This window comes from Vibrio aestuarianus (genome assembly GCF_012395185.1).
Classification (GTDB): Bacteria; Pseudomonadota; Gammaproteobacteria; order Enterobacterales; family Vibrionaceae; genus Vibrio; species Vibrio aestuarianus.
In genome coordinates this window covers 1-42141 of the sequence record NZ_JAAZTU010000035.1, presented here as the reverse complement: position 1 = coordinate 42141, position 42141 = coordinate 1, and the positions used below count along the sequence as shown (strand labels likewise).

Sequence of the window (42141 nt, the reverse complement as noted above, 5' to 3'; positions counted from 1 at the left end):
ATATATTGTAATCAGTAATAATGGATAGAATATTTAATTTGTAGGGGATTTTTTAATGCATAAACATATCCAACCACCATTGTTAGCGTTAATAATATCAATTCCATTTCATTCCTTCGCAAACGATAGCGAATTAGATTTATCAACAATGTACCAAGATGAATTCACCAAAGAGATATTTACTCAAGATGGCCGAGTTTTTAGGTCTGTCGGTAAATATCAAACCATAGATAAGCATGGCAACTATATCTATAAAGATTGTTCCGAAACGGATTTTTATGGTGACCCAAGTGTCACTCCTCCAGAAGATGCGATTTTACCAGGCCCCGAGTGTGAATTGATAGAAGTCTCTGGTGATGCAATTATCAAAATAGACAAATCTGTACGCGATGATATGGATAATTTGGACGACCGTTCTTGCCAACGTTGGGGAGGGTATGCACCACCACTAACTTGGAGTCCTTGGTCGGTCATTGCAAATCATGTAGGATGGACTGTGTATAACATATCAGTAACGATTCACGGAGATACAAGAGTAGACTCTAAAGTCAGGTATTATAACAATAGGTGGCATGAAAATAACTTCAACGGCGCCATTAATATCCTAACGTCCAATGATGTTGCTGATGTTAGCACCTCTCATTATGGAAGCCCTTTTGGGTCTTCTGTAGTAATCATGATCTGTTAGACAATGCTTATTGTTTCTAGATATTCCTTTACGCATGAGGCATATATAGCAAAAGCTAAGCTTCATTCTTTTGGTATCGATTGTCATTTAACTGATGAACACACCATAAATTCTCAGTGGCTCTACTCTGATGCAATAGGAGGCGTAAAGCTGTGGGTATTTGAACAGGATTTTGATAAAGCAAACACCATACTGGCACATGATTATTCAAATGACGTTGATGCTGTATTTTCAGACAACAGTGGGAATGACAACGCCAGCTGCGACGACTGTAATAGTGATGAAGTAGTAATATTCACAAAGGGTAAGTCTCTTGCTTTTGCTATTTTCATTCTTATTGGTTTTCCGTTATTTCCATTCAAACATGGTTATAAATGTAAAAATTGCAACAAGTTTTTCATCCACAGGTAATTTATTAGTAAATAAAAAGAATGAGTTATACCCAAACTACTTGGAGTTGCAGCTAGGCGGCAAGAATACCTCTCCGAGCATACATCTCACTGAACCACCACCGATATTTTCAATCGTTTTGACGTTAAAAGGCAACAATTTACCATGGCTCGCAAGCTGTGAGCGTTGCGCTGGAGAAAAAGCATCAAAGGCAGATTTCGACATCGCAATCACTTTATCACCATTAACAGTCTCTAATTGCAAAATATTGCCGCAGAAACGGTTCATCTGATCCAATGAAATAGAAATAACCTGCTTGTCTTTCGCCAGTGATTTCACAACAAATCGACGTTCAAATTCTGGAATCACTTCATCACAAATAACGCAGAAGTTTTCACCTACCGCCATCATCACGTTAGTGTGGTAAACCGGTTGCCCTGAAGGCAAAGCCGTTTGGAACGAAACAACCCGCGGATAACCGATTCGATTGGCATAATCTTCTAACACTTCACGGTCACAACGTTGCGACAAAGCAGCATAAATCGTCCTGTTACTATGATCCATCACCATCACACCGGTACTTTCGAGATACGCGTTGCTGTCTTGATAATCAAGTAACGAATCTTGTGCTGACACCACTCTTCCGGCATATTTTAACGCCTCAATAAGCGCTTTAGGCCTCACCTCATGCTGACGATTTTTACACGCCATTGGGAAAGAAAATAACTTGCCATCAGCAGTGGTACTGAACCAGTTATTAGGAAAAACCGCATCTGGAGTCTCCTGCTCGGAAAGTGGATAATCAAACTCGACCACCTGCACACCTTCGCTACGCAATGAATCAACCATCGTTCTAAATTCGGCCATTGCAAGCTCACGAACTTGCGCTGTTGTTAGCGATACTTGATGCTGAAACTCATTATCTTGCGCGGTTTGTGCATTAAACTTGAACTCTTTTGGTGGCACCATCACAACGCAATTAGCGTTTTGTACGTTTTTCAATTCTGGCTGTGAGAGCAATTGTCCTTGTAACATCATAGAACTTATCCTTTCCACTTACTTAACTTGAATTGTAAACATAATGTTAAGTAAAGATTTGCTGATTTTATGATTATTTCATCGGTTTAACTTTACTCTTTTTCTGGAAATTACAAATTTATCAGCAATAATTACTGCCAAAACGGGGCGCCACTCAAAAATATGCATGGAATATGCAAAGAATATTCAGTGCTCGGTGCTCATTAAGTTGTTTGGGTATAAACGAGGGGGGTATCAAAACTAATCCGCCATTTATGTGGTGATTTCGTTATACTTCTGTTCGAATTATCTATCTCTTCCAGTTCACTGGAATTCAACGTCTGATCCTCGCACTTTAGGCTTTTGGTCTCACACATTTTAGCGAGAATTGGCATAAGGATTTTCGATGTATAAGAAATTTGAAAGCTTTACCCAAGCCTTCCCAAAAGAGGAACCACAGCAGCCGCCTAATACTCTGTGGGCATTTTGTCGCTATTACACACGTGGTTTTGAAAAGCCATTGATTGTTATGACACTGCTAAGCACGATTATTGCAGTTGTTGAAGTGTCGCTGTTTGGCTTTATGGGCAAATTGGTTGATTGGCTCTCTACCAGCAACCCTGAAACTTTTTTAGCCGACAACAGCAGTACGCTGATTGGCCTTTCAATATTGTTGTTGGTTATCATGCCGCTCTTGATTGGCCTATATTCGTTGCTTATTCACCAAACTATGTTGGGTAACTACCCAATGTCCATTCGATGGTTGGCGCACCGTTATTTGCTCAAGCAAAGTCTTTCGTTCTATCAAGATGATTTTGCCGGGCGAATCGCAACAAAGGTGATGCAAACGGCGTTATCGATTCGGGAAACGGTGATGAAAACACTTGATGTTTTTGTTTATGTTTCCGTCTATTTCACCGCCATTGTAGTGATACTTGCACAAGCTGATTGGCGCTTAATGATGCCAATGCTGGCTTGGCTCGCCGTTTATATCTGTATTCAGCTCCATTTTGTGCCCAAACTGAAAAAAGTAGCATCTGAGCAAGCCGATGCACGCTCGACCATGACTGGGCGTATCGTCGATAGCTACACCAACATTGCGACCGTTAAACTGTTCTCTCATAGCCGCCGTGAAACTGAGTATGCCGAGCAAGGCATGGAAAGTTTCTTAGATACCGTAAACCGTCAAATGCGCTTAGTGACTGGCTTTAATCTGTGTGTTGAGCTAGCAAACTATATTCTGGTTTTTGTCATTTCTGCGGTATCGATTTACCTATGGATGACCAGTGCAATCAGCATTGGTGCAATCGCTATTGCTATCAGCCTCGCACTGCGTATCAACGGCATGTCGAAATGGATCATGTGGGAAGTCGGTGCTCTGTTTGAAAATATGGGAACGGTTGTTGATGGTATGAAAACCCTGTCGAAACCCATTTCAATCCAAGATAAACCAAACGCCAAACCTTTGGTGGTACAAAATGGTGGGATCGAGTTTGACGATGTTAGTTTTCATTATGGTGAAAACAAAGGAGTGATCAGTAACTTAACGCTCAATATCAAGCCCGGAGAAAAAGTCGGTCTGGTTGGGCGTTCAGGTGCGGGGAAATCCACCTTAGTTAATTTGCTGATGCGTTTTCATGATGTAGAAAGCGGCCAAATTAAGATTGATGGTCAAGCCATTGATCAAGTAACCCAAGATTCACTACGCAGTAAAATTGGCATGGTGACACAAGATACATCTCTGTTACATCGCTCAATTCGCGACAATATTTTGTATGGCAACCCCGAAGCCAGTGAAGAGCAATTGATTCAAGCGACCAAACAAGCACATGCCCATGAGTTCATAGAAACCCTAACCGACCCATTTGGTAACGTGGGTTATGACGCGCAAGTAGGTGAACGTGGTGTAAAACTTTCTGGGGGACAACGCCAGCGTATTGCGATTTCTCGTGTGTTATTGAAAGATGCGCCATTGTTGATTTTGGATGAGGCCACTTCAGCTCTAGATTCAGAAGTAGAAGCCGCCATCCAAGAGAGCTTGAATGAGCTGATGCAAGGCAAAACCGTGATTGCCATCGCTCACCGTCTGTCAACCATTGCCGCGATGGATCGCTTGATCGTTCTCGATAAAGGCAACATTCTCGAACAAGGCACTCACCAAGAGCTGATCGCTCAAAACGGCATTTATGCTCACCTTTGGGCGCATCAAACTGGCGGTTTTATTGGCTGTGACGACGAGAATAACGAAGTAGCATAAACCTTAAGTCAGCGAGGCTTGCTTCGCTGACGCTTCCCCATTGCGCTATTTTTCCTTAGAATTCGCATCAATCAATCTCACTTCATTAGAATCGGATCATGAATAAGAGCTTAGTTACCAATATTATTGCGCTTGTGTTATTGGGCGCAGGTTACCAGTTGGACAACCAAATCGCGTTATACGCCGGCCTTTTTGCTTTCTCTGGAGCCATTACCAACTGGCTGGCCATTCACATGCTGTTTGAAAAAGTACCGGGATTGTATGGCTCTGGGGTCATTCCTGCGCGTTTTGAAGAGTTCAAAGCGGCAATAAAAAACCTGATGATGGAACAGTTTTTCACTGAGTCCAACATTGATCGTTTCCTAAATAAAGAAATGACCGGCAGTAAAACACTCAACCTAGAACCTGTGATCGCCAAAGTTGATTTCAACCCAACCTTTGATTCATTAGTTGAAGTCATTGCACAGTCGTCGTTTGGTGGCATGCTGGCGATGTTTGGCGGTACTGAAGCACTACAGCCATTAAAACAACCTTTTGTAGAAAAAATGCAGCAGTCTGTGGTTGAAATCAGCCAAAGTGAGAGTGTTAAGCAAGCATTAAAAGAACAGTTTGAATCCCCAGCGATGATGGAAGAAATTAAAGCCAACATTGAAAACATCATCGATCAACGATTGAATGAACTTACCCCTAAATTGGTCAAAGAAATGGTGCAAAAAATGATCAAGCAGCACCTTGGTTGGCTCGTAGTGTGGGGCGGCGTCTTCGGCGGTTTAATTGGTGTAATATCTTCATTCTTTGCTTAACTACCTCAATATGTAAAAAGCCAGCATCAAACGTGCTGGCTTCTTTTATCTCGGTTAGTTATTTTTTTAAGCGCAACTTATCACTTTGACTTTGGTCTTTAGCACAAATGAAATCGATTCAATATTGGCTTCAGTTTAGAGTGATCAAGTGGATAGTACTGCGGTACAAGCAGGTAGATGACACTAACAAATAACAAAGAACCATATAAATCGATCGGTCGATGCATCCCTAGCCACAGCCGGCTAAACGCAACACCACACGCCCACAACATTAAACCAGCCGCAAATAGATAACGTTTTTGTTCAACCAACAATCCACCGAAAAAGGCTAAACAAATAGCGGCAAAGATGGTGTGTCCAGATGGAAATGAGTAATCTTTTTCCCCCTGCCAATGACGCAAACGCCACTCACTAACTCGGCTCGAAACGCTTTCAATAACCTGCGCTTTTTGTACCGCATCCAATTTATAAAAATGCTCTGGGTTTGGAATAAGCAGTTGCTGGGTCATTAATTGCGTATAGGGCCGCGGACTTTCCGTTAAGTGTTTTAAGCCAGTTTTCGCACCCATACCAATTACAAGCAGTAAGCCAAGCTGAAGTACTCGATTAAGCATCATTTTCTTGGAACACCTAGTACGTGTGACTACAAAAGCCAGCGTCACTAAAGTCAAACCAAAACCCTGCCAACCTGCTGAATCGGTTAAATAAGTAAAAAACGCACCTAACTGCTCATTAACCGGTGCAGTCAAATCAATCAGCAAACCAGCATATGATATAGGAATTAACAATAAGGCAAACAACGCCAACAAAACCATACTCGTTTTTTTGATATGAATTTGATTCTTTACACCCAACACATCACTCACCACAGCACTATAAAATAGAGAGAGATAATAACGGGGCCGATGTGTAAAATGTATCAAATCGCGGTCAATTCGGTGGCAAAGAAATGCCAAAAAACGACAACTTTATACCCAAACTACTTGGAGTTGCAGGTAGGCGGCAAATGAGTTTATCCCCCTGAGCATAGGCAGGCTATGTGATTGGGGTAAACGAACGCAGACAAACACCGCTGCATCTTCAAGTAGGAAGGGGATATATTTAACGCTTAAAGTCCAAACCAGTACGTAAGTTATAAAAATGATCGACAGGCCCATGCCCATGCCCCACGTGTAACCTATCAGCACAGCTGATCGCTTGTGAAAGATACTGTTTCGCACAACTAACAGCGGCCTGTAACTCATCCCCTTGGGCTAAGCGTGAGGCGATAGCCGAAGAGAGTGTACACCCAGTACCGTGGGTATTCATCGTTGCGATTCGCTGCGCTTGGAATAGGTGAGTCTTATCCGCTGTTATCAATAAGTCGTTGCTATTCACTTCATCTTTTAAATGGCCACCTTTGAGCAATACTGCAAAGCAATCTAAGCCACGAATTTTTTCTACCATTTGGTGCATTTGAGCCTCTGCAGCTGGTATTGCAGTACCAAGTAAAGCAGCAGCTTCCGCTAAATTAGGTGTCACAACAGTGGCAATCGGTAATAGATGGGTTTTGAGAGAATCAATCGCCTCTGGTTGCAATAACAGATCACCACTGGTTGCGACCATCACCGGATCAAGCACGATAAATTGCGGTTGATACTGACGTAATTTCTGCGCAACGATTTGAATGATATTAGCGTCTGCTAACATTCCAACCTTTACCGCAATAATGTTGAGGTCAGTAAATACGGCGTCGAGTTGCTGCTCAATAAAAGTGACAGGAACCGGTAAGACCCCACTGACTCGCTGCGTATTTTGGGCCGTTAATGCCGTAATAACAGAGCATGCATAACCCCCCGTCGCTGAAATGGCTTTGATATCGGCTTGAATACCCGCGCCACCACCAGAATCAGAACCAGCAATGGTAAGTACAATAGGAATATGAGAGTTAGGATTTGCTTGAAACATACACGCTCCGAAAAGTAAGCGCGTAGGAATGATGACTAATATTAGTCCACCACATCCGCAACATGATTGAAAAGGAAACAAGTTTTCATTTTCAATGACAAAGTGGATAGTTCCCTACGCCAGTATTAACTGAATCAGGTTCAACGGGTCTCGCACTGCGATCTCAGCCCAATCAAACTAAAATAAGCTTGATATTTGGCTCCCCGACTATAGAACGGTGATGATATCAATTGTCAGCAAAAATAGAAAAGCAAAAACGAGTGGTAACGCTACGATGTATTACCCTATCGTGTTGTTTTTCAGGTTTAGCTCTTATCCATCGAGATGATTGTATGCAAACGTACGTTTATGATTTAATCTTAAATTAAGAATATTTTGTTATCAGTGTGATTGACGATGCTTAACCCAATCTGGCTCAATACTTTTAAAACTCTGATCGATGTCGGTCATTTTACACGCACGGCAGAAAAGCTACATATGACACAGCCGGGCGTCAGTCAGCACATAAAGAAATTAGAAGAGGCGTGCGGCCACGCTTTGATAAAGCGAGAAAAAAAGAGTTTTGATCTTACCGAGCAAGGTCGATTGATGTATCAGTACACGTTGGAACAAAAGCGCAACGAATTGCAGCTATTGGAACAACTGAGTTTTGATGACCCATACGCTGGCAACTGCTATATTTCCTGTTCTGGTGCAATGGCGATGCGTATTTATCCGACGCTTATTGCGCTACAGACGAAGCATCCACAGCTAGTCATTCATATCGAAGTCGCACCTCACAATAAAATTGTAGAGGCGATAAAAAATGGCACGACTGACATCGGTATTGTTACCCAAAAACCTGCACAAGGTGCCTATCAATGGCAACAAATTGGTCAAGAGGCTCTGTGCTTAGTAATACCAAATTCGACCAAAAATACGCAGGTCACGCCAGAACTGTTACAAAAACTTGGTCTCATTCGTCACCCTGATGCCGAGCATTACCTCTCGATCTATTTTGCACATAGCCGAGATGAAGCGCTGGCAGGCATTGCCATTGACTCATTACCTAGCGTCGGTTATATCAATCAACTTAGTCAAATCTTAGTGCCGATCACACAAGGAATTGGATTTACTGTCTTACCTTTTGGTGCGGTAGAAGCTCACGTTGAGCAGCAGCAGGTCAGACTACACCAGCCTAAAACCAGTATTAATGAGACGGTCTATAGTTTACAAAAATACCATCGACAGTTACCCACTCGCTACAAAACCGTATTACAAAGCATCCGAGTTTTAATGCAAAACTAACAAAGGGAGCCGAAGCTCCCTGAATATTATATAGCCAACTGGTTATTATTTTTTGAACGGTTTAGTGACTTAAACTAGTGGCGCTATGCACCGATAACACCACCATCTTCGCGAGTAATCATCATTATCGTTGAACGAGGCTTAGTACTACCACCGTCTGGAAAATGAGAAGGAGCCCCATCTTCACCGGGGTGCTGCACACCAATAAACATGGTTTTTTGGTCTGGCGAGAAGGTTAAACCGGTAATTTCACACGCAATAGGACCTGTTAGAAAACGCTGCACTTCACCCGTAATCGGGTCACCACACAGCATTTGGTTGTTGCCTTGACCTGCAAAGTCCCCCTTATTGGAGTACTTACCGTCAGTTTGAATCCACAAACGACCGGCTTTATCGAACCCAATACCGTCAGGGCTGTTAAACATGTTGTCAGCATGAATATTGTCACTACCAGCGTACAAATTACCTTTGTGAACCGTTGGGTTACCGGCGATTAAATACAGATCCCATGCAAATTTGTCGCTAGTGTGGTCGCCGTTGACTGGCATCCAACGCAGAATCTGCCCGTAGTTATTTTTCGCACGAGGGTTGGGACCACCGACAGGTTGTCCCTCTTTTACGCCACGGTTTTTGTTATTGGTTAAAGTACAGAAAACGTATTTGTTACTTGGATGCACCGCCACCCATTCTGGACGATCCATAGTGGTTGCCCCAACTTGCGTTGCCGCACGACGAGCAAAAATCATCACCTCTGCGTGATCCTTAAAACCATTTTCAGGTGTTAAACCGTTTTTACCAAAGGTTAATTCAATCCAATGCCCTTGGCCTTTCAGCTCTTTATCATTCATATCAAACTTAGCAACGTACAACGTACCTTCTTCGAGAAGATTGCGGTTTGCCGCATCATTGCCCTCTTGGTAACGATTTTTTGAAACAAATTTGTAAAGATGTTCACCACGTTCGTCATCACCAAGATACACCACCGCATGCCCATCATTGTTGATGGTCAGTGCCGCATTCTCATGCTTAAAACGGCCTAACGCTGTACGTTTTAGTGGCGTGGCAGTTGGATCATTCGGGTCAATTTCAACTACCCAGCCAAAGCGGTTTGGTTCATTCGGGTTCTTCGCCACGTCAAAACGTGCATCATGTTGATGCCATTTATAACTGCTCGGTTTGGCTTCAATACCATAACGTTTTTGATCTGCCGTTAGTGATACTCCCGCTTGATCGGTCCCAAAGAAATCATCAAAGTTCTCTTCACAAGTCAGGTACGTGCCCCATGGGGTTTGGCCATTGGCGCAGTTATTAAAAGTACCGAAAGGTTTCATGCCACTAGGGTCTGCATCAGTTTTCATCAAAGTATGACCGGCCGCTGGCCCCGTCAATTGCATCGGGGTATTGGCTGTAATACGGCGGTTTCTTTGCCCTGAACGATCCACCATCCATTGGCCATTTTTTCGTACTACTTCAACAATGGTCACCCCAACAGCAGCTTGCGCTTTACGAACATCGTCGGCGGTCATGGCTTCGCCTTTGTGAGCAAACAGATATTCGTAATTGGTGTATTCGTTATTGATAGCCAGTACAGCGCGATCATCAGCAATGGGGAAGAAGCTCATACCGTCCGTGTTATCGCCAAACTGACGTTCTTGTGCACTTGAATCTTGTTTGCCACTTTGATCAAATTCGGGCGCATCTGCAAAAATCGGGTCACCCCAAGACATTAACGGTGTTGCCTTGTAGCCTTTCGGCACGATGACGCTATCGGCTGTTGATGTCGGTATTGGTTCGAAGTTAAGCAACGATGAATTAGGCTGCGCAGCAACAGCTTTAGCGACTGGATTCAATGTTAAAAATGCACCAGCACTAACTGCCGCACTGCCCGCCATAAAGCGACGGCGAGAAAGCCTCGCTTCGATCATTTCACTAAATTGAGACTCTTGCTCATCACGCTTCCACATGTTTGCTCCTTGACTTTACTTGCCTTGTTATTAGATATGGAAAGCAGCTTAGCGGTTAAACATGACAAATTAGTTAAATTTATATTGCCTAATCGTGACGATTGTTTAACCAAAATGAGAACTAGATCTAGGGATTCACAGCATGGATTTTTTATACTCAATGCAATAACCACAAGATTGATGCAGACATTAGCACCTTATGACACGCACTTTATTCAGCACCTAATTAGAAAACCCTACTTCAGTGCGTTTTCATAGAGCTCAACATTCATCGTAGCAACCTGCGCGAAGGATGTGAGGTGTAACTCTGAACGTGCGTATCTTTTTAGGGGCGAACTATGAAAGTGGTGATCAATGACGTTCAATATCAAGTTGGTCAAGCATCAACTCTACTGGAAGCCGCCACATCGGTAGGAGTCGCCATTCCAACCCTTTGCGCAGCCAGCCACCAAACCGGAAAAGTCCATTGCGATCTCTGTGTGGTTGAAGTCGAAACTAAAGATGGCAATAGTGTGTTAGTTCGTGCCTGTGAGCACCCGGTTGATAACAATATTCACTTCCGAACACAGTCAAAAGCACTATCAGAAAAACGCAACCTTGCCTTGGCTAAATTACTATCTGACCACAACGCGGACTGCGAAGCGCCTTGTCAAGTAGCTTGTCCTGCCCATGTTGACGTTCAATCTTACCTACATCACATAGCCAAAGGAGAACATCAAAAAGCCGTAGAAATCATCAAGCGTCATCTTCCTCTCCCCGTTTCTATTGGCCGGGTCTGCCCGGCGTTTTGTGAAGCACAATGTCGCCGTTCGCTGATTGATGAACCCCTAGCTATCCGCCAACTGAAACGTCACGCTGCTGATATCGATTTACAACAAAACACGCCTTATCAGGCGAAGCCAGTCTCAAACAATGGTTACAATGTCGCCATTGTAGGCGCGGGGCCTGCTGGGTTAGCGTGTGGTTACTACCTACGCCAACTGGGGTTTAGTGTTACTTTGTTTGAAGCGATGCCCAAACCGGGCGGGTGGCTACAGTACGGCATTCCAGAATACCGCTTACCCAAAAAGCTACTCGATCAAGAAATTGAACTCCTTGCTGCTTCAGGCATGAAAATATTATGTAACCATAAAATTGGAAAAGATTTCACTCTCGATAACCTACAGCGTGACTATCATGCCGTTTGTTTAGCCATTGGCGCAACTAAAGCGGTAAGTGCTCACTATCCTGGAAGTCGATTAAAAGGCTGCTATTTAGGTGTGGATTATTTAAAAGATTCGCTTACCACCAAGCAATGCATCACAGGCAAAAAGGTTGCGGTCATTGGGGGTGGTAATACCGCTATCGATTGTGCACGAACAGCCCAGCGTTTAAGTGCACAAACTACCCTTATCTATCGTCGAACCTTGTCTGAAATGCCAGCTGAAGAATACGAAATAGAAGCGGCGGCACACGAAGGCGTTAAATTCGATTTCCTTACCAACCCGCTAGAAAACCTCAGCGATGAGTATGGACAGGTACGCGCACTACGCCTTGAAAAAATGGAGCTTGGAGAAACTGACGACTCGGGCCGTCGTCAGCCTATAGCCACTGGCGAAATCTATGAAGAAGCGTTTGACACGGTGATCGCTGCGTTATCTCAGACTCCAGATACCGATATTTTTTCAGGGCTAACCACGCCGCCCCCTCTCACCCAGAAAAATACGGCGCAAGTAGATGCCCACACTATGCATCATCAAGGGTCTCTATTTTCAATTGGTGATTTTAGGCGCGGGCCCGCCACAGCGATAGAAGCCATCGCTGATGGGAAGGTGGCTGCACAAGCCATCGCTCAAAAATTATTACTGGGTGAATTCGCCCCTAAACTAAAAACGTTCAATAGCCAAAAAGCCGCACAACTGAGCGAAGTAAAAAGCAGTGAATACCACTTAGAAGCAAGCAAAAGGCGGGTACTCTTCCCTCACTTGCCCAGCTTATATCGCCGTACTAACTTTTCAGAAGTCGAGCTGGATGCTGGCGTAAAAGCGTCAAAAGAAGAAGCAAAGCGCTGCTTAGAGTGTGGATGCCAAGTCAATACCGATTGTAAGTTACGTGATTACGCGAGTGAATATCATGTAATGCCTGAGCAGCTAATCAATCAAGATAAGCAACATTTTCCTGTCGACAAAAGTAGCGAGTTTATTGTATTTGATGCTAACCGCTGTATTAGCTGCGGATTGTGTGTGCAAACCTGTCAAGAACAAACAGTGCATGGTGCATTGCATCTCTCTCACATGCCAAATTCACACACCACAAATCGTCCATGGTTTACTCATGGCGCGTCAATGGGAGATTCCAATTGTGTGCAGTGCGGAGCTTGCGTACAAGTCTGTCCAACGGGCGCTCTGGTAGATAAACGTGATAAATCCCAAGGACGGATAGAAGTACTTAAACCGATAAAAACCATTTGCACTTATTGCGGAGTCGGCTGCCGAGTAGTGATGTACGTTGATGAAAAACAGAACAAAATTCGCTATGTCGAAGGAGATAAAAAGTCTCCCGTTAATCAAGGGATGTTATGCGTCAAAGGTCGGTTTGGTTTCGACTTCATTCATAGCCCCGAAAGGCTAACAACCCCACTAATTCGTAAAAATGGACAACTGCAGCCAGCTACATGGGATGAAGCCATTGCATTGGTGGGTAGCACATTCTCTCAACTAAAACTTAAACACGGTGGTAACGCATTAGCGGGCTTTTCCTCAGCAAAAACCACCAATGAAGACAACTATCTGTTTCAGAAATTAATCCGTTGTGAGTTTGGCACAAATAATGTCGACCACTGCGCTCGGCTATGTCATGCATCAACCGTCACTGGCCTAGAGGCATCACTCGGAAGCGGTGCCATGACCAATGATATCCCAAGCATTAAGCATTCTGATGTTATCTTTATCATTGGTTCGGACACCACCTCAGCTCACCCGATCATTGCTTCGCACATCAAACAAGCAGTAAAACAAGGGGCTCGCTTAATTGTTGCCGATCCTAAACGCATCACAATGGCTGATCACGCTGATGTCTACGTCGCCCACCGTCCGGGCACTGATGTAATGCTGCTCAATGGCATCATGCAACTGATCATCCAAAATGCTTGGTATGATCAAGATTACATTCAAAAACGAGTTGATGGGTTTGACGAATTATTAATGGAAGTCATGTCAGACGCTTATTTACCCGCAAAAGTAGAACTGATTACGGGTGTAAAAGTGGATGACTTAAAACGCATCGCAGAAATGATAGGCACCGCGCAAGTCACTGCGGTTTATTACTCTATGGGAATAACCCAACACACCACAGGGCATGACAATGTCCGTTCAATCGCCAACTTGCAGATGTTATGCGGCAATATTGGTGTTGAAGGCGGTGGCATCAACCCATTGCGAGGACAATCAAACGTGCAAGGAGCCTGTGATATGGGGGCATTACCAGGCGATTATCCCGGTTATCAAAAAGTGACCAACCCGTTGGTACAGACCAAGTTTGCAAAAGCGTGGCAATGTGATCATCTCTCTCAAGAAAAGGGCTTAACGCTGACTGAGATTATTGATGCGGCGCAACAAAAACAGGTGCGGGGATTATACGTGATGGGCGAAAACCCCGTTTTGAGTGACCCTGACCAAGCCCATGTGTTAGCAGCACTTAATCAACTTGATTTCTTGGTAGTGCAGGATATTTTTCTTTCTGAAACGGCGCAACTGGCCGATGTAGTGTTGCCTTCTTATTCATTTGCTGAAAAATCAGGTCATTTCACCAATACCGAACGACGCGTTCAACGCATAACACCTGTCGTTAAAGCCCCCGGTGAAGCGAAAGAAGATTGGTGGATAGTACAACGCATAGCTCAAGCAATGGGCGGGCAATGGCGCTATCAAAACGTTAGGCAAGTTACTCAAGAGATCAGCCAAGTCACCCCACAATACGCTGGTATTCATTGGCACAACATTGGTGAAACAGGTCGACAATGGCCATGTGATGAACATGCCCCTGACGGCACACGAATTTTACATCAAACCACGTTTAAACGTGGCAAAGGCGAGATGGTAGCCGTTCCGTTTAGATACGCAGCGGAGTTACCTGATAGTGAATACCCACTTATCTTAACCACTGGACGCTTATTGGAACAATTCCACACCGGCACCATGACCAGAAAAACACGAGGTTTAGATAACCTAGCAGGCCCAAGAGTAATGATCAGCGTGCAAGATGCCCAGCAATTAGGTATCAATAATAGTCAAATGGTTCGTTTAAGTTCACGACGTGGCATGATCGAAGCCCCTGCCTTTGTCACCAAAAGAATGCAGCAAGGAGTAGTATTTGTACCGTTTCATTTCGCGGAATCTCCCGCAAATAAACTGACTTCAAGTGCCACCGACCCTCACGCGAAAATACCAGAATTCAAAGTCTCAGCGGTCAAATTAGAAATCGTGCTGACAAATGCATCCGGCATCGCTGTCGATCATTTACTAACTTATCAACATAATATTGATGGTTAAGGAAAGTGTCCTCCTAAGCCACATGCGTAATTTCGGGCGACAAGGCGAAAAGTTCATCGAAAATCTCTTTCGTCTGTCTAGAATAAATGAGCTTATCCTTTGCTCCCACTAACTGAATCAGCTTTACTTTTCCTGATAAAACACATTGTCTTAACGTTCTTAGCACCATTTGATTATCAAGCGCATGATTCTCATCAACGCCCATCGTCGAAACAAGCGACGCAAGATCAATACTAATGATCAATTGATCACAATGTTCAATGTAACTCGCTAGCTGTGCTTTTAAGTTATTACGGAAACGAAAACTGCATTCACTTAGAGTTAACCAATTGACGCCAAGATCTTCGGCATACTCCACTACTTGATTTGCCTGCAAAGTTTCATCAATTCCTAAACAAAAAAGACGAGTATTGCTATAGCGAGTCAAGGCAAAATGAAAAACCGAACCGAGCTGTAAATCCAGCGTCTGTTTGAGATCAAATCGATGTCCAATGTTAATCAGACCAACTTCTTGATCGTCTAACGCCATTACCGGTAAGGCATTGAGTAAGGTTTCATGACAATTAGAGAGAACAACCGGCAATGAACGAGCGGCCAAATGCTGATATAGACTGTCTTGAAAACCGGCTGCATTTTTATTTTGCACCACCATATGACCTGCATCAGAGTAACAGCCGTTTGCTTGATGCTGATAAAGCCAATCGGAAGAAAATTCTAAGCTCTGCTGCGCAAATTCAAACTCTACTTGAGACATCGGCTTAACACGCTCACACAAGGTCATGAATGTGAATGGGTGTACGTGTTGATTTGGCGTTCTAGCCATACGATAGCGTTTGAATAAACTTAGCATTGTGAATTACCTTTCTGGTGGCAACGCTCTTGCTGCCTGTAATACATGTAAGATGATCCGTTGCTTATTGGCTTCAACTCGATGGGCTGGAGCCATTACCGAAATTGCGCCGATCAACTTACTCCCTTTCATTACCGGGGCACTAATACCTGACACGCCAGGGTCAATTTCCGACGTACTGACGGCGTACCCATTACGACGTATTTTCTCCAGCTCAGCCTGCCATTTCTCCATACGATGTTCTTCACCGAAATAACGAAGAATTTTCTCGCAGCGTTGAGCCGGTAAATACGCCAACATAACTTTAGATGAGGCACCTCGAAGCAGGGGTTGACTTTGACCCTGGACGAAGCTGCATCGAAGCGCCTGCATACTTTCTTTCTGGCTCACACACAAGGCTCGGTAACCAACCGGAACCATGTAGGCCGCCATTTCACTGGTTTGCTTTTGCAGCCGACTTAACACCGCATCAACGGCATCAAGATTATGTTGGCTCGTTTCATAACTACGCATCAGCAGCAGTGCAGCAGAACCTATGATTAACGTCTTGTCATGAGGACTTTCTTCAATCAGGTTCCACTCTTTTAAAATTTTAAGGTGGCGATACAAGCTACTTAGCGGCACTTGTAACTGCTCGCTCAATACTTTTGCCGACACAGGTTCTTCATTAACTGCCACTTGCATTAACAATTGCAGTGACTTTTCATTAACTTGGTTGGCTGAGAGTTTTGTTTCATTCATGTTTTCTTTTTAGCTCCATTCATCACACACCTCAACTATGATTCTTATATAGCGAGAATTTGTGATGAATAACAGAGTTGCTTTCTCACTAGGTGAGAAAACAAGAAAAACGAAGTGAAAAGAGCTCACATCACCCGATTTAAAAGAGTTCCATCGCCGGAAACAAAGGTTTTACATATTCAACTGGTTACATTCTATACTTGTTGATTGGGATAGGTTTGTAGGGTAAATCTGATCTTTAGCTCAATTTTCAATCGAAAAAAAACGATGCCGAAGCATCGTTTTGGTTTGTCATCAACATGACTAAGAAAGTTTAAAGGTCGCCACCTTGGCACTGAGCTCTTCAGCTTGCTGCTTGAGTTCATTGGATTGACTCAAGCTATCTTCAGCGCCGACGACTAGCTGCTCAGTCACGTCTTTTATCGAAGTCACATTTTGTGTGATTTCACTGGTTACGTGAGTTTGCTCTTCAGCTGCGGTTGCAATTTGAGTTGCCATATCGCTGATCAACGCAACAGCGGTATTAATTTCCTCTAATGCATGAGATGCCTTGTCTGCATCATCAACTGAATTCGATGCTAATGTCGAACTACTTTGCATCAACGCCACTGCGCGCTTGGTAGTTTCTTGTAGCGTATCGATGGTTGACTTAATTTCTTCGGTAGAAGTATGGGTACGCTGTGAAAGTACGCGGACTTCATCCGCAACCACAGCAAAACCACGCCCTTGCTCTCCTGCTCGTGCCGCTTCAATCGCCGCATTCAAAGCAAGCAGGTTAGTTTGCTCTGCGATGCCCTGAATGGTTGCCAATACGGTTGAAATCTCTTGAGCATGTTGATTAAGCGCCGCAATAACGGTACTTGCTTCATTGACAGAGCTAGCCAAATCATTGATCGAACCTTTGGTTTGAATAACCAGAGCATGACCATTATTAGTGCTAGTTGCAGAGTCTTGCGCTGCTTGCGCCGTTTGCTCAGCATGTGACGCAATTTCTTGTGTTGCTGATGCCATTTCAGTGACCGCTGTAGCTACCATCACCACTTCTTGCTGCTGATGACTAAGTTCAGATGCCGACTGATTGGCGCGGTGTGCACCATGCTCTGACTGCTCGGTTAATTGGTGTGATTGTTGGCGAATATGCCCAATCAGTTGCTGTAAACTTGCCACAAACGTGTTGAAATTTTTCGCAAGTTCGCCGACTTCGTCGTTATTTTCTACCTCAATACGTTGAGTTAAATCACCACTACCGTTAGCAATTTGCCCCAAAGCTTGAGAAACGTTGTTAAGCGGGCGGAACAATACGTTACAAAGCAAATTAAATAGCACTGTACATAAAATAACCACAATAGCGGTCACCAGTAGCTGCCCTAAAATGGCGTCAAACAAAGGAGCAACTAAAGAGTCATGATTAATTACAGCCACTGTACTAAGTTTTGTTCCATCAATCGGTCTGGCATACAACACATAATCATCACCTTTAATGGTGATCGCCAAATCACTTTGTATTGAAAGCGCTTTTTGGATATCAGCAAAGCTCAACCCAAGTTCAGAAACACTTTTGTTCAGCAGTTTGGTATTACTGTGGGTGAAAATATTCCCTTGGTCATTAGCGATAAACATGTAGCCTTCACCCGGCAGGATAACTTGCTTCATGGTATTAAGAATATCGGTAATTTCTACATCAGCCCCAAGCACAACTTGATCGCCATGTAGATTCAACGCCTTACCCAAAGAAACAACATTCGCGCCAGTTGCAGCGGCAACGGTTGGGTTATCCATAAAGACTTTTGACGGGTTAGCTTTAGCATTGGTGTACCAACCCCATTGACGTGGGTCATCGTTGCCTGGTGGTAATACGACTCCGTTCGCATTGTCTTGTGAGCCATCGGGATACGCTAAAAAAACGTTATCAAACGCGCCTGAATCACGAACTTGCTTCAAGTGAGTCACAATAGCCGCTTTTTCTGAATCTTGAGGAAGAGCGGTCAGCGAGCGCTCTTTTGACACCAACCAGTCGGTTACATATTGACTGTACGATGTGGTGGTACTTTGTAATCGTTGTTCAACGTCAACATCTAAACGCTCCAATGCAGCTTTATACGACAGTGCCTCAACTAACACTCCCCCTAGGATAATGGCAGCACTGGCTGAAATCGCCAGCTTGTTTTTTAAAGATAAATTTTTGAACATAGGAAGACCTATTTATTTGAAATAGTAGTTTTAGTGTGGCCGACAGAAGCTCTCTCAACCTATTGAGCATTATAATTTTTAGCCTCAAAATAAATTTGACGTACTCTAGATATTCATCATTTAGGCTAAAAAATTAAATACAATGTCATACACAGCTTAGAATAGGTAACGGCAGATAAGCAGATTTGTTGAGTGTTAAAGTGCAAATAAAATGAATTTTGTGAGGTTAGTAAATAAAAAGAAAGGAGCCACAAATGCTCCTTTACATAAAACTATACATAATCGATATCAGTTGGTTTTATCTAGCCCATAACGACGTCACTGATAACTCATCCGTACTGTAGAGCTTGTGACTGGCCCAGTAACTAACTAAACCAATTCCGAAATAAACCGCTAAGTTCCCCAACCCAACTTGTTCGAGTATCACGCTGATGTTAGATGATGTCAGCAGTTGCAGTGGTAAATTCAGAATTGCATGGTAAAAATCACCGACCATGTCCGTATTGAACGCCCCTATAGATAGCCATTTTAGTGCATAACCCCCAACAAATATCACCAATAGCGGTGAATTGAAGAGTTGTGAAATCAATAATGTAAAACAAGCTAGCGGGATCATGCACCCCCCAATAACCCACATAATGCCAACATAGCTAAACCAATGCTGAAACGCATACCATAATGAGCGTTGTTCAAGCAGCACGGCAAGACGGTCATCGGTTGCAAAGTTTAGCAGCCACAACATGATATCAGCAGACACCACCAGCACAGAACAGACAACAGGGATCAAAAATAGACCGAAGCCGATTTTGACCACATGAGTCATTGTGTTGCTCACTGGCATGCTACGCCAAAACATCGAACTACCTTCTTTGCGCTCTTTACGAAATGTTTTGGGGAAGTACAATGAACTTAGTATCAATGAAATGAAGCCCACGCTCGCGGTGATGAACATATTGAGATCATCGGCGAACTCTAAATGTATGTCACTGACATCTCCACCAAATTCCATTTCAAAAAACAGGTTATGTTGTAGTGTATTGTTCATCAATAAACTAACAAACAACAGCGTCCCACACACTAATAGGAATAAAGGAATACGCGTAACCGTTTTATTCTCGATGAGCTCTTTTTCAAGCATATAAATACTGGCGTGCATTATGCGTTCTCCTTCTGTAAAGCAAGAAATAGATCGGCAAGTTTTACAGTGTAAATGGCACCAAACCCTTCAACTGCTCCACGATATTCAGAGGAAAGTAACCACTTCGTCGTACCTAAACTGACCTCAGATGCCAACGGCTGAAGCGATCGAATAGCATCACTGTGTGACTGATTGGCCTCTAGGATAAAATACCCTTCGCTGATACTCTCCATTGAATCTTGCAGAACCACTTTTCCTTGCTTCAGAATTAGCACATCGGTCAGTAAATGTTCAATTTCAGAGACTTCATGACTGGCGATAATCAAAGCTCGCTCACCATCATGGAACCACTCAAGCAAATGGCGATAAAAAGTATCTCTATAAATCAGATCGAGTCCAAGCGTCGGTTCATCTAAAATCAATACCTTAGTATCAGTGGCAATCACAATGGCTAAATGTAACTGCACTTTCATACCCTTAGATAAGGTACGAATTTTACTGGATAGACGGATGTTAGTTTGTGCCAATACTTGCATTGCTTTTTCTAATGAAAAACTCGGGTGAACACCTGAGGTATACCGAAGGATCTGCTTAACCGTCATCCAATCAGGCAATACGTTGACATCAGAAATATAAGAAAGATGTGCCATCACCTTGGCGCGATCCGCTATCGGGTTTAGACCTTGAATACGAATATCACCTTGATAATGATGCGCCCCAAGCAGCGATTTGATTAAGGTAGATTTACCCGCACCATTGTGCCCAAGCAAACCCACAATTTGTCCAGCTTGGAGTTCAAGGCTGACGTCATGCAGCGCTTTATTGCGGGTATCACCCTGCTTCGCATATTGCTTTGATAGGTTTTTGATTTCGACTAACGGGCTCATTGATCACCTTCAATATATTGTTTTAATTGGCTGATAAAGTCTTCCAGCGGCATTTCAAGCAGTTTTAGCGTGCTTGCTATTTCTGGGATTTGCTGTTGTAAAAAACGCTGCTTTTGCTTGGTTTGTAGTTGCGCTAATGCTCCTTTCGTCACATACATACCTTGACCTCGACGCTTTTCAACAATGCCTTCATCAACCAATAGTTGGTAGCCTTTCATCACCGTAAGGTGATTAATCTTCATATCTGCCGAGACACTTCTTACCGAGGGAAGCGCGTGCTCTTCCGGCCAAATACCTTGCAAAATTTGCTCGGTAATTTTGTCGGCTAACTGACGGAAGATAGGTTGGTTATCTTGCCAATCTGTCACAATTCCACACCAATATAGTGTTATACATAGGTATAACACTATATCAAAATAGATGGATTGCAAGTAATTATTAAGGAAAGGGATAAACAAAAGAGCCTCACACAGTGGTGAGGCTCAAATTAAATAGAAAATAAGGCGTTAGTTTGTGGAGCAGTTGGCTAAACCGACTTCCTTCCATACCCCCCAAGCTCCGGTTGTTGTCGGGTCTTCACCCGTTGTCCACCACTTAGCTTCCCACACCTTACCAGCCCAAGAAACTTGATTGCCACCAGTATAAACCGAGCCTTTATCCCATAGGTTGTCACACGTTTCTCCACCAGAGGCTTTCTTTATCACTACAACTGAAGTGCTGGCTGAGGAGCTTGCTTGGCCATCGCTGACAGTGACCGTGAAGTTCAGTGTGGTGTCTTGCGTATACTCAGCAGCCACAAAAGAAACAATTGAACCTTGGACTGTCACATTCAACCCCGTAGGGATCTTCCATGCAAAGCTCAGTGGGTCTTGCTCGGCATCACTTGAGGCACCGGCATCAACCATCACAACATCACCAGCATTGACGCTATTCGGTGCTGTCACGACAGCAACAGGCGCTGTATTTACAGGTTCTGTAATTTTCGGGTTGACCGTAATGCTCACCAAGTCAGAGGCCTCTGCGCCTTTATCATCGGTGACGGTTAGCTTAAAGATGAAAGTTTGCGCTTGAGTTGCGCTCGCAGCTTCAAAGCTAGCTTGAGCGCTATTAGCATTAGTGAGCGTAACGGCTGACCCCGCTGTTTGTTGCCAAACATAACTGGCAATCGTACCGTCACTGTCTTTTGATGCTCGACCATCCAGTGTCACAGAGACTGGCCCAATCACGGTTTGATCAACACCAGCATTAGCCGTTGGTACGCGATTAGCTGGCGGCGTTGTACTTCCTCCTGCTAAACCTTCATGCATTGCGTTGAGAATATCACCATTATCAGCATCGATTTCCCAAGAGAAAAGACCAGCTAAACCTAAACTTCGAACATAAGCCCCTTTCGCTTTTACTGAGCGATCATCATCAAAGGTAATTAACTGACCAGTGGTGCGGTTCCAAACCCAAGGCGCTTCGGCTTGCTCATCATAACCATACTCAAAACCATTAATACCAGTGTTATTTGGCCCTAACATGAATGACTTAATCCCTTTGTAGTCAATCACCCCATCTTCCCACACGCCTTGAGCCGTCGAGCCTTTCAACTTGCCGTTAGCCACACCTGTCATGGGGTCTGTCGGGTCACTCATTGAAGCTTGAGTTACTCCTTCCCAACCGCGACCATACATCGCCGCTCCTAGTACGAGTTTATTCGCAGGGACACCTTGCGCTAAAAGTAACTGAATGCCGTTATCTGAAGTATAAGCAGGGCCAGGGTAAGCTTTACCAGCTTCATCAGTACCCGTCCCATCACATTGACCAGGGCGCATAAACGAACCACAGTACAAAGCAGTTTGATGGCCAAGGACATTATTCCAACCTCCATAGAAGTCATAAGTCATAGCGAAGATATAATCCATGTACTGGATAGCTTCACCGTAATTTACATCTTCAATTTTATCGTGACCGACACCAATCGCTGACGTCAACTCATAGCTGCGCCCTGTTTCTGCTTGTAGTTCATCTAACATCGCGCGCAATTCCCGCATTAGCGCAATGTAAGCAGGACCATCATTGACCGGATCGCCTAGGTTCGATGCTTGACCACCACCACCAGGAAATTCCCAGTCGATATCAACTCCATCGTAAAATTTCCATGTTGTAAGGAATTTCTTCACCGATGCAACAAAGGTGTCACGGTTCGTTTTGGAGGTAAAATCAAAGAAAGGATCAGACAATGTCCAACCACCAATCGAAGGGATAATTTTAAGATCAGGATTGCGCTGCTTAAGCGCCATCAACATCGCGTAGTTTCCTTTGATCGGAGAACTATATTGATGCCCTGCTTGTGGAAAACTCTTTTGAAATGCTGCCCAAGGATCATGAATAACCACTTCATAATCGTTTACGCCATTACAGGCTGTCATCAGTGCATTGTAACTATTACCACCCACAGATTTAACCGATTCGTTCGGACCACAAATAGGAATAAACCCGTAAAGAATGTGGGTCAAATTATCAGCAGGAATATTGTCGACCGTGAATTCTCGACCATAAATACCCCACTCAACAAAATACGTGCCGACTACGGTATTTTTATCGGTATTGTATGTTTTATTGTTTGAATCCACATTCATCGCAAGTGGCTTCAGATGCGAGCCATCAGTATCGGCAATGGTAATCTCAACTGGCGAACTTTTACTACAACCAGTAGCATCACACGCTTCTATTTCCATTTGATACAAACCACCGTGTGCATAGTCAAAACTTGCGGTGGTTTGACTGCCGGAAATCGGCCCAGTAGCTACTTCCAACCCATCAAAATAAATTTTATAAGTGTCGCCAGTGGTACCGCTCCATTGGTTAAACTTAACCGTAATGGTCGCTTGGTCATGATATTTGACCATTTGGTTGTAACCGGCCGTGGTTTCCATAGCCAATTCAATTTTAGAAAACTGTAGATTGTTCGACCCATAAACGTCAACGCTAGGGGTCGCTGGTGCTGCTATTGCGGCTCCTGACAGAGCCAGAGCAATACTTGCAGAGCACAAAGTAATACGATTCATATCTATTTCTCTCATTCCTTGAATGTTTCACTTACCTGATCTTCAGCTAAGACATTGAAGAACATCAGCATCAGTATTCACGAGACTTATTTTTTTTAACAAAAGAATAAAAACACTTTACGAGTGATGATGAGAAATTTGTAGGAAGGATTCATCGTGTTACATCTTAAAAGCAATTCTGAGTCAGGAAATTAGAATTTTGACATAGCAAGGTAGATGAATTTAATTTTTTGCGCTAACAAAGTCTAATTGCGCAGTGAAATATCATCAATTGACCACAAAAAAGCCCTCGCATTGAGGGCTCAAGAGATTGCTTTATAACGGTTTAAAACGAGCGGTAAAATGTCTTAGCACTGGTGGTTCATATTCGAAGGTTAATCCTTTGAATTGTTCAGCTCGCCGCTTAACTTCAATCAATGCATCAGCAACATAGTCCATATGATCGTTGGTATAAACACGCCGCGGGATCGTTAAACGCATCAATTCGAGCTCGGCGGCTTTTTGCTCTCCGGTTGCAGGATCTCTCCCCAGCAGTAAGGAGCCAATTTCAACAGCTCGAATCCCCGCTTCTAAATACAATTCATTGCACAATACTTGGGCTGGGAATTGCTCAGGCGGAATGTGAGGCAGTATTTTTGCCGCATCGACAAACACTGCATGTCCGCCAGTAGGGTATTGGATTGGAATTCCGGCTTCTTTCAATCGCTCCCCCAAATAAGCAACTTGACCAATGCGATAATGCAAAAAGTCTTCATCTGCGGCTTCATATAAACCACGTGCTAATGCTTCCATATCACGACCCGCCATGCCACCGTAGGTCACAAATCCCTCCATTGGCACACAACGTGTTCTCACTGCTTGGAACAACTCTTCATGATCACGAATACAGCACAAACCACCAATATTCACCATTGGATCTTTCTTCGCTGACATCGTCAACATATCACCGTATTGGTACATTTCACGAATGATCTCCAACATGGTTTTATCTTGATAACCCACTTCACGTTGCTTGATGAAATAAGCATTTTCACAATAACGAGCAGAATCGATGACCACAGGAATATCGTATTTAGTGGCTAGTTCGTATACCGAGCGCATATTAGCCATAGAAACCGGCTGACCACCGGAGCTATTACACGTGATGGTGGTAATAATGGCGCAAATATTTTCGCTGCCATACTGTTCAATCGTAGTTTGCAATTTATCAAGGTCGAAATTACCTTTCCAGTCATAAGGTGTGGTGGTATCAAAAGCTTCATGAGTGACAACATTGACCGCTTTACCACCATTCATTTCAATGTGACCAGCTGTGGTATCAAAGTGATAGTTGGAGATAAATACCGGGGTTGTGCCTCCGCGCACCTGCTTCATTCGCTCAATCAAGGCTGGGAACAAAATCTGTTCTGCTCCGCGTCCTTGGTGAGCAGGCACCGTCAGTTTATAGCCGAAGAAATGCTCTACCGCAGCGCACAAATTATAGTAGTTACGGCTACCTGCATAAGATTCATCTCCTAACATGAGTCCAGCCCATTGATTGTCACTCATGGCTCCAGTTCCGGAGTCGGTCAGAAGGTCGATATACACATCGTCGCTACGCAGTAAAAATGGATTATAACCAGCAAGTTCTAAAGCTTTTTCACGGTCTGCCAAAGTAGTCATTTTGATAGGCTCAACCATTTTTATACGAAAAGGTTCTGGAATACGTTTCATGCTTAATTTCCTTTAGATGATCAAATTTAACCGCATTAGCGGCATATCAGTTTGAAATGGGAGTTAATTGGCTAGAAATTAGGCGAGGTGATCAAGCTTGCTGAGTAGCGATAAGCCGTAATCGAGGTTATACCACGGTGACAACACTAACGTGCTGTCGAACAAGTGGATTTGTCGCATAGCGTTATCTCATGGTGGTTACAGGTGCAACCAATATAGACAATTGTTAGTTATTAGAATGTGAATATGCACCCAATTCTTTCGATCTCTTCTATTGTTTGACTCACACTTGACGCAAAGACGTAACAATTTGAAGAAACTTAATGGCTTATTTCACATGAGACTTGCTTTTCAAACTAAGTAGCGGCAACCTCTTATGATATCGCTTGCAAGGATAAAAATAATGAACGTAATAAAACCTCTATCATGTGCTTTAGCCATACTGTTTAGTGCTTCAGCACTGGCAACTGTTACTCTTGAAATCCCCGATACGATTAATCTGCTAGTTGTGAATGGTAAGAAACCTGATACCGCTGGTAGTATCTTTTCCTCGACCAAAAGCGTTGAACTTGCTGATGGTGAACAACAAATCGTATTTCAGTACGAACCTTATTTTTCTCAGGGTAATGACCGAATCATCGTCGAAAGCGACGTCGTGATCGCGAAGTTCACAGCAAAAGATGCACAATTAAGTTTTGATATGCCTCAATACCGTGATGCCAACCGAGCGCAAAAAGGCATTCAATCAATGCAGTGGTCGCTAGTTGATAAAAATGGTCAAGCGGTTGAGATCAAACAAGATCGTCTGCTGAAGGATGGATTCCAGTTTAACCGTGATTATTTCCGTGAAGCTGATGACTACAACCGAACTGGCGGTATTGCTGCCGTCGGTATCACCAATGTTACGATGCTACAAAACGAGATTACGCAGTCTAAAAATGCACAAAACGCGGCAGAAGAAATGCTGCATTTTTGGTATAACAAAGCGGACGAGCAAACCAAAGCGCGCTTTAAAGCTTACGTAAACCAATAATCGTTTCAATATGAGCTCCTGCTAGGAGCTCATGACACCACAATCATTCTGCGCACAACAAAACAAACGTTTGATAAACAAAGCGGAGCTTTACGCTCCGCTTCATCTTTTAGTTATGCCCAGAACAACATCGCAATGACGGTCAGTAAACCGATACAGGCGATATTGAGCAGCATTCCCACTCGCATCATTTCACTCTGTTTGATATGCCCTGATGCAAATACAATCGCATTCGGTGGTGTCGCAACTGGCAACATGAAGGCGCAAGAGGCAGCAACCGCAATCAATACAGATAAGATAACAGGCGATATACCAAAGGCTTCCGCTACACTTGCAAATACTGGAATTAATAATGCAGCACTGGCGGTATTACTGGCAAATTCTGTCAAAAATACCACGAAAACAGCGATAACTAGCACAATGAAAAACAGACCAAAATGAGAAATCAACGCACTCAATTCGTTCGCTAAGAAAACACTGGTGCCAGTTTGCTTTAAGACATTACTTAAACAAATACCACCACCAAATAATAGCAATACGCCCCAGTCAGCGGTCTTTTCAACATCTTTCCAATGCACAACGCGAGCAAAGTTGACCAAAACAATCGCCCCTAAGGCAACAATCGTATCGAATTTAGCAAACCCACCTAGCATTGCATTCAATGGCTTACTAAAAATCCAACAAAACACCGTTAAAGCAAAAATGCTTAGCGTAACCACTTTGCCTTTATCCCATTCAACCGGAGTTCGATTTAACTCAAATTCGCCGTTCAAATCGGGCTTCAACGCAAAATAGAGAATAGCTATCGCAACCGGTAACATGATGGCTGCCGTTGGCGCTCCAAATTTCATCCAATCTGTAAACGATAAACCCACTTCAGCCGCAGCAATCGCATTCGGTGGACTGCCGACCACTGTTGCAATACCACCGATACTGGCACTATAAGCAATACCTAGCAGCACAAAAACATAGGTCGAGTGGCCGCGATCTTGGTCAACTTTACTCAGTACACCTAGCACTAATGGCAACATCATTGCAGCCGTAGCGGTATTACTGATCCACATAGATAGGCCCGCTGTCACACCAAATAGCATAAAGACAGCAACACTCATTCGGCCACGAGCCATAATCAATACCTTATCGGCAATGACCTTATCTAAACCTTGGCGATGCATAGCCGCAGCTAACGCAAACCCCCCTAAAAATAGAAAAATAATTGAGTTCGCAAAATTGTTCAGTGCTGTTTGAGTATTAAAAACCCCAAACACGACCGCCATGATTGGTACCAATATCGCTGTCACAGTTACGTGTAATGCTTCCGTTAGCCAGAGCACGGCAATAAAGGTTAACATACTGATACCCAAAGCAATATCAGGTTCCACTGGTAAGTGGTTGTACATCAAAAAGAACAACACCATATCCGCTAGGATAATGAGGCTGTTGCGGTTAAAAAACCATTCTCGGGTATTGGAGGGTAAAGGGACACTATCGTTTCTATTCATTATTATTTTCCTTATGAGGGCCTACTGGCATAAATATCATCACATAGATTCAAACAAGGAGATAAATAATCATTGCAAAATTGTTAACCACATCAAAGGTGCGGTTAACAATTTAACATATTGAAATAAATAGAAAACATTTAACCAACAATCAAACATGGGTCGTTGCCGTGAATTGTATTTAAAACGAACAATTTTTTACAAGACTTATATTAAGCGATCGAAAGCTAACATCACTTCTTGGCATTTCATCACACGTCCATGCCCTTGGTTTTGAGTCGTGATCAATGACACATTCGCGATTTCTTGTGCTGCTTTTTTGGAAACGGAGTACTTGGTGAACTTATCACGCTCGTCGTGAACAATCATGGTTTGGGAGTCACGCAGAGCCAATTTTTGATAGGGGTCTATCGACTGAATCGGATAACGATATTGCTGTTCAACTTCAGTAACAACGGCTTCAAACAATGTCATGGAATAGCCTGATCTCGCCACACTACCAAACAAGTTATCAAGATAATCGAGCACTGGTGCGATCAATAGCATTGGCGTATGAGCAATTTTATTGTGACGACATTCCAAAGCCGCTGCGGTCCCCATACTGTGGCCGACCACACCCACTACATTATCAACACTATCTAATATCGTTTCTAACCCGCCAACGAAGGCAGGAATATGCCCATGTATTCCATCACTTTCTCCATGAGCGGGGTGATCATACGCCAAAGCCGTGAAACCTCGCGAAGCAATATGTTCCATTAATGGGTAAAACTGACTCGCTGTCCCAGACCAACCATGGGCCAATACCCAAACTGGTCCAGTGCCCAATTGATAAGTCTTGAGCGTTCCTTCGTGTGACAACACACTACTTTTTACCAGTCCTTGCGGCTCTTGGTTTTTCGGTTGAGTCCTTGCAGGTGTAAGCAACAAACGTCGTGCTACTTTTTTAGCATGGGCTGGTGCAACCGTATGATGAAGACGGGTAGTTACATTGACCAACGTGCGCTTCAAGCTAAATTTGCTTGAGGTATTAAAGTAGATTTTCTCACTCACTATCTTTCTCCTTGCGCCTTAAAATCAAACGCTCCTAATATTTTAAGGCCAAAAAAGGTCGTCAAAACATATCCGGTTGACGACCTCTTACGATTGCATTGTCGGTAGACTTACTTTTGAAGTCGCTCTTTAGCTTCTTCGACTTTTGAGAAGTCCAACCCTAACTCTTGTACCGCTTCTTTAATCAAAGCTGGGTTTTGCATCACCTGCCCCATCAACAGTTGAAGTTTATCTTGAGGTAAACCCAGTTGGCTGATGGTCGCCATCGCAGCAAACGGATTTTGGGTCAATGTTTGGAAAAGCTCGTTGATCTGCTCGTCGCTGATATTGTTCTCTTTCAACATCGCAAGAATCGGGTTCATAGCACTACCTTTTAACTACTAAATGAAATAGAAGGTCAGTCTAACATTTGGCTCTACTCAGTTGTACTAAGAACTCACATCAACGCTTTCAGCGTGTAAGTACTACCATGGCAACGACTTTCCATCGTACGCCCAAAATGAGCCACTATCTTGCACGCTGGCTTTCTCTATTAGGCCAATCAAATCATGGGCGACACGTTGCGGCGTAAATAACTTCCCCGTAAGAACATTGGCCTGAAATGGCGCGGATAAAGCGGTATCCGTTGTACCAGGATGAAGTGCCAGCACCACACCATGTTTAACCATGCGTTGCCATTCAATCGACATGGTTTTTAGAAACATGTTTAACGCGGCTTTTGAAACGCGATAGCTGTACCAACCACCCAGTTGGTTGTCTGAGATGCTGCCGACTTTGGCAGAGATGGTCGCAAATTTCGGCGCAGCACTACGTTTAAGAGTCGCAGTGAAGTGCTTAGCGAGCAGCATAGTAGGAAGCGTATTCACAGCCATGGTTTGTTGAAAGAAATCACCATCTAATGCATTAAGACTTTTCTCTGGTCCTTTTTCTTGAGTATGCAACATGCCCACGCAGTTAATGACCCAGTCAACATCATTCAGTGCCTTACTCAGCGCTTCTACTTCATTTTCAACACTAGTATCAAGTTGATGCCAAGTTACTCGCTGATGGTGCCAATCAGGTTGAGTGCGACGATATGTGGCTTGGATCTGCGTATCTGGAAACCGAGCCACAGCCTCTTGTACCATCGCTAAACCAATACCACCATTGCCACCTACGATCACAATTTCCATTACAAATTCTCCAAATTCGCGATGTAATATTCCGCCGTATCCAAAATCGCTGTACGTTGCTCATGTTCCATATTGTCCCATGAACGAAAGATCATCCCGATACGAGGATTGCTCGCAAGGCGTGTTTGATGCTTATCCATAAACCGCCAGTAGAGGCTGTTAAACGGGCATGAACCCTTTCCGCTACGGACTTTATGGTCATAGTGGCAACCTTTGCAGTAATCACTCATTTTGTTGATATAAGACCCACTTGCCGCATAAGGTTTGGTGCCAACAATTCCTCCATCGGCAAACAGTGCCATCCCTCGAGTATTGGGCATTTCTACCCACTCTATTGCATCGACATAAATGCCGAGATACCACTCATCGACTTGATCAGGGTTGATTTCCGAGAGCAAACAGAAATTTCCGGTCACCATCAAGCGCTGGATATGATGTGCGTAAGCGTAGTCTAACGACTGTTTAATCGAATGGTGCATACACGCCATCTTGGTTTGCCCATTCCAGAAAAAGTTTGGCAGTTTTCTATTCGCATCCAGCGCATTTTTCTTCGAATAATTGGGCATGTTCGCCCAGTAGATACCCCGAATGTACTCACGCCAGCCTAGAATTTGCCGAATGAACCCTTCAACCTGAGAGAGATCAATATCAGGGTTAGAGTAAAAGGCGTTAAGTGATGCCGTGATCACTTCTTTGGGGTGCAATAATTTAGTGTTGAGCGAGAAAGACAACCGGCTATGGTAAAGGCTCCATTTAGCCTGATGTTGACTGATCATTGCATCTTGGAAGCGGCCAAACAACGGCAAACAAACTTGGCAAAAGTGGGCAAGTAAAGACAAACTTTGACAGCGATTAATTGGCCAGATCAACTCACCATTTAATGACCCAATGGTGTGAATATTATGCCGCTTTAACCGTTCAGTAATATGCCCAACATCCCGTCTAAATATCATGGGTTGAGGAAGTAGTTCGATATCGTTCGCTTTTAACTTGTTGCGGTTGTTGGCGTCATAATTCCACTTCCCGCCCATAGGTTTGCCGTCTTGCATCAAGATATCGAAGCGCTTGCGCATTCGACGGTAAAAATACTCCATCATGACATGTTTACCCTGCGGGAACTGCTGCTCAATCTCCTCAAACGGCAGTAGAAAATGCTCGCTATCGACACAACGTATCACTACATCAGTAATCTTCAAGTTGGCCATTTGAGCCAGTAAGCGGTATTCATCTGGGCGTTGGTACTCAAACTTACTCGCCCCCACGTTAGTCACGTAATGCTTAAGCATTTGATCAAGGTCGGCAAATGACTGAGTATCATCAAGCGTTAAATGCAATACCTGGTGCCCCTCACTTTGCTTCTCTTGCGCAAACTGTTTCATCGCCGAGAAGAAAGCACACACTTTTTGCACATGATGAGTAACATATGTGTTCTCTTGCTTGAGTTCTGCAATCAAATAGAGGACCTTATCGTCAACCTGCTGAAACCAAGAATGCTCACTGTTGAGTTGATCACCAAGAATCAAGCGAACCGTTTCAAATTGCATTAACCCTTCTCCACGCACTTATCTGCCACTACAGGTATTTATATTCCATAAACTGTTTATTACGAGCCACCAACGCCTAGAGATCATATTGAAAGCATTGAATAAAACTTGAAATGCTGCAAATTCTATTTTTAAGTCTTCGCGACATGTGGAAAAATGGTTCGGTTGTGATCAACTTCAAGGGATTGATATGGCAGCTATTATCGAACAGCTTCTGTTTTCAGCATCTATTACAGGCCCAATCTGTTTGATGTTGGTACTAGGGGTGATACTTAAGCGCACAGGGTTGATTAACGACAACTTCATTGATGTTGCCTCACGCATCGTTTTTCAAGTCACACTACCTGCGATGCTATTTCTGAGTATCGTCAAGTCTGAGCATGACTTTGCTTCAAGCGCGACGTTGGTAATCTATGGGCTATCTGCTAATTTCTTGTTTTTCTTATTCACGGTGGTGTGTACCAAGAAAACTTTTCATCGCTCAGAAGATCATGGGGTGATCATCCAAGGTGGCTTTCGTGCCAATACCGCGATTATTGCTCTTGCTTATGTGGCCAATGCCTATGGTGAGCCTGGCCTAGCCTTAGCGGCGATTTATGTTGCCGCGACGACCGTGCTTTACAATATTCAAGCAGTGATAGCCCTGACTCCACAAGGTGAGAGTACTGGCATCAAAGCGGCGGGGGTTATCGCAAAAACCTTAACCAAAAACCCACTGATTATCGGTATTTTGCTAGGTGTTATTTGCTATTCTCTTTCACTGCCAATCCCTAAAATGGTGACCGATGCTGGCCAATATTTCGCCAACATGACGCTACCGTTGGCACTACTGTGTACTGGTGGATCTCTAAATATTGGCTCGTTGAGAAGTGATAAAGCTCCTGCTTGGTTTGCTACCGGCTACAAACTGGTGTTAGCTCCTTTGCTGATCACCTCTGGTGCTCTATTTTTTGGGTTTAGAGGACTGGAACTCGGTTTAATATTTTTGATGAGTGCCTCCCCCACCGCCGCAGCCAGTTATGTGATGGCAAGAGCTATGGGAGGTAATGCAACATTGGCCGCCAACATCATTGCACTGACAACTGTGTTTTCACTGTTCACCTGCACGTTAGGAATTTTTGTGCTATCGAGCTTGCAACTAATTTAATACTAGCCTGCGCTCACAAATCAAAAAATAAAATGCTGATTATTCAAACAAATATTAAGTTTTACTGGAATTTGAATGGCGATAACGGGTAGCGTTAGGTTTATCATTTTTCACTGATGTCTGTTATGTCTTCTTCTCAAAAAATTGCGAGTTTGGAACTCGGTCGAGTCATTGCGATTGTGGCCGTCATTGCCCTGCACTGCCAAATGTTTCTTTCCTATTTTACCTATCAGGATGAGCCTTGGTTTGGCTATGTCTTTAATCAACTGACGCGCTTTGCTGTACCTCTTTTTTTCTTAATTTCTGGTTATTTAATTCAACCGAAATTGGTCGCAAGCCCGATTGTCACGTTAAAGCGTTATGCTCGACCTTTATTTCGCCTATGGGTTGTTTGGAGTGTGATCTGCTTATTAGTACCATTTAACTGGCCAACCGTTGCTCAAGACGGCTATTTAGCTGAACGAATTGGCTATTGGGATTATTGGTTGAGTAGCCCATTAGATGCCCTACTTGAAGGTGGTTTGGTGCACTTATGGTTTATTCCTGCACTCATTTTCGCGGTGGCGATTTTGGCTTGGTTGCTACAAACCAAACGAACCAATTTGATTATCCCGCTTGCTGTAGCGCTCTATATATACGGCGTACTGGCGGGCAGTTATCAAGCAGTCACTGAATTAAGTGCTCCCTTTTTTACTCGTAATGGCCCTTTTTTTAGCACCTTATTGGTCAGCATCGGCTTTATGATTCGTCAACACACCTATCAACTTAGTGCTGCGAAAGCATGCGTCATGCTTGGTTTAGGCCTACTCATGCATTTGGCCGAAGCCTACGCCTTACATCCCCATGACCAACTCTTTAATGCCAATGACTACCTATTTACGACACCATTGTGGGCAACAGGCTGTTTTTTACTCTTATTAGCCAAACCGAACTGGGGCAACTCGCCTTGGGTTTTTGCACTTTCACAGCGTATTTTAGGTGTCTATGTCAGCCACCTCCTTGTCGCGATTTCAATGATGAATATCGCTGGAATATTAGCACTACAAGATGGCATGAGAGATTTGTTTGTGTTTACTGGCACCGTAATCTTTACTCTATTACTGGTAATAGGAATAGAAAAAACACCACTGCGTTCAATACTGCTGCGTTAACCAAAAAGGGATAAACGAATGACAAAATGGATGTCGTTGGTGTGCGTGCTCTTTTCAATCACCGCCAGTGCTGCCCCCTCTTTAGAGTGGCAGTTTATAAAAACGGATAATGGCATAACCCTCCACTCACGGAATCACAGCGATGGTTTGGTGGAGATCCGCACCCAAATGTTTGTCCCGACATCGTATTCGGCTTTTTTGCTGTTATTGGAAGATAGCGAACGTGTGCCAAAGTGGATAGATAACGTCAGCCACAGCAAAGTTCTTAAGCAGTTGTCTGCAAACGAGAACGTTGTGTACACACAATTTTCCGCGCCTTGGCCCGCTAAAGACAGAGATATGGTGACATATTCAAAATATGCGCTGAAAGATGGCGCATTAAGGTTAGAAATCTACGATGCACCAAATTACTTGCCAGAGCAAAGCGGTTATATTCGAATTACGCAGGTCAAAGCGAACTGGACACTGCAGAAACTAACCGATGGCATGACGCACATTGACTACATCGCCTTCGCCAACCCAGGAGGGGCATTACCAGATTGGCTAGTGAATAAGCTTTCCGTCAACAGCGCTTTTGCCACATTTCAAGGATTGCGTAGAGAATTGCCCGCTTACCAAGGCAAACCACATCCTAACCTGCAGGAATGAGTGATTAACCTAGAATTTTATCAAACGGCAGGTAAATGAGGTTGAGCACCATTAATGCAACCATTGCAGCAAAGGTTAATTTCATGCCCGCAATACGCCCTTTTAATTGGTCACTCAAAATGGCTTTTGCATGTAATATGCGACCAATCACGAACGCCATACCAACGCCATGAATCCACCACACACTGGCACCATTAGATTCCAATAACGCCATTAAGATAAGTGTGATAGGAATATATTCAGCCGCATTACCCTGCGCACTACGCGCCAACTGCAATGCTGGCACACCACCATCGGCGTATTTGACTTGGTTAGCACGGCGCTGTTTGATGACTTCAATAGCCAGCCAAATCAGTATTGCCGTCAGGATAATGGCATAGAGAGCAGTGATCATAGCGGTGTATCCGGTTAAGAAAATAAGTGATTAGTGTATATGAGGTTGATAGGTAGAATCCAAATAAATAGTAAAACGCCCCAAATGGGGCGCAGAGAAGTGAGTCTAAGTACTGCTGTCGTCGGTTATCAATCCACCCAGTCATCACTGCTAGTGAAACCATCGATGTATACCATTGGCGTTATATCATTCATAAATAACTTAACTTTTTCATTTATTTTTTCTTTTTCCTCTTCATTCAAAGTATGAACATCAAAAGCATACTCTCCTGATAAACCTTTATAGAGAGCATTATAGAAATACTCATTCTCACTGCCTCTATTAGAACGATGGTATTTATATTTTACTGTGCTTGTAGAACCCAGCTTTAAAGCTATATTTATTAATCTATCACTCTCTTCCTGTGCTGTATCCTCTAACAAGAAGGATAATTTATTTATGGCAGGTATATAATTGTTATTGGCCGCAACCGTTAACAAATCGATGGCTAATTGGTACTGCTCTACGGTTTTGGATTCAGACTTATTTTTACTCGGCGAATAAATTAAAATGGTATTCACATAGTCCATTAAGGGTTGGTAATAATGTGCTTGAGAAAAGCGAATCACCTCTTGAATATACTGAGCCCTAGTCTCTTTTGATTGATCTAACTGTTGCTGTTTTAGTAAAAAATATTGAGCACGTAAATCGCCTTGTGCAGCAAGTTTTTGAAAACCCTCAATCGCAAGATTTATATTATTTTTATTACAAACATTAGCCTCGGAGGAGGATGTATGTCCAAGCGACTCCGCTACTTGCTGATCTAACTTTATATTTCCCAAGTAAGCACAACTTTCACCCTTATCAGAAAGTTCTAATGCAGCATAAGGGTTGCCCTCAAGCAGTGATTTCTGTAGTAATGAAATAACTTCGCCTCTCTTCTGAATGCTTATTAAATTTATTCTGGCATACCACACCATGGCATCAGTACCCCCTTGGACAATCAAAGGTCTTAATATCTCAGGATTAACAGAGCCATGCTGCAATCTGATTAAAAAATCATACATCTTATCTCCCGGCTTTACGGTGCTCGAAATATAAGGGTCAGCTGATTTTTTATTAACATTCTCGGTAATAAATGGCTGAAATAGGGCAATATCGTCTTGTGGGTTAGGCTTACAAGCAACCAGCCCGACCATAACGGTCAGCAGTAAGACAAGACGGACAAGTCGTTTAAGATAAAGCTTCATAAATACTCCAGTTGATAATAATTTCATCCGTTTGTACGAGATCGTAGTGATTGGGCGCAAGCCCCGTTTCTTTTATCACTTGCGCTTTTTGGCCTACTACCGGATTTTGCACAAGACCGCTCGGGTAAGCAAAATACTCGGTTGGCTTTTTAATTCCGACCAGCAAACCGCTTTGGTACGATTCATCATAACGAGTTAACACCATATTTTTGCAGAGTGTTTCACTCGCTCTATCAAAATCATTAGAAATTTTCTTACGCTCGCTGAAATCATAAGCTTGCACAAACCTAGCCAAATTAAGCCACTGCGCTTGATAGGTTTGCCATTCCACCTGATGGTCTTTTTTGCCTGCGGGAAGTTTGCCCATCGCAATTAAAGTTTCTTTCCACTGTCTCTGGTTGGCTTCCTCACCAACACTCTTATCCGCCGCTAGCCATTGCATAATTTGTACAATGGCTTGGACTTGAAGTTGATTCGCTTCGTGCTTCGTTCTGGATTGATGTTGAACTAAGCTGCTTAAAATATTACAGAGCGTTTCTGGAGGTAACTTTATAAGCCAAACTCTCATTCTTTCTTTTTCTATTTGGTTTGTTGTGTTTATACGTTTGGCTAAAAACGGCGCATACTCTTTACTCAGTACCTGTTGCTTATAATCAGCCAATACAGTCACCGGCATAAGTAACACCTGCGCCAAATTCAAACCTAAGCCTACCGCTAGAGTCATCAGGTCATTGAGTTCGTTGAACGTGTCATTGACCCCGTTGGCATCCGCCTCGCCAAAAATCGCTAAACGGCGAAAATGGCTTTGCTTTAATACCCCAAGTAAGCAACCAATAAATTCATCGGCGGCGTAGGCATCCAGATTGATCGCCACTTTACCACTACAACCGGGCCCAACCACTAAGCCCGCTGAAGCGACCAAGATGATAACCCCACCTTGGATCAGCAAACGAAACTCAGCATGATAACCGGCGCCAAATGAGCCAGACAGTTTACCATCAATCGAGCCTAATTTTTCGCAGCTTTGGGTGTATTACTCTGCGTAACAAATTTTACCTCAGGGGGTGCCCAGTAAACCGTTGCACCTAAAGTGCCTCCCGCTTCCACTCCTGCAAACGCATCAACAGAAACAGCAGCTTCCCCTACATAGCCCGCCGCTTCGGCACTCGCAAGGTTTGCTCCGGGCAAGGCATAGCCATTATAAACATTGGCATCCAATAGCCCTACCGTACTGCCTTTAATACCAAAACCGTCACTCACATCACTCGGGCCGATTGCCAACTTAGCACTCAATTGGCATGAGGCCGCTGCCAGACCATAAACTGAACCCGCGATACAAACCCGCAGATCACCAGCTTTATAGGTGTGTTCATGATTGTATTTATCGATATAAGTTAAGTTAATCCCATACCCTTTCACTTTTTCAACCTGATCTTCCTTCACCATTTTATTATCAGGCAGAAGCGGGAGCCAAAATGAAAAACTGAGCTGACCTTGTAGGGCGGTGAACTGAGCCGATATTGCCCCTGAGCTACCGATATCCCGTCGTTTTTTGCTTAAATTTTGGTAGGAGCTTAAAGGGGTATTCAGTTCGGTCTCCGCCTTGGTTGATAAACGCAGCAACTGCGCTCCAGCATCGACAGAATAGGCGGACGTTTCACCATGCGGCCCAATGCCGCCTTGGTGATGATAACTATCTTGCCAAAAGGCAGTATCAAACCCAGCACTGGCTTTTAATGGCATTAAATCTACTTTACTTTCAGGCTTGGTGAGCGCTGTGAGTGCGTCCTCCACAGATCCTGCTTCTACAATGTTTTTTCCGTTTGATTGCGGTGCATTAAAAGTGATTTTTTCAGTAATGACTCGAACGTGCCCCGCCGCTAACATAGACAGTGGATCGCCATTACTCTCTGGCATTAACCAGTGTGGACCCCGAATGTAGAACACTTTACCATCCGAGAGCAAACAGCATTCCACCGCTTGAATGTCGTTGGTTCCGGCTTTATTGATAAAGCCCGACTTATGCTTTTCCTTAGGCTCAAACGTAGTTTCATCCCATAACAAAGTAAGTGCCGGCGGCATCTGGCCCGCATTGCCCAACGTAAACTCTAAACTACCAGCGCCTTGCGCCGCCTTGTTTTGAGCCAAAGATTTTAGATAATTCAAGCGAGCGAGAGCGATTTTTTTAACCCATAGCAATCGCCTAAATAATTCATCAATAGGGGTTGAGCTGCTAGTACCCAAAACTTGTGACAGTGCTTTTTTATGCTTAATTACAGTGGCATTAACAACCGCGATCAATGCTTTTGCTGTGAAATAAGACCACGCTGCTGGGCCTTTAACTATTCTATCGAGATTGACGGCCACACTATCATTATCGAATTGGTCCCCTGCGGTTTCCACATATAAGTCGTTGATCAGTTGACTGTTATTGATAATGTCTAAGGCATCCCCCGATTCTCGCCAGTGCTTCACTTTTTTTAACGCTTCGGGTCCGCAGGCTACGCCTGACTCCCCTTCTAATTGGTCTATAGTTAAACATTGCTCTTTAATGACGAAACCATAGTGGTTGATGCTTTTTAGGCCCATTGCAGCTACAAACTGCTTTTGTTTATCAAGAAATGCTTGCTGCTCTTTACTATCGAGCGAAGTCATGCGAGCCCCTTGCTCTAGAGCTTGTTGTAACCGTGTTGGCCACTGCTTTAAATAAGCCCGAGAGTGTTGATAGCTGCTGCGCAGCAATTGTTGATCTGATTTATCACGGTTTAGATGCAGTTGCTGTATCAATAAGGCCAATGTTTTTTGATGGGCACTGGTAAAATATTCGAGCTTTTTATCGTAAACAAACTTACTGCCGTCATCTGCAACATGATTTTTGGCCGCCTTTTCAGCCGCTTTTTCTAGTCTTTCGATCTCTTCTTCAATTTTTTTAATCACCAGTATCCGTAACTGTTGATTAATGTTTTTTTCAAACAAAGGGCCTTCGGGTGATGGCCGATATAAAGAGCTGAACTTTCCGTAGTATAAATGGGTGTTTTTTGCTTGTTCTCGATTAGATAACTTCTCGCGAGTTTCTTCCAGCGGCACTCCAATCTGTCTAGCCACTGTGATCAAATAATCATTCGGATTGGTTCCATCTACTCTGAATGCTTCATTTTTGATCACCAGCTTAGCAAGCAACAGGGCCTGATATTTTTCAGCATCGACTGACGTCATAAACTGTTCGTGAACTTTGGCGGCAAACTTTGAGATCAACCCCAACTTATTGAGATTTTTCATAGTGGCTTGTGAATCATTCTCGACAATGGCTTGCGCCATGTATGCCCTTTCTTCCTCAACCTTTTCTTTTGCTTGCTTAGTCAGTGCATACCACGCTTTTTTGCCTGTCTTAGGGTGAGCAGGAATATACAAGATATCATCATATTGCTTGGACGGCTGACACGTATCATTTCCACCGTTCAAAGCCGTTGGCGGCTCAACCAATTCAATACGCGAACCGTCAAATTCAATTGGCTTGGTTAAATCTGGCGGCAGTCTTAAGACGTTACCTTCATAAATCAGATTAGGATCTTTAATTTGTTCGCTGTTAAGTTTGATCAACTCATCAAGTGGAATATTGAAACGCTGAGCAAGCAAGCTTAAGCTATCATTTTTTAAAATCGTATAGGCATTATTGGACATGTTTATACCCACTGCTTAAAGATAGGAGAGGTCAGAGTAAATGGTTGGCTTTGCTCTGGCTGAATAGGTGAATGATGTAGAGTTTGCCGTTGATGTGCATGATTAACCCAATGAATAGCTTGAGCTGAACCCAAAAGGGTTACAATATCGATGTCATTAAGTTGCGATGCGGTCTGATTCCAAAAGGCATTGGTATAAAACCGTAAAAAACAGGCTTTATTGTCGATCTTAACTTGAAGTAATGACTGTAAATGCTCACTAAATGCTGAACCATCCTGGCTCGCATCAAGCTCAAAGATAACCGAACTTGAATCAAAATAAGGCAACGTTAACCATTTATCTAACACTGCCTTATCGCTACCCAAATTGACGACTAGTGGGCTTTGGTCATTCAAGTAATCAAAATCTGAACCCGCAAATAATACTATCGCCTGCTGAACAGCCATATTCCGAGTAACAACATCCATCGCATCTGGAATACGAATAGCATCAACCACTAACCAGTAATTAACGCCCTTGACTTGACTCATGATTCACCTCTTTCACACGGGCAATCTTCGCGAGCGCAGGCCCCATCGCTTTGTTTTTGACACATTTTTGCTATGGGCACATTCGCGATAGACAATGTGGACATGGTTGCTGCTGATAATTGTAACGGTAGTGGGTTAGGTGCTGACGGTGGCGCAATCATTTGATTTGGCAATGCTGCGGCAACACCGCCATACCCCGAGCCGCTGCCTGCGCTGCCGCCAGAGTTAAGGTTGATTGCCGAACCCACCAAATGTACGCCACCCGAGTCAACTTTGACGAAGCTGCCACCCGCTTTAATGGTGATTTCATTACCCGCATCCAATACCAGTTTACCGCCCGCTTTTAAGTGCACTTCACTACCTGAATCAAAAACCGTTTTTTCACCGATTTTTTGATGAAGTGAGCCGCCAATTTCGACGCTTTTATCCAAGGCGATTTTATCGCGGCTTTCGCCCTCGACCGTGAGGTGCCGGTTATTTTTGATGTGGCTGAACTGGTCGTTATCCACCGTCAGGTGACTATCGTGTTTGATGTGTGTGGTGGCGTCATTGAGCACCAGTGCTTCATAGTCTTTTTGCGCGTGCAGGTAGATTTTCTCTTGCGCCGCTTGGTCTTCAAAGCTCAGCTCGTTAAACCCTTCACCTTGGTGGGTTTCACTACGCAGCACGGTTTTGGTTTTGTTGTCTGGCAGCGTATAAGGCGCTTTGTTGCTGGCATGGTAGGTGCGGCCTGTGACTATCGGTTGGTCTGGGTCGCCATTTAAAAACGATACTATCACTTCATGACCAATTCTTGGGATAGCCATCATCCCGTATTGGCTGCCTGCCCATCCTTGTGACACTCGCACCCAGCATGAGCTGTGCTCATCGCCGTTTGAATATCTATCCCACGGGAAATGCAGTTTGACGCGGCCATGTTCGTCACAGAAGATTTCTTCACCATCAGGCCCCACTACATGCGCCATGCACGGTCCGTCCGTTTGTGGTTTGGTTCTGGGTGTAGCGCGCCACGTGATAGTGGCCGGGATGAGCGTGAATTGGTTGTTATAAGTGGTTGCGCCGCTGCCGCCCTCTTCTTCCAACGCTTGCGGCTGCTTGCCTTGATGATGCGCTTCAACCACTAACCATTCTCGGTTGGCGCTTTCATCTAAATGCTCTTGCAAGTCAAACTTGTAGCCCGCTTGCAACGCTGGGTGGTTACTTTCACCCGTAGCGGTGTGCGCTTCGCGTCTTAAGTACTGCAAACGAATTTGGTTAAAGGCTTTACCGTTCACATCGTCTTTAAAGCGACCGGGCGCATCAAAATGCTCGTAAGTGGCTTGTTGGTACTCCATCTCAATGCCTTGCGCTTGCTGGGCAAAAGAGTAGCTAGGCTTTTTGAAACTGTAATCGCGCAGCTCACTGTGGCTGGCTTCGGTTTGAGTACGCTGGGTAAGGTTGGAGACATAAGGGCTGTCCATCACCCCGCCCGACAACACATTGTAAGGTATCGGCTCACCATGTTTGGGCAGGCTTTGGCTGTCATCACTAAAAAACAGGGTGTGTTTGCCCTCTTCATGAATAACGCTATACACCAAACCTTCTTCTGCCGCCAAACGATGCA

31 protein-coding genes, 1 pseudogene and 1 riboswitch are annotated in these 42141 nt (G+C 43.8%); of the genes and pseudogenes, 10 read left to right on the top strand and 22 right to left on the bottom strand.

Annotated elements, in window-relative coordinates; genetic code table 11:
• The first annotated feature begins 55 nt into the window (after nucleotides 1-55).
• Nucleotides 56-688 carry a hypothetical protein gene (locus HGG78_RS15235; RefSeq protein WP_172533397.1) on the top strand — a complete coding sequence of 211 codons (633 nt, stop codon included), beginning with the start codon at nucleotides 56-58 and terminating at the stop codon, nucleotides 686-688.
• 3 nt (nucleotides 689-691) lie between these two features.
• Nucleotides 692-1099, top strand: a complete 408-nt coding sequence (locus HGG78_RS15230) for a putative signal transducing protein (protein ID WP_172533396.1) — start codon at nucleotides 692-694, stop codon at nucleotides 1097-1099.
• 36 nt (nucleotides 1100-1135) lie between these two features.
• Here the strand turns inward: HGG78_RS15230 and HGG78_RS15225 are convergent, their stop codons facing one another.
• Nucleotides 1136-2116 carry an arginine deiminase-related protein gene (locus HGG78_RS15225; protein WP_172533395.1) on the bottom strand — a complete coding sequence of 327 codons (981 nt, stop codon included), beginning with the start codon at nucleotides 2114-2116 and terminating at the stop codon, nucleotides 1136-1138.
• 385 nt (nucleotides 2117-2501) lie between these two features.
• Between HGG78_RS15225 and HGG78_RS15220 the strand changes: the two genes are divergently transcribed.
• On the top strand, nucleotides 2502-4352 hold the full coding sequence (locus HGG78_RS15220) for an ABC transporter ATP-binding protein (protein WP_172533394.1): 1851 nt from the start codon (nucleotides 2502-2504) through the stop codon (nucleotides 4350-4352).
• 98 nt (nucleotides 4353-4450) lie between these two features.
• The gene (locus HGG78_RS15215) at nucleotides 4451-5155 is read left to right on the top strand and encodes a DUF445 domain-containing protein (protein ID WP_172533393.1); all 705 of its coding nucleotides are present in this window, start codon (nucleotides 4451-4453) and stop codon (nucleotides 5153-5155) included.
• A gap of 98 nt (nucleotides 5156-5253) precedes the next feature.
• Here the strand turns inward: HGG78_RS15215 and HGG78_RS15210 are convergent, their stop codons facing one another.
• Together HGG78_RS15210 and thiD are read right to left on the bottom strand one after the other, a co-directional pair.
• Nucleotides 5254-6009, bottom strand: a complete 756-nt coding sequence (locus tag HGG78_RS15210) for a phosphatase PAP2 family protein (RefSeq protein WP_172533399.1) — start codon at nucleotides 6007-6009, stop codon at nucleotides 5254-5256.
• A 247-nt stretch (nucleotides 6010-6256) separates the two neighbouring features.
• A complete protein-coding gene (gene thiD, locus HGG78_RS15205; protein WP_172533392.1) occupies nucleotides 6257-7102 on the bottom strand; it encodes a bifunctional hydroxymethylpyrimidine kinase/phosphomethylpyrimidine kinase in 846 nt (281 codons plus the stop codon).
• Nucleotides 7103-7196: 94 nt separating this feature from the next.
• Nucleotides 7197-7318, bottom strand: a riboswitch (TPP riboswitch).
• 180 nt (nucleotides 7319-7498) lie between these two features.
• Here thiD and HGG78_RS15200 point away from each other — a divergent pair.
• The gene (locus HGG78_RS15200; RefSeq protein ID WP_172533391.1) at nucleotides 7499-8389 is read left to right on the top strand and encodes a LysR family transcriptional regulator; all 891 of its coding nucleotides are present in this window, start codon (nucleotides 7499-7501) and stop codon (nucleotides 8387-8389) included.
• 83 nt (nucleotides 8390-8472) lie between these two features.
• On the opposite strand, the gene HGG78_RS15195 is transcribed toward HGG78_RS15200, so the two are convergent.
• Nucleotides 8473-10353, bottom strand: coding sequence for a PhoX family protein (locus HGG78_RS15195; protein WP_172533390.1), 1881 nt, complete (start codon nucleotides 10351-10353; stop codon nucleotides 8473-8475).
• Nucleotides 10354-10691: 338 nt separating this feature from the next.
• Here HGG78_RS15195 and fdhF point away from each other — a divergent pair, with 338 nt between their 5' ends.
• Complete coding sequence (gene fdhF / locus HGG78_RS15190) at nucleotides 10692-14882, top strand: formate dehydrogenase subunit alpha (protein ID WP_172533389.1); 4191 nt, start codon at nucleotides 10692-10694, stop codon at nucleotides 14880-14882.
• Nucleotides 14883-14895: 13 nt separating this feature from the next.
• On the opposite strand, the gene HGG78_RS15185 is transcribed toward fdhF, so the two are convergent.
• The 8 genes from HGG78_RS15185 to HGG78_RS15150 all read right to left on the bottom strand — a co-directional run bounded on the left by HGG78_RS15185 (nucleotide 14896) and on the right by HGG78_RS15150 (nucleotide 25454).
• The gene (locus tag HGG78_RS15185) at nucleotides 14896-15732 is read right to left on the bottom strand and encodes an arginase family protein (protein ID WP_168786947.1); all 837 of its coding nucleotides are present in this window, start codon (nucleotides 15730-15732) and stop codon (nucleotides 14896-14898) included.
• A gap of 6 nt (nucleotides 15733-15738) precedes the next feature.
• A complete protein-coding gene (locus HGG78_RS15180; protein ID WP_053311612.1) occupies nucleotides 15739-16473 on the bottom strand; it encodes an IclR family transcriptional regulator in 735 nt (244 codons plus the stop codon).
• A gap of 303 nt (nucleotides 16474-16776) precedes the next feature.
• Nucleotides 16777-18663 carry a methyl-accepting chemotaxis protein gene (locus HGG78_RS15175; RefSeq protein ID WP_168780666.1) on the bottom strand — a complete coding sequence of 629 codons (1887 nt, stop codon included), beginning with the start codon at nucleotides 18661-18663 and terminating at the stop codon, nucleotides 16777-16779.
• 298 nt (nucleotides 18664-18961) lie between these two features.
• Entirely contained in the window at nucleotides 18962-19819 is an 858-nt protein-coding gene (locus HGG78_RS15170; protein ID WP_172533388.1) for a hypothetical protein, read from the bottom strand.
• On the bottom strand, nucleotides 19819-20688 hold the full coding sequence (locus HGG78_RS15165) for an ABC transporter ATP-binding protein (RefSeq protein ID WP_172533387.1): 870 nt from the start codon (nucleotides 20686-20688) through the stop codon (nucleotides 19819-19821). Before HGG78_RS15165 ends, HGG78_RS15170 begins: the two co-directional genes overlap by 1 nt.
• Nucleotides 20685-21056 (bottom strand): GntR family transcriptional regulator, encoded by a 372-nt coding sequence (locus HGG78_RS15160; RefSeq protein WP_053311608.1) that lies wholly within the window; start codon nucleotides 21054-21056, stop codon nucleotides 20685-20687. The genes HGG78_RS15165 and HGG78_RS15160 overlap by 4 nt, the downstream gene beginning before the upstream one ends.
• A 138-nt stretch (nucleotides 21057-21194) precedes the next feature.
• On the bottom strand, nucleotides 21195-23741 hold the full coding sequence (locus HGG78_RS15155) for a glycosyl hydrolase family 18 protein (RefSeq protein ID WP_172533386.1): 2547 nt from the start codon (nucleotides 23739-23741) through the stop codon (nucleotides 21195-21197).
• Between the two features lie 315 nt (nucleotides 23742-24056).
• Nucleotides 24057-25454 (bottom strand): tryptophanase, encoded by a 1398-nt coding sequence (locus HGG78_RS15150; RefSeq protein ID WP_172533385.1) that lies wholly within the window; start codon nucleotides 25452-25454, stop codon nucleotides 24057-24059.
• A gap of 403 nt (nucleotides 25455-25857) precedes the next feature.
• Between HGG78_RS15150 and HGG78_RS15145 the strand changes: the two genes are divergently transcribed.
• Nucleotides 25858-26487 (top strand): DUF2057 family protein, encoded by a 630-nt coding sequence (locus tag HGG78_RS15145; RefSeq protein WP_172533384.1) that lies wholly within the window; start codon nucleotides 25858-25860, stop codon nucleotides 26485-26487.
• A gap of 113 nt (nucleotides 26488-26600) precedes the next feature.
• Here the strand turns inward: HGG78_RS15145 and HGG78_RS15140 are convergent, their stop codons facing one another.
• From HGG78_RS15140 to HGG78_RS15120, 5 genes are all read right to left on the bottom strand, one after another.
• Nucleotides 26601-27989: an SLC13 family permease gene (locus HGG78_RS15140; protein WP_053311604.1), complete on the bottom strand. Its 1389-nt coding sequence runs from the start codon at nucleotides 27987-27989 to the stop codon at nucleotides 26601-26603.
• 207 nt (nucleotides 27990-28196) lie between these two features.
• Nucleotides 28197-29042 (bottom strand): alpha/beta fold hydrolase, encoded by an 846-nt coding sequence (locus HGG78_RS15135; protein WP_172533383.1) that lies wholly within the window; start codon nucleotides 29040-29042, stop codon nucleotides 28197-28199.
• A gap of 110 nt (nucleotides 29043-29152) precedes the next feature.
• The gene (locus HGG78_RS15130) at nucleotides 29153-29404 is read right to left on the bottom strand and encodes a DUF2999 family protein (protein WP_053311602.1); all 252 of its coding nucleotides are present in this window, start codon (nucleotides 29402-29404) and stop codon (nucleotides 29153-29155) included.
• A 102-nt stretch (nucleotides 29405-29506) separates the two neighbouring features.
• On the bottom strand, nucleotides 29507-30214 hold the full coding sequence (locus HGG78_RS15125) for an SDR family oxidoreductase (RefSeq protein WP_172533382.1): 708 nt from the start codon (nucleotides 30212-30214) through the stop codon (nucleotides 29507-29509).
• Nucleotides 30214-31758: a cryptochrome/photolyase family protein gene (locus HGG78_RS15120; RefSeq protein WP_172533381.1), complete on the bottom strand. Its 1545-nt coding sequence runs from the start codon at nucleotides 31756-31758 to the stop codon at nucleotides 30214-30216. The genes HGG78_RS15125 and HGG78_RS15120 overlap by 1 nt, the downstream gene beginning before the upstream one ends.
• Before the next feature lie 190 nt (nucleotides 31759-31948).
• Here HGG78_RS15120 and HGG78_RS15115 point away from each other — a divergent pair, with 190 nt between their 5' ends.
• The 3 genes from HGG78_RS15115 (at nucleotide 31949) to HGG78_RS15105 (ending at nucleotide 34704) form a co-directional block, all read left to right on the top strand.
• Complete coding sequence (locus HGG78_RS15115) at nucleotides 31949-32905, top strand: AEC family transporter (RefSeq protein ID WP_172533380.1); 957 nt, start codon at nucleotides 31949-31951, stop codon at nucleotides 32903-32905.
• A gap of 125 nt (nucleotides 32906-33030) precedes the next feature.
• Nucleotides 33031-34056 carry an acyltransferase gene (locus HGG78_RS15110; RefSeq protein WP_172533379.1) on the top strand — a complete coding sequence of 342 codons (1026 nt, stop codon included), beginning with the start codon at nucleotides 33031-33033 and terminating at the stop codon, nucleotides 34054-34056.
• A gap of 18 nt (nucleotides 34057-34074) precedes the next feature.
• A complete protein-coding gene (locus tag HGG78_RS15105; protein WP_172533378.1) occupies nucleotides 34075-34704 on the top strand; it encodes an START domain-containing protein in 630 nt (209 codons plus the stop codon).
• A gap of 4 nt (nucleotides 34705-34708) precedes the next feature.
• On the opposite strand, the gene HGG78_RS15100 is transcribed toward HGG78_RS15105, so the two are convergent.
• The 5 genes and pseudogenes from HGG78_RS15100 to HGG78_RS15080 all read right to left on the bottom strand — a co-directional run.
• Nucleotides 34709-35098 carry an MAPEG family protein gene (locus HGG78_RS15100; RefSeq protein WP_171980084.1) on the bottom strand — a complete coding sequence of 130 codons (390 nt, stop codon included), beginning with the start codon at nucleotides 35096-35098 and terminating at the stop codon, nucleotides 34709-34711.
• A 128-nt stretch (nucleotides 35099-35226) separates the two neighbouring features.
• Complete coding sequence (locus HGG78_RS15095; protein ID WP_172533398.1) at nucleotides 35227-36327, bottom strand: sel1 repeat family protein; 1101 nt, start codon at nucleotides 36325-36327, stop codon at nucleotides 35227-35229.
• A pseudogene (locus HGG78_RS15090) lies at nucleotides 36311-40008 on the bottom strand (LysM peptidoglycan-binding domain-containing protein). Before HGG78_RS15090 ends, HGG78_RS15095 begins: the two are co-directional and overlap by 17 nt.
• Nucleotides 40009-40010: 2 nt before the next feature.
• Nucleotides 40011-40538, bottom strand: coding sequence for a DUF4123 domain-containing protein (locus HGG78_RS15085; protein WP_172533377.1), 528 nt, complete (start codon nucleotides 40536-40538; stop codon nucleotides 40011-40013).
• A partial coding sequence (locus HGG78_RS15080; RefSeq protein WP_172533376.1) for a type VI secretion system Vgr family protein occupies nucleotides 40535-42141 on the bottom strand: 1607 nt, incomplete at its 5' end. The genes HGG78_RS15085 and HGG78_RS15080, both read right to left, overlap by 4 nt.

Bases quoted from the DNA above. Each gene is read 5' to 3' on its own strand.
- HGG78_RS15225 (WP_172533395.1), bottom strand. From the start codon at position 2,116: ATGATGTTACAAGGACAATTGCTCTCACAGCCAGAATTGAAAAACGTA.
- HGG78_RS15130 (WP_053311602.1), bottom strand. From the start codon at position 29,404: ATGAACCCGATTCTTGCGATGTTGAAAGAGAACAATATCAGCGACGAG.
- HGG78_RS15170 (WP_172533388.1), bottom strand. From the start codon at position 19,819: ATGCACGCCAGTATTTATATGCTTGAAAAAGAGCTCATCGAGAATAAA.
- HGG78_RS15095 (WP_172533398.1), bottom strand. From the start codon at position 36,327: ATGAAGCTTTATCTTAAACGACTTGTCCGTCTTGTCTTACTGCTGACC.
- HGG78_RS15085 (WP_172533377.1), bottom strand. From the start codon at position 40,538: ATGAGTCAAGTCAAGGGCGTTAATTACTGGTTAGTGGTTGATGCTATT.
- HGG78_RS15100 (WP_171980084.1), bottom strand. From the start codon at position 35,098: ATGATCACTGCTCTCTATGCCATTATCCTGACGGCAATACTGATTTGG.
- HGG78_RS15145 (WP_172533384.1), top strand. From the start codon at position 25,858: ATGAACGTAATAAAACCTCTATCATGTGCTTTAGCCATACTGTTTAGT.
- HGG78_RS15195 (WP_172533390.1), bottom strand. From the start codon at position 10,353: ATGTGGAAGCGTGATGAGCAAGAGTCTCAATTTAGTGAAATGATCGAA.
- HGG78_RS15110 (WP_172533379.1), top strand. From the start codon at position 33,031: ATGTCTTCTTCTCAAAAAATTGCGAGTTTGGAACTCGGTCGAGTCATT.
- HGG78_RS15140 (WP_053311604.1), bottom strand. From the start codon at position 27,989: ATGAATAGAAACGATAGTGTCCCTTTACCCTCCAATACCCGAGAATGG.
- HGG78_RS15105 (WP_172533378.1), top strand. From the start codon at position 34,075: ATGACAAAATGGATGTCGTTGGTGTGCGTGCTCTTTTCAATCACCGCC.
- HGG78_RS15165 (WP_172533387.1), bottom strand. From the start codon at position 20,688: ATGAGCCCGTTAGTCGAAATCAAAAACCTATCAAAGCAATATGCGAAG.
- HGG78_RS15235 (WP_172533397.1), top strand. From the start codon at position 56: ATGCATAAACATATCCAACCACCATTGTTAGCGTTAATAATATCAATT.
- HGG78_RS15220 (WP_172533394.1), top strand. From the start codon at position 2,502: ATGTATAAGAAATTTGAAAGCTTTACCCAAGCCTTCCCAAAAGAGGAA.
- HGG78_RS15150 (WP_172533385.1), bottom strand. From the start codon at position 25,454: ATGAAACGTATTCCAGAACCTTTTCGTATAAAAATGGTTGAGCCTATC.
- HGG78_RS15180 (WP_053311612.1), bottom strand. From the start codon at position 16,473: ATGAATGAAACAAAACTCTCAGCCAACCAAGTTAATGAAAAGTCACTG.
- HGG78_RS15185 (WP_168786947.1), bottom strand. From the start codon at position 15,732: ATGCTAAGTTTATTCAAACGCTATCGTATGGCTAGAACGCCAAATCAA.
- HGG78_RS15155 (WP_172533386.1), bottom strand. From the start codon at position 23,741: ATGAATCGTATTACTTTGTGCTCTGCAAGTATTGCTCTGGCTCTGTCA.
- HGG78_RS15125 (WP_172533382.1), bottom strand. From the start codon at position 30,214: ATGGAAATTGTGATCGTAGGTGGCAATGGTGGTATTGGTTTAGCGATG.
- fdhF (WP_172533389.1), top strand. From the start codon at position 10,692: ATGAAAGTGGTGATCAATGACGTTCAATATCAAGTTGGTCAAGCATCA.
- HGG78_RS15200 (WP_172533391.1), top strand. From the start codon at position 7,499: ATGCTTAACCCAATCTGGCTCAATACTTTTAAAACTCTGATCGATGTC.
- HGG78_RS15115 (WP_172533380.1), top strand. From the start codon at position 31,949: ATGGCAGCTATTATCGAACAGCTTCTGTTTTCAGCATCTATTACAGGC.
- thiD (WP_172533392.1), bottom strand. From the start codon at position 7,102: ATGTTTCAAGCAAATCCTAACTCTCATATTCCTATTGTACTTACCATT.
- HGG78_RS15175 (WP_168780666.1), bottom strand. From the start codon at position 18,663: ATGTTCAAAAATTTATCTTTAAAAAACAAGCTGGCGATTTCAGCCAGT.
- HGG78_RS15215 (WP_172533393.1), top strand. From the start codon at position 4,451: ATGAATAAGAGCTTAGTTACCAATATTATTGCGCTTGTGTTATTGGGC.
- HGG78_RS15230 (WP_172533396.1), top strand. From the start codon at position 692: ATGCTTATTGTTTCTAGATATTCCTTTACGCATGAGGCATATATAGCA.
- HGG78_RS15120 (WP_172533381.1), bottom strand. From the start codon at position 31,758: ATGCAATTTGAAACGGTTCGCTTGATTCTTGGTGATCAACTCAACAGT.